42 protein-coding genes and 1 pseudogene are annotated in these 57671 nt (G+C 64.9%); 22 read left to right on the forward strand and 21 right to left on the reverse strand.

What is annotated here, in order from left to right; genetic code table 11:
* A pseudogene (locus tag KBA48_RS08510) lies at positions 1-185 on the forward strand (glycosyltransferase); the annotation flags it as partial.
* A gap of 170 nt (positions 186-355) precedes the next feature.
* Here the strand turns inward: KBA48_RS08510 and KBA48_RS08515 are convergent.
* Positions 356-1366: a hypothetical protein gene (locus KBA48_RS08515; RefSeq protein ID WP_292905199.1), complete on the reverse strand. Its 1011-nt coding sequence runs from the start codon at positions 1364-1366 to the stop codon at positions 356-358.
* A gap of 729 nt (positions 1367-2095) precedes the next feature.
* Between KBA48_RS08515 and KBA48_RS08520 the strand changes: the two genes are divergently transcribed.
* The 7 genes from KBA48_RS08520 to KBA48_RS08550 all read left to right on the forward strand — a co-directional run bounded on the left by KBA48_RS08520 (position 2096) and on the right by KBA48_RS08550 (position 11752).
* Positions 2096-2641 (forward strand): DUF4384 domain-containing protein, encoded by a 546-nt coding sequence (locus tag KBA48_RS08520; RefSeq protein WP_292905201.1) that lies wholly within the window; start codon positions 2096-2098, stop codon positions 2639-2641.
* Positions 2642-2677: 36 nt separating this feature from the next.
* The gene (locus KBA48_RS08525) at positions 2678-3757 is read left to right on the forward strand and encodes a DUF4384 domain-containing protein (RefSeq protein ID WP_292905203.1); all 1080 of its coding nucleotides are present in this window, start codon (positions 2678-2680) and stop codon (positions 3755-3757) included.
* 37 nt (positions 3758-3794) lie between these two features.
* Positions 3795-5174, forward strand: a complete 1380-nt coding sequence (locus KBA48_RS08530) for a caspase family protein (RefSeq protein WP_292905205.1) — start codon at positions 3795-3797, stop codon at positions 5172-5174.
* 77 nt (positions 5175-5251) lie between these two features.
* A complete protein-coding gene (locus KBA48_RS08535) occupies positions 5252-6394 on the forward strand; it encodes a DUF4384 domain-containing protein (RefSeq protein ID WP_292905207.1) in 1143 nt (380 codons plus the stop codon).
* A 204-nt stretch (positions 6395-6598) separates the two neighbouring features.
* The gene (locus KBA48_RS08540) at positions 6599-7921 is read left to right on the forward strand and encodes a caspase family protein (protein ID WP_292905209.1); all 1323 of its coding nucleotides are present in this window, start codon (positions 6599-6601) and stop codon (positions 7919-7921) included.
* A gap of 177 nt (positions 7922-8098) precedes the next feature.
* On the forward strand, positions 8099-9088 hold the full coding sequence (locus tag KBA48_RS08545) for a hypothetical protein (protein WP_292905211.1): 990 nt from the start codon (positions 8099-8101) through the stop codon (positions 9086-9088).
* Positions 9089-9199: 111 nt separating this feature from the next.
* The gene (locus KBA48_RS08550; protein WP_292905213.1) at positions 9200-11752 is read left to right on the forward strand and encodes a penicillin-binding transpeptidase domain-containing protein; all 2553 of its coding nucleotides are present in this window, start codon (positions 9200-9202) and stop codon (positions 11750-11752) included.
* A 459-nt stretch (positions 11753-12211) separates the two neighbouring features.
* Here KBA48_RS08550 and KBA48_RS08555 read toward each other — a convergent pair whose 3' ends face one another.
* Genes KBA48_RS08555 through KBA48_RS08570 form a run of 4 tightly spaced genes read right to left on the reverse strand, consistent with a single transcriptional unit; the run spans position 12212 to position 17206 of the window.
* Positions 12212-14065, reverse strand: coding sequence for a hypothetical protein (locus tag KBA48_RS08555; protein WP_292905215.1), 1854 nt, complete (start codon positions 14063-14065; stop codon positions 12212-12214).
* A 44-nt stretch (positions 14066-14109) separates the two neighbouring features.
* Positions 14110-14985 (reverse strand): PP2C family serine/threonine-protein phosphatase, encoded by an 876-nt coding sequence (locus tag KBA48_RS08560; protein ID WP_292905217.1) that lies wholly within the window; start codon positions 14983-14985, stop codon positions 14110-14112.
* Complete coding sequence (locus KBA48_RS08565) at positions 14982-16457, reverse strand: serine/threonine-protein kinase (RefSeq protein ID WP_292905219.1); 1476 nt, start codon at positions 16455-16457, stop codon at positions 14982-14984. Before KBA48_RS08565 ends, KBA48_RS08560 begins: the two co-directional genes overlap by 4 nt.
* On the reverse strand, positions 16454-17206 hold the full coding sequence (locus KBA48_RS08570; protein WP_292905221.1) for a hypothetical protein: 753 nt from the start codon (positions 17204-17206) through the stop codon (positions 16454-16456). The genes KBA48_RS08565 and KBA48_RS08570 overlap by 4 nt, the downstream gene beginning before the upstream one ends.
* Positions 17207-17469: 263 nt before the next feature.
* Here KBA48_RS08570 and KBA48_RS08575 point away from each other — a divergent pair, with 263 nt between their 5' ends.
* The 7 genes from KBA48_RS08575 (at position 17470) to KBA48_RS08605 (ending at position 29042) form a co-directional block, all read left to right on the forward strand.
* Positions 17470-20340: a caspase family protein gene (locus KBA48_RS08575; RefSeq protein ID WP_292905223.1), complete on the forward strand. Its 2871-nt coding sequence runs from the start codon at positions 17470-17472 to the stop codon at positions 20338-20340.
* A gap of 65 nt (positions 20341-20405) precedes the next feature.
* Entirely contained in the window at positions 20406-21350 is a 945-nt protein-coding gene (locus KBA48_RS08580) for an OmpA family protein (protein WP_292905224.1), read from the forward strand.
* Positions 21337-22920, forward strand: a complete 1584-nt coding sequence (locus KBA48_RS08585) for a caspase family protein (protein WP_292905225.1) — start codon at positions 21337-21339, stop codon at positions 22918-22920. The genes KBA48_RS08580 and KBA48_RS08585 overlap by 14 nt, the downstream gene beginning before the upstream one ends.
* Positions 22917-24461, forward strand: coding sequence for a caspase family protein (locus KBA48_RS08590; protein ID WP_292905226.1), 1545 nt, complete (start codon positions 22917-22919; stop codon positions 24459-24461). The genes KBA48_RS08585 and KBA48_RS08590 overlap by 4 nt, the downstream gene beginning before the upstream one ends.
* A gap of 13 nt (positions 24462-24474) precedes the next feature.
* Positions 24475-25662 carry a serpin family protein gene (locus tag KBA48_RS08595; protein ID WP_292905227.1) on the forward strand — a complete coding sequence of 396 codons (1188 nt, stop codon included), beginning with the start codon at positions 24475-24477 and terminating at the stop codon, positions 25660-25662.
* A gap of 45 nt (positions 25663-25707) precedes the next feature.
* Positions 25708-27558, forward strand: coding sequence for an SUMF1/EgtB/PvdO family nonheme iron enzyme (locus KBA48_RS08600; protein WP_292905228.1), 1851 nt, complete (start codon positions 25708-25710; stop codon positions 27556-27558).
* Between the two features lie 23 nt (positions 27559-27581).
* The gene (locus tag KBA48_RS08605; RefSeq protein ID WP_292905229.1) at positions 27582-29042 is read left to right on the forward strand and encodes a caspase family protein; all 1461 of its coding nucleotides are present in this window, start codon (positions 27582-27584) and stop codon (positions 29040-29042) included.
* A gap of 135 nt (positions 29043-29177) precedes the next feature.
* Here the strand turns inward: KBA48_RS08605 and KBA48_RS08610 are convergent, their stop codons facing one another.
* Genes KBA48_RS08610 through KBA48_RS08625 form a run of 4 tightly spaced genes read right to left on the reverse strand, consistent with a single transcriptional unit; the run spans position 29178 to position 33196 of the window.
* Positions 29178-29981 carry a hypothetical protein gene (locus KBA48_RS08610; protein WP_292905231.1) on the reverse strand — a complete coding sequence of 268 codons (804 nt, stop codon included), beginning with the start codon at positions 29979-29981 and terminating at the stop codon, positions 29178-29180.
* Between the two features lie 7 nt (positions 29982-29988).
* Positions 29989-31299: a hypothetical protein gene (locus KBA48_RS08615; protein WP_292905233.1), complete on the reverse strand. Its 1311-nt coding sequence runs from the start codon at positions 31297-31299 to the stop codon at positions 29989-29991.
* A complete protein-coding gene (locus KBA48_RS08620) occupies positions 31289-31792 on the reverse strand; it encodes a hypothetical protein (protein WP_292905235.1) in 504 nt (167 codons plus the stop codon). Before KBA48_RS08620 ends, KBA48_RS08615 begins: the two co-directional genes overlap by 11 nt.
* A gap of 3 nt (positions 31793-31795) precedes the next feature.
* Positions 31796-33196 (reverse strand): hypothetical protein, encoded by a 1401-nt coding sequence (locus tag KBA48_RS08625; RefSeq protein WP_292905237.1) that lies wholly within the window; start codon positions 33194-33196, stop codon positions 31796-31798.
* Positions 33197-33370: 174 nt separating this feature from the next.
* On the opposite strand from KBA48_RS08625, the gene KBA48_RS08630 reads away from it, so the two are divergent.
* Positions 33371-35737 carry an FtsW/RodA/SpoVE family cell cycle protein gene (locus KBA48_RS08630; protein ID WP_292905239.1) on the forward strand — a complete coding sequence of 789 codons (2367 nt, stop codon included), beginning with the start codon at positions 33371-33373 and terminating at the stop codon, positions 35735-35737.
* Between the two features lie 35 nt (positions 35738-35772).
* On the opposite strand, the gene KBA48_RS08635 is transcribed toward KBA48_RS08630, so the two are convergent.
* On the reverse strand, positions 35773-36363 hold the full coding sequence (locus KBA48_RS08635) for a TetR/AcrR family transcriptional regulator (RefSeq protein ID WP_292905241.1): 591 nt from the start codon (positions 36361-36363) through the stop codon (positions 35773-35775).
* A 199-nt stretch (positions 36364-36562) separates the two neighbouring features.
* On the opposite strand from KBA48_RS08635, the gene KBA48_RS08640 reads away from it, so the two are divergent.
* The 6 genes from KBA48_RS08640 (at position 36563) to KBA48_RS08665 (ending at position 44063) form a co-directional block, all read left to right on the forward strand.
* Entirely contained in the window at positions 36563-37735 is a 1173-nt protein-coding gene (locus tag KBA48_RS08640) for an isovaleryl-CoA dehydrogenase (protein WP_292905243.1), read from the forward strand.
* A 149-nt stretch (positions 37736-37884) separates the two neighbouring features.
* A complete protein-coding gene (locus KBA48_RS08645; RefSeq protein WP_292905245.1) occupies positions 37885-39492 on the forward strand; it encodes a carboxyl transferase domain-containing protein in 1608 nt (535 codons plus the stop codon).
* Between the two features lie 11 nt (positions 39493-39503).
* Complete coding sequence (locus tag KBA48_RS08650) at positions 39504-40277, forward strand: enoyl-CoA hydratase/isomerase family protein (protein WP_292905247.1); 774 nt, start codon at positions 39504-39506, stop codon at positions 40275-40277.
* On the forward strand, positions 40274-42256 hold the full coding sequence (locus KBA48_RS08655) for an acetyl/propionyl/methylcrotonyl-CoA carboxylase subunit alpha (protein WP_292905249.1): 1983 nt from the start codon (positions 40274-40276) through the stop codon (positions 42254-42256). The genes KBA48_RS08650 and KBA48_RS08655 overlap by 4 nt, the downstream gene beginning before the upstream one ends.
* A gap of 111 nt (positions 42257-42367) precedes the next feature.
* Positions 42368-43129, forward strand: a complete 762-nt coding sequence (locus KBA48_RS08660; RefSeq protein WP_292905251.1) for an ABC transporter substrate-binding protein — start codon at positions 42368-42370, stop codon at positions 43127-43129.
* Between the two features lie 40 nt (positions 43130-43169).
* Positions 43170-44063 carry a hydroxymethylglutaryl-CoA lyase gene (locus KBA48_RS08665; RefSeq protein ID WP_292905253.1) on the forward strand — a complete coding sequence of 298 codons (894 nt, stop codon included), beginning with the start codon at positions 43170-43172 and terminating at the stop codon, positions 44061-44063.
* Positions 44064-44236: 173 nt separating this feature from the next.
* Here the strand turns inward: KBA48_RS08665 and KBA48_RS08670 are convergent, their stop codons facing one another.
* The 11 genes from KBA48_RS08670 to KBA48_RS08720 form a co-directional block, all read right to left on the reverse strand.
* Positions 44237-45385, reverse strand: coding sequence for an FAD-binding oxidoreductase (locus KBA48_RS08670; RefSeq protein WP_292905255.1), 1149 nt, complete (start codon positions 45383-45385; stop codon positions 44237-44239).
* The gene (locus KBA48_RS08675; RefSeq protein ID WP_292905257.1) at positions 45382-46758 is read right to left on the reverse strand and encodes an FAD/NAD(P)-binding oxidoreductase; all 1377 of its coding nucleotides are present in this window, start codon (positions 46756-46758) and stop codon (positions 45382-45384) included. The genes KBA48_RS08670 and KBA48_RS08675 overlap by 4 nt, the downstream gene beginning before the upstream one ends.
* A complete protein-coding gene (locus KBA48_RS08680; RefSeq protein WP_292905259.1) occupies positions 46740-47051 on the reverse strand; it encodes a (2Fe-2S)-binding protein in 312 nt (103 codons plus the stop codon). The genes KBA48_RS08675 and KBA48_RS08680 overlap by 19 nt, the downstream gene beginning before the upstream one ends.
* Positions 47048-48811: an ABC transporter ATP-binding protein gene (locus tag KBA48_RS08685; protein WP_292905261.1), complete on the reverse strand. Its 1764-nt coding sequence runs from the start codon at positions 48809-48811 to the stop codon at positions 47048-47050. The genes KBA48_RS08680 and KBA48_RS08685 overlap by 4 nt, the downstream gene beginning before the upstream one ends.
* Before the next feature lie 3 nt (positions 48812-48814).
* A complete protein-coding gene (locus tag KBA48_RS08690; protein ID WP_292905263.1) occupies positions 48815-49654 on the reverse strand; it encodes an ABC transporter permease in 840 nt (279 codons plus the stop codon).
* On the reverse strand, positions 49651-50631 hold the full coding sequence (locus KBA48_RS08695) for an ABC transporter permease (protein ID WP_292905265.1): 981 nt from the start codon (positions 50629-50631) through the stop codon (positions 49651-49653). Before KBA48_RS08695 ends, KBA48_RS08690 begins: the two co-directional genes overlap by 4 nt.
* 5 nt (positions 50632-50636) lie before the next feature.
* Positions 50637-52163 (reverse strand): ABC transporter substrate-binding protein, encoded by a 1527-nt coding sequence (locus KBA48_RS08700; protein ID WP_292905267.1) that lies wholly within the window; start codon positions 52161-52163, stop codon positions 50637-50639.
* 8 nt (positions 52164-52171) lie between these two features.
* Positions 52172-53458 (reverse strand): FAD-binding oxidoreductase, encoded by a 1287-nt coding sequence (locus KBA48_RS08705; RefSeq protein ID WP_292905269.1) that lies wholly within the window; start codon positions 53456-53458, stop codon positions 52172-52174.
* Between the two features lie 201 nt (positions 53459-53659).
* A complete protein-coding gene (locus KBA48_RS08710; RefSeq protein ID WP_292905271.1) occupies positions 53660-54328 on the reverse strand; it encodes a haloacid dehalogenase type II in 669 nt (222 codons plus the stop codon).
* A 174-nt stretch (positions 54329-54502) separates the two neighbouring features.
* Positions 54503-55429 (reverse strand): glyoxylate/hydroxypyruvate reductase A, encoded by a 927-nt coding sequence (locus tag KBA48_RS08715; RefSeq protein WP_292905273.1) that lies wholly within the window; start codon positions 55427-55429, stop codon positions 54503-54505.
* A gap of 90 nt (positions 55430-55519) precedes the next feature.
* Positions 55520-57667, reverse strand: coding sequence for a TonB-dependent receptor (locus tag KBA48_RS08720; RefSeq protein WP_292905275.1), 2148 nt, complete (start codon positions 57665-57667; stop codon positions 55520-55522).
* Between the last annotated feature and the right edge of the window lie 4 nt (positions 57668-57671).

A 57671-nucleotide genomic window follows, 5' to 3' on the forward strand; every position in this document is an offset into this window, starting at 1 on the left:
CCTGGGTGATGCTGCCCTACTTGCCCGACTGGCGCTGGCTGCTGAACCGCCACGACACACCCTGGTACCCATCGGTACGCCTGTTTCGGCAGCCATCCTGGGGCGACTGGACGGGGCTGGTACAGACAATGGCCAAAGCCCTGGCCGACCTCCGCAAAGCCGCACCAACAGGCAAACGCTCATGAACAAACGCGGGCACAGGATGGCCAGGTTGGGGATGGGTAACCTTTAGGCTTTGTCAGGTTCAGGTGGAATCGCAACGAGGCCCTCCACCGTGAATCTGGCAGACCCAAGCCACCGGGCAGAGTTCAAGTTCCTGCCCGGATGGCTGCCGCCGTCCGGCGACTGACCGGGCTCAGCCCGGCTGTTCCTCCTGCACCAGGGCAGCGAAGCCAATGGCCATGAAGGGAACCAGATCGAACAATACCCGGGTTTCCGGCAGCACACCGACAATGGGCAGGGATAGCACGATCAAGCCGTGGGCCAGCCCCAGGCCCAGATAGCGGCGACCGAACCGGCGGGCCAGCAGCCATGTCAATACCAGCGGACCCAGCAGCAGAACCACGATCAGGATATTGAATTCCAGCGTCGGTTGCAGGAACGCGTCGGCCAGATAGGCTATATTGTCCTGAACATGCGGGTGGAAGCTACGCCCCGCCATTTCCGGCATTCCGAACAGGTCGGGCCCGATCTCCTGTTTCAACAGCGCGGCGCGCAGACCCTGTACCAGCGCCACCCCACCCACCAGACAGGCCAGCCCCGCCAGCAGCATCGGCAGGCGGGGACGGGCACGGTCCAGCGCAGCAGTCAGCAAGGGGTATAGGATCATCCAGGCGGCGATGAAGAAGGCGCTTTCGCGGTTCAGGATCGACACGCAGAACAACCCTGTCATCCAACGCCAATCCTTGCCGGCCAGAACAAAATAGCAAAACAGCGTAAATGACAGCAATTCACCGCTGTCCCAGATGTAATGCCAACGCCTGTTGATGAGGAACATGCACAGGACATGGAAACACAGAAAGCCTATCCACGCAGCCTTTGCACCATGGAACCGGTATACGGTCACCAGCATTGCCAGTCCGGTCAGGAAATACAGGCCGATAGTATAAAGGACGTGGGCGGCCTGGAAGCTGCCGACGGGGCCGGACAGCAATTGCACCATCCATGGCCCCAGTACGCGGCTTTGATAGACCAGCCAGTGCGGCGTGCCCGCCACCACCCCTTGCGCGGCGGCGATGGAATCCCCGTACCCGCCCCCCATGATGGTGGCGATCATGCGAAACTGGGCGATGGCCCCCAGCAAGGCCGCCAGGACCCACGATATGCCATGGATTTCGACAATGCGCAGAAAGGGCCGCCGATCCATTTTTCCTCCATAGAGGGCAATTTCGCGGTCCGCGTCCAGCGCGCAATCCAATGCCCATAAGAACGCGCCACGCTATCGCCCCTGGCGTGGCCATTCAACATCCAACGGTGGTGCGGCGGATTTGGGCCGGCTTTCAAACGGTTTGGGCTGTATCACGGCCAGCACCGAAAGCCCGCTGAGCCTCACTCGCATGTATCTGATCAACAAGCAGTTCCAGAAGATGCCCCGTCATGGGGCACGCCATTGAGCGCAAGCGCGTGGACCGCTGATAGGCATGATGGGGCTGGCGGAAACCGATGACCGGCACGCCATATCCATGGCACCGGACATGATCCGTCTGCTTAACAGACTGGTGTGGGAACACCACCTGACATCCGATATCTGAATCCGCTTGCAATCCTGCTGATAGTCCTCTTTGGTTGTATGATTCTGAAAATTAGCCTGAAAACGCAGAAAATTGCTCTGGGATGCTTGGGATATTGTGTATTATATGTACCTATAACACCTTATAGCTATTTCATGGTCTCAAGTTGATCCTGTGGGGGGTGATGTTCGGGCCATATACGCTGATATTGCGCCCGGTGCCGTTGGTCGTTCGCACCAAAACGGCTTCATTTCCACGAGCGGCTGTCGCGGTCGCTTCGAGCTGGCGCTGTGCCCGGCACCTGCTGCCGGTAACCATCCCGACAAGAAGGAAGATCCACTTCACCCGACAAGGGGACAGCGACCATGTCCACGATCATCCGCACCATGTCCTGGGGACTTGCCCTCATGCTTGTACTCGGCCTCGCAGGCTGCGCTGGAAAGCAGCAGATTGCGGCCGGCCCGATCCTGCCAAGCAATCCCGCCGACCCGTTCAAGGTTTCACTGACCACCCCTCAACCCCAACCCCTGGTCGAAGGGGAGGGCATGCAGTTTGTTCTGCTCTCTGCCCTGGACGGTTACGCGCATCTTTATAATCTGCGCCAATCGGGGGATGTGCAAGTGCTGGCCGAGAACCTGCCCCTGGCGGCCCGTGTGCCCCGTTCCTACCCTTCGATTCAGGACGGGTTCGAATTGCGGGCGCAGGCCCCCGCCGGCCGGGACCAGATTGTGCTGGTCGTTACACGCTCTCCATTCAATGCCGGTGTTCTGCCCCCCGGACGCCGTCCCCCCGCCGCTACGGTCCAGACGCCGGAACAGGTTGCGACGCGGCTGCGCTCAATACTGGAGCGTCAGCCCGTTGATGGCTGGAGCCGAGACATCCTGGCGGTGGACGTTCTTGTCCGCCGCTGACCTTCACCAGAACGCCAGCAATCCGGGAGCCCTAGCATGAAACACCCTTATCCCGTCTCTCTTGCGGCCTTGTTGATGGCTATGTCCGTTGCGGCGCTGCCGGCATTCGGAAGCCTTGTCCAACTGCCGCCCATGGAAAGCACGGCGGGCATCGTCCAAGCCCCGCCGTCGGGCGCGCCGCTGGCCAAGGCAGCAGAGCCGGTACGGCTGGAACTGGTGCCCACCGCCCCGAGCGCGGGTGCCCCAGCCGGAGAGGCAACGCCCGCTGATCTGGCCCTTTTTGTCGAGGGAGCGGTGCGTGACATTCTGGGCAATGCCACGGGCGTGGCGCTGTTGACCGAGGTTACGGTACCGCCGCCGGTCGCCGGTATGGCCAAAAATCTGGTGGCGGAGCCCCTGCCGGCCCGCGCCACCGTGCGTCTTTCCCTGTCTGGTGTGATGGCAGGGCAGGGCGGGGGGCACCACTTGCCTGTGACATTGGAGGTGCAGCGCGAGGGGAAGGCGCCGGTACGGGAGAGTTTCCGTGTGCTGCCGGCCCAGCGTGACAAGGCCGTGGCGGGTTTCCGCACCTTCCTGGCCCGTCATTTGCCCTTGGGGGCCCCGGTGGCGGTGCCATCCGCACCGGCCACCGCCACATCTGCCGCTGCTGCCCCGCGCCTGGGTCCGGTAAAGCCGGTCCTGCGCCTTTGGATGGATAACAGCGACGGCGGCACCGTCACTCTCCGCTCCAAGCTTGTCATCTACTGGCAGGCCAGCCATAGCGGTTATGTCAGCCTATATCATTTCGATGCCGGTGGTGGCGTGGAACGCGCCTTCCCCACCCGGCAGATGCCGGAAAACTTTGTGGAGGCGGGGCGGATATATCGCTTTCCGGCAAGCGGCCACCTGACCCTGGACGGTCCCGCCGGGCCCCAGAGCTTCCGTGCGGTCATGACGCTCTACCCATCCAACACCAGCCGGCAGCAGCCCGATGGCCTGTCGTTCCGGGGAGAGCCGCTGCGCGTGATCCCGACCCATTACCCCATGCTTTTTGCCAACGAGGATATGAGCCGGATATTCGCATTGCCCGGTCATCTCTACACGGAATCGCAACTGCCTTTTGTCCTGAAGCCCTGAACCGTCCGCCGTCACGCCAGAAAAAAAGGGGATATCCATGGCCCGACGCATCACGGCCCTGAAAGCCGCCTTCCTTGCCGCTGCCCTGCTGGGCACCACCACAGCCGGGGCCCAGACCAAGGACATCAATGTCCTGCCCAGCAATACCAGCCCCACTGTCCGTCTGGATATCAAGATCAGCAGCCGGGTGCTGCGGGTCGGGGACGACGTCAAGATCTGCTTCACATCCAGCCGGAGCGGCTATACCAGCCTGTGGAATATCGGCACCTCGGGGCGCGTGGCCCGTATTCACCCCTTCACTGCGGACGCGGCTCCCCACGAGATGGAAGCCGGGCGCGAGACCTGCGCCGGCGCCGCCACCGATGCCTATCGTTTCAAGGTCGGGGGGCCGCCGGGCCTGGAGGAGACCTATCTCCTGTTTACTGAAAGCGCCGACACCCAGCCCAAACAACTGAGCTATGCCGATGTCAGCGGCATTTCAAAGGACCTGATGGTGGTCCAGCGCGAGGCCCCGAGCCGGTGGGCCACCGCCAAGGTCAGCTACGAGATCGTGCCGCAGAGCGGCCCCGTGGCCCCTCCGGCGCCGCCCCCGCCGCCCCCGGCGCCGGCTGCACCGGCCCGCAAGACCTGGATCATCTCCATGGGGGCCGATACACAGGGCCTCACCAAAACCAATTACGACGCCTCGCGCTTTGTCGACGCGGCCAGCCGCCTGTTCGCTGTCCCGGCTGCCAATGTCCGTCTGACACGGAACACCAGCAAGGATCAGTTCCGCGACAATATGGCGTGGCTTGCCCGCAATGCGGGACCAGACGATCTGGTTTTCATCTTCTTTTCTGGTCACGGCTACACGATGAAGGACGATAATGGTGATGAAAGCGACGGCCTTGACGAAATGTTCGTCACCCAGGACGTCGAAGGGGCAAGCCGCATCAGCCGTGACATCCTGGTATCGGACGACGAATTCGCCATCTGGTCGCGTGCCATCCGGGCCCGGAACCTGATCGCGGTGCTGGATACATGTCATTCTGGTGGCCTGCACAAAAGCATCGCAGGCACCCCGACCGGGGCCAAGGCAAAGTCCTTCGATGCTGACGTCTGGGAGGCTGACCGGGCGCCGGCTGCGACCGCCAAGTCGGCGTTCGGAGAAGAGCCGGAGACAACCGCCAAGGCCATGACCGATGGCATTCGTGGTGTGGTGATCGCTGCAGCGGAGGAGGCACAGGCCGCGTTGGAAGGGCCGGAGGGGGGCTTGTTCACGGTGGCTTTGCTAAAATCCTGGTCGTCCGGCCAGACGGGCAACCTGGGGCAATCCTATGACCAGGCCCGGGCCGCGACCTACGAACGCAGCCGCCGCCAGCAGCAACCCAGTCTGGCGGGTGATCGCACCATTCTGGACGGTGTGAGCCTGCGCTGAACCATCCCGACAGGATGGATGAGCTGAAAACGGCGCCTCCCCCATGGGGGGAGGTCTGCCCTGGCAAGGAGAATCCGATGGCCGTCCCCAACCGTGCGCTTCCGTTCCTGCTGGTCGCCTCGGCGCTGGCCTTACCGGCCCTGGCGGATCTCGGCAGTTCGATCCCGGCCACACCCCCACCGGTGCCCGCACAAGCAGTGGCCGGTGAACCCGGCGTCAGAGACCTGACACCAGTTCAGCGGCCCGTCGCCACCCTGGCTGCCCCTGCCGCGGATCTTGCGGTGACGGCCTGGGTGGATCATGAGGATAATGTCTATCGCACGGGCGATGACCTGACCCTTTATGTGAAAACCAGCAAGGATGCCCATGTCACCGTTCTGGATGTGGGCAGCTCTGGCCAGATGCATGTGGTGTTTCCCAATCAGCACCAGCCTGACGGTTTCGTGAAAGCCGGCAAGGTGATGGTGCTGCCCGGGCGGGACGCGCCGTTCCGGTTCAAGGTTTCGCCGCCTGTGGGCACCAATGTCCTCAAGATCATTGCCACCAGTTCCCCGATCGCCCTGTTCAAGCCTGGGCAGTTGAGCGATGCCGGGCCGTTCAAGTCGGTTGCGGGGACGCCCGAGCAACTGGCCGGAGACCTGAAATCCGTCTTGAGCGACAAGAAAGGGCAGTGGGCTCAATATACGAAGATCTTTCGGATCGCCGAGCCAAAGCCGCAGGAGAGCAAGCCGATGCCCGTGGCGGCTGCGACACCGGCGTCTGGCTTGTTGCAGGTGGCACCGCCCGCCGGGTCTTTTGCCCTGCGCCTGACGACGGACCGGCCGCGTTACCGGTTGGGGGAGAATGTCCGCGTCACGGTAGGTAGTGACCGCGACTGCCATCTGACCCTGCTGGATGCCGGCACATCCGGAAAGGTGACGGTGGTCTTCCCCAACCGCTTCCAGCCGCAGACCCTGCTGCGGGCCGGCCAGACGGTCAGCGTGCCGGCGGCTGGTGCCGCTTTCGATTTCCGCGCTGCTGGCCCGGCGGGTACGGAGGCGCTGGTCGCCATCTGCCGGCCGACACCGGAGCCGCTACTGGGATCAGCCTATGATTTCACGCGGACGCCGTTCATGTCACTGGGGGACAGTTCGCTGGTGGTGAAGGATCTGGCGACGGTCATGGCCGGTTCGACATCCGGGGTCGGCCATGCGGCGGTCTCTTTCCAGATCCTGCCCTGATGGTCTGGTTCCCTCCGCGATCGCGGTAGCGGAGGGAACCAAACCCGACGCCGGGATTGCTCGATATCCATCGGATTTTGCATACATCAGTATGAATGTCTGAATCAAAAGAAATACACTTTTTGATTCAGATTCCTGGTGAGAATTAATCTTTTGGTGATAATCTCATCCGACTTCAAGCATATAGGCGAGGGGGACGTCTTGATGCTGCCCAAGTCATTTATCGCGTTTCTACTCCTTCCTTTTTTCCTGACGGCGTCGCCCGCCCTCGCCGAAAAGCGGGTGGCGCTGATTGTCGGCATCAACGACTATACGAACCTCAACCATCTGCAGAAGGCCCGTGCCGATGCGGACGCCTTTTCGGCGCTGCTGGCCCGGCCGGAATTCGGCTTCAAGGTTTCCAAACTCCTGGATCCGGACCGCGAGAAGCTGCGGGATGCGTTCGCCCAGTTTCTGGTCGAGGCGGCGGATGCCGATGTTGCGTTGATGCACTTTTCCGGGCACGGGGTGGAGGTTGCGGGGCAGAACAAGCTGCTGGCTGCGGATTTCCCGGATATCACCACGCGGCAGGAACAGTCGGCGCAACTGGTGTTGCGAAGCGATGGGTTCGATATTGACGATCTGGTGGCGCAGATCAAGGAGGCGGGGGCCCGGTCCACCGTCCTGATCGTGGATGCCTGTCGTGAAAATCCGTTCAAAAAGTCGAAAAGCCGCTCTCTGGTTGGAAGCCGAGGGTTGGGCCAGATCGCGCCCCGGGACCGCACCTATATCGCCTATTCCGCAGGGGCGGGGGAACTGGCCCTCGACCGGTTGAACGATGCCGACCGGGAACCCACCAGCGTTTTCATGCGCTACCTGTTGCCGGAACTGCAGGTGCCCGGCCGTACCCTTGACGAAGCGGTCAAGGCAGCGCGGCGCACGGTTAATAGTGTGGCGCGGGAGCAGGCATCGCATAACCAGACCCCGGCCATTTATGACCAGTCGCTTGACCCGATCTACCTGAATCTGGCTGCCGCGAAGGCGCCGCCAACGCCCAGTTACGTTCCTCCGCCGCCTGTCGCTATCTCGCCTGATGAGATGGCGTGCCGGAGCCTGCAGGACGCCAGGACGGCGGAACCGTTCGAACTCTATCTGCGCCGGTTTCCCAACGGTATGTGCCGGGATTTCGCGGATATACAAGTATCCAGCTTCCGACCCGTGCCGAAGCCGGCTGTTCCCGCGCCCGCCCCGTCCTTGCCGGCGCCGTCGGGCACAGCGGCGGGTGAGTATATCGAAGCGCTGGGCATTCAGGTCTCGCCACTTGGCGACGGGACGGGTGCCTTCAAGATCGATAGCATCACCAATCGGTCGCCGGTGCTGGGCAGTCTGTTCCTGGGGGATGTGATCCTGAAGGTCAATTACGCCGATCCGGAGCCTGGCAAGACGCCACGTACTGTGCTAGAAAATGCTATTCTTGAGAAGAAAAGAATAAATCTTCTCGTGAAACGTGGAAACGCAACCGAATCTGTTTCGGTGCGGGCGCGGTAGACCGGTTTTAATTTCTGATCACTGGCAGTTTTCTGGAAATCATGAGGGGGAAAAATGTCACGCAAAGTGATGGTTTTGGCAATTAGTGCGGGGTTGTCCCTCATGGCTTGCCAGGTGATGGCAAAGCCAATTACCTATGAAGCAGTCGTTCAGCCGAAATCCGTTGCAGCATCTCAATTGAAGACGGTTACTGTGTTGCCCTTCAAGGGCACGGATGGTGAGGTTTTTGGTGATGTGCTGCTGGGCAGTCTGCAATCCGCCAAGGTCGATGGTGTTCCCTATTTCGAGGTCAAGACCTTGCAGGGCGTTACGGCCAATACCCGGTCATTGGGCAAGGATGAACTCGCGGCGGCCGTGAAGCTGGGGGAGCAGTTGGGCGTGCAGGCGGTCTATGTCGGCACGGTCACCATCGCCCGGATCGTACCGCAGAAGCGTCAGGAACAAAGAACGAGATGCCTTGAAAGCGGCGGGTTCCTGAAAAAGTGCAAGCAGGAACAAAATTACACGGTGATGTGCGAGAAGGTGGTCCTGGACTATGCGGTAGCCCCGCAGGTTGTCGACGTGAAGTCCAGCAAGATCGTCTATTCCGATAACCTGACAGAACAGGCCTATTACGACGGCTGTGAGGGTGAGGTACAGACCTCCAACTATGATGAGGTTTCCGGTATCGAGAAATCCCTCGGGGCGTCCATCGGAGCGCTGGGGTCACTTTTCGGTGGTAAGAAAAAGCCAGCGGCTGATGCCAATGCTGTGCCGGACGTCTGGACGCCCGACGCGCTGACCGCGGCGACGCGTCTCCGCCTGGCGGAGCGCGTCCGTCGTCATGTCGCCCCCTATGTTACGAAGGTCAGTGTCACCTTCAAATTTGAGGCGCCGGACCTGGCGCCTGATGTCAAGTCCCGCTTCAAGGGTGCGGGCGAATTTGCCAAGGCCGGTCAGGTGGAGCAGGCTTGTGGACGCTGGCTTGATCTGTCGGCCGGTGCCAACGCGCAAAGCTCCGCCCTGCAATATAATCTCGGCGTCTGTGCCGAGGTGCAAGACGATCTGCCCAAGGCCCTGGAGTTCTACAAAAAGGCCGAGGCGCTGCAAGATCGCCCTGACAAGGATATCGGCGACGCCGTGAAGCGGGCGCGCGAGCGTCTGGCCAACAACAACACCGCAAACTGAGGCGGGACCAAGGAGGGGGATGGTTTGACTATCCTCCTCTTTTCGGCCCCTGACCGGTCCGCCCACCATCCCGACCCTATGGAGAGGTGAACGCCATCCGGAGGGGTTATCATGGGGTATCGCAGTGGTCTGTTGGGCACGACGCTGGTGGTGTTGGCTGCGGCCGGTGCCGGGTTGGGCATGCTGTCGCGGGTGTCTGAGATTCAGTCCCGGCAGGAAAAGGTCGATCCGGATCGGACAGACTATGCGGATCTGATGCGCGACCTGATCAAACTGGGTCTTGTGCGTATCGACGGCGCACGCATCCATCTGCCGTCGCCCGACCATGCGCTGATCCGCGCTGCCATGCGCCTGACCAGCGGACCGGAACATTCTGTTGCACGTGATGGGGATGAGGATGAGGCCGTGCGGCGGCTTTATGGATCCATGTCCGGCACCTATCTGCTGCGACAGGTCGAACTGCACAACCGTACACGTGCCATCGTGGCCCTTCGCGACGACCGGTTGTCGGGGCAGGCCTTTTCGTTTCAACAGCCGCAGGCCGCCAGCGGTTGGAGTATGGCCGCCCTGGACGGCGAGGATCGTCCGCCGCGTCGCCTTGCAAAGGCCGTCCTGCCGGAAGAGATCGGATTTGTGACCCAGCCGCTGGCACGCGGCATGACCGATTGGGTCACCTTCGCCGTTGATGGCCAGAAAGCGCGCTTCCGCACAAGGCTACCGGCTGGCGCTGGTGAGCGGGTGATCGAGGTGGTGGGCCGGGTAGTGGCGGTCGATCCGGTGCCCCTGCGTATTGAACCGCGCTGCATGGGTACGCCTTGTGGAGACCACGACCTGCAGGGCGCCCGGGTCTACCTGCCCCCAATGGAGCAGGAACGGGAGGTCACGATCGTCCTGGAGCCCCTTCGCAATCCCGATCTCTATGTACCGGGCCTGAACCTGCGGCTGGAGGGGAACAAAATCAGTTGGCGTGAGGCGCCGACGACCCCGGCCGAGCGCATGGGACCGGCGACCATGCCCGTGGGCCCGATTTCCACCTCCGATGGCGTCGCCCTGACGCAGGCCGATGGCATGCCGACGGAGCAGGCGCGGGTGTTGGGTCTTCTGCCTATCACCGGTATCGGTCCCGAGGATGCGCGAAACCTGCCATTGGCATTGGCCTCTGATCCACGATTGACGTCGGGCCTGCCGGCCACCCTTACCATTGACAGCCATGTCCAGGTGGCCATGATCAAGGCATTGGAGACTCTGGACCTGCCGCCGGAAATGGGGGGCGCGGCGGCCCATCCAGATCAGGCCGTTCTGACGGCCATCGACGTTGAAACCGGCGCCATCGTGGGGGCCGCGCAATGGCCCTTTCTGCCTGCCGATGCCCACCCCTGGGACCTGCAGCGGCTTGCGGCATTACCGGCCGACCGTGATCTACTGACGCCGGCCGCATGGCAGGGCAAGGGGGTGAGGACCGGCCCCGGGTCAACCAACAAGGTACTGGACAGCATGGTCCTGCTGGACAATGCGGAGGACCCGGCGATCCAGGCCATGATCACGGGCTGCGCCCCCCGCGCCGATGGCAGCTTCCCTTGTCTCAATCTGCGTTTGACTGGTACGGCATATGGTATGCCGGGGCAGAGCCAGCCGGTGAAGAACCTGGCCCTCAATGAGTCCGGTAGCTGGCGTATGACGCTGGGTATGAGCCTGAGCAAGCCGCAGCGCTCCGCCCAATGCCAGGCCGATCCTGTCCGTTCGAATGGCGTTGGCCTTTTGGAGGCGCTGCGTGACAGCGTGAACACCTTTTTCATTCGCGCGGCCGAGTTACTGGATGGGAGTGATGCCCTGCGCTATGACCGCGCTTCACGCCGCCTTCAGGAAGGACAGTCGCTGGCTCCGCCTGTGTCGCGGCTGGTCGCCATGGCTGATCGGATTGGATTGCTGACCCCCTTCAGTCTTTCTGGCGCCGCGCAGAGTGCGCAGGCGGGCGGCATGCGCTCGCGTCTGGATGCGCAGGCTGCCAGCATGGACATAGCCACCATCGCCCGTCGTGAACCCGGCTTCAAGGGCCAGGGAGCGGTGGATGCCACCGCGCAATGCTATATTGGTCAGCGCTGCCATTACACGGCGCTGCACGGTGCGATGCTGGCTCAGGTGGCCGCACGTGGCCGACCTATGCGCCCTTACCTTGTGTCTGGCTCCGGTGACCGATCCCTGGACCCGCCGAAAGCGGGTGAGCCTCTGGGTTTCGATCTCGCGCCGCTTCAGGCCGGCATGAAGGCCGTCACGGAGACGGGAACGGCTGCCGGTCCGCAGGCTTTCGGTGGTTGGTCCGCACGCTTCACCGGTGCTGTCTGTCATGTGTTCGGCAAGACCGGCAGCGCCCAGGTCAGCCGCAGCGGCGTGGAGGGGACCACGGCCTGGTTTATCGGCTGGGCCGAACCGCAGGCCTTTGATGCACTGGCCTTGGGCGCCACACCGGCCCGTCGACGCGCCATCGCTTTTTCCTGCATGGCGACAGGAAACCATGGCGCCCACAGCACAGGTGGCAGCGTCTGTGCTCCCCTGGTGGCCCGCATGCTGGAAGGGGTGGCCTCTCCCCAGGCCGACTGGCGCCAGGCATCCTTGGGGTCGTTTCTGAACATCCCCTTCAGCGGCGAGGGCAGCAACCTGCCGTGAGTTTCGGCGGCGAAACTATTCCAGCAGCATGGATCGAGACCGATCCATGCTGCTTATTTTTTAAATCTCAAGTGCCGGGCCGCTGGCCCCCATTGGCTTCGCTTGCGCCGCATACGGTATCCGTCGCTGCCGCTGGCTACTCCCCGCTATTGCGTCGGGGCACGCCCCTTCCTAAGCGTCGCAGCACTGCGGCACCGTCGCCTGACAACATTCGATGAATATGCCGGTGGAGGACGGACATCGGATGCGGGCGACGCCCTGAATGCCGTCACCTTTAAGAGTCCCGCATGCCTGACCGCACCCCTTTCCAGCTCTGGCAGAAAGGGACGCTGGGTCCGTTCAATGACTATTTAAATCCCGCGGGGATCTACTGCCTGCCTTTGTGGAGATGCCATCCGCCGTCGCAACAAAAAGGGCCCGGCGTTTCCGCCGGGCCCTTTTCCGATCCGCCGCCCCCCGTCAGCGGATCGTGCGGTCCCCATCTGCACGGTATTGCAGGAGATAGGGACCGATCGCCAGATAGGTGCCCGGCTTCATGATCACCTCGCGGGTACCATTGGGAGCCAGGGTGGCCAGCAAGGTGGACCGGTCCTCGCTCAGCACATGAACGGGCGCGGTTGCAGCCAGCATCAGGGCTAGTTTCAACCCGTCGGCCGACGGCGTGGCCCGCAGGTGCCGGCGATGCATGCGGAACAGGTCGAGACCAACCGGCTCTCCGGCGGCGAAGGCGACGGTGGCCACCTCATGGCCCAGCAGGCTCAGGCCCCGGTCTGGGCATTCTTCCGGTGTTTCATCATAGCGACCCACGGTCTGGTCAGAGCCGTTGCTCAGATACAGCACGCGTTCCGCCTTTGTACCTTCCAACGGGATCCAGGCCAGACAGACATGGCTGATCGCCGTCGGCGCCGGCAGGAGAGGGGGCAACCCCTCGCCCAGAGGTCCCTCGCCCGGCTGTATAGGCAGAAAATCCTCCGCGGGGTTGTTCTGACGCTTGACTTGATCTTCACCGCAGCAGCCCGATAGGCACAATTTTGCCATGCAGTCCCTGCGGCCCAGCAGCTTTCCGGGATAGATGGAGAAACTTTCCGGCAATTGCTCACCGTTGCGCAGGCGGGGCAGCAGGGCACCGACAACAACAAGGCGGCTGTCCGTGTCGGCGGCAATTGGGGGGCCCGAGGAGATAGACTGGTTATTCATGGCCCGATCCACAGTATCAAGGATAGAGCCCAGTGACCGGGGCGGCTGCAAAGGGGACCGTCCGCCCCAGACCGGCTCCCGCGGGGTCATCACTTCCTTTGGCGTTGGTGCCGGTTCCGGCGTGACGCGCGGGCGCGGACGCGCCGGCTCCACCGGCAACAGCCGCACGATTACCGCTTCATCGGGGGGTACATGCCCGGGTGTAGCCACACGGTGGAAGCGCATCTCGGTTACACCATCGCTGTCGGGGACGGGCATCCTGTCGTCATCGGCCTGCAGGATGACCCCGTCGCCAAAGCAGCGCCGGCTTTTCACATTGAGGCAGGCCAGCCCGTCGCGCCACGGCCAGCCCGGCACGTTCACCACGCTTTCGCGGATGCTGCCGCCCAGGACCAGCAGGGTCTGCCCGTCATAGAGGCCGGCGGGCTTGTCCCGCACGCCGGCTGCTTCGGCTTCGGCATTGCTCAGCATGGACCAGACCGGCTTGATGGCCGGTTCGCGCACGCCCCGGCGCTCGAACACCACCTCCACCGTCTGACGGGGCTGCTGATGGGGGCTGGGGGCGAAGATGGCGGGACCCGCCATCACCAGCACTTCTCCTGACGACAACTCGTCGGTGGGCTCCATGATGATCTCGACCGGCCTGTTCCGTCCATAGGCGGCCCTTACCTTGGCGACCAGCACATCGTGGAACTGCTGAAGATGATCGAAGCCGATGATGCTGGCCTTTTCTTCCAGAGAGATGCTGACATGAACAAGAAGATGCACGGGCGTATCGCGGGGGCGGCCTTTCAACTGCTTGTCCATGACGCGGCGGAGCCAGCGGTCCAGCCGTTCTCCCCGGGCGGAGGGTGCCGGGTGCCGGTCGCTCGCGGTGGTCACCTTGTCCGGATGCTGAAGCAGGGGGAAGGGCCGGCGCCACATCTGGGCCGCCATCCGTACCGGGTTGTCTTCGGAAAGCTGGGTCAGGCGCAGCCAGGGGCGCGCCTCCTGGATGACGGCGCGGGTTGTGTCACGGGTCCGGCGCTGGCGGGAGGAAAGGCTGGGCTCTTCGACGGTCACGCTGCGCTGCCCGGTGAGGACCGCACCTTTGCTGAAGGGAATATGGGTATCCATGGCGATGCTCCTTGTCGGGGGGTGGAGCCGGGAAGCGGCTGATATCAATCTCGGGATGGTTGCCAGCCGGTGGGCTCGGCGAACAGGCGGCGATAGAGGCCGATCAGCCTGTCCAGCGGGCGCAGCCAGAAAGGTGCCTCCCGCGTGCCGGGGCGGGGCCGGGCCATCGCGCGTCGCGGCCGCCCGGGGGCCAGGTCTGCCTCCACCAGGCTGGCATTGTCGGCGCCAGGCCCGGCATCGGCCACGGCCAGACGCAAAGTCTCTTGAAGACCGCCGGGCGGCGGGTAGCCTGGGTCCAGGCTACCCCGGTCCCAGGCGGTCCAGACCCCGTCGCTGGCCAGCAGCAACCGTCCCACCAGGGCGCGCGGCCACAGGGCGACGCGCGGTTCCACTGGACGATCCAGCCCCAGACAATGGCGCAGGATGTTGCGACGGGGATGGGCCGTGGCCTCGACGCGGGACAGCAGCCCCATCCGTACCATCTCGCCCACCTCTGAATGATCCTGGCTCCGATAGAGCAGGTGGGGACCACGGAAGGCATAGATGCGGCTGTCGCCCACATGGGCCATGGCAATCCAGCGGTGCGTGATCAGCACGGCGGCGATGGTCGTGCCGGACCAGATCCCCGCCTCACGATTGAGGCACAGCAGCGTCTCCTGGGCGTCAGCGATAGCCTTTTGCAAGGTTGCGGCAGGGTGATGGGCGGCGTTCCGCTGTGCCAGAACACTCCGGGCCAGGGCTTCCAGGACGGTTTCCGCCGCCCAGCCGCCGCAGGGCAACCCGCCCATGCCGTCGGCGACGGCCAGCAGCAGGCCGGAACGGTCACGAAGCGACAGGGTCAGCGTGCGATCCTGCTGCTCGTTTCGATCGCCGCATAGGCTGCCGGCGGCACAAGGGATGAAGGGCAGGGGGCGGGTCATGACGGCACCGCCTGGGCGCGCTGGCGACCGCTACCCGGCAGGGCGACGCCGGCCAGCATGAAGCAGGCCGCTGTCAGCACACCGCCGGCTTCCGCCAGCCCGGCACCCGCCCAGGACAGGCCCGCAGCGGTCACGCCCGCCAGCGATACGCCCCAGACCGACCAGGGCGTGTCGCGCCAGCGGTTGGGTTGCAGGAACAGCAGCCACCAAAGCATCATCAGAAGGGCCGCGACAGCACCGGCCATCCCATCCGGCAGCAGCAGGGTCCAACTGCCGGTGTGGTTGGTCAGGGCTGCGGCGGCCAGTGCCGGCACTGCCAGCGGGTGACGCCGGAACAGCCCAGGCAGGGCCGGGGCCAGCAGCATAGGGGCAAGGGTCAGGGCCGGACCGCTCCAGTCCGGCGGCAGGAATTGTGCGCGCGCCAGCAGCACCAGGGTGCCAAAGGCCGACAGCGACGATGCTGTCACCCATTCAGCCGGACCTGGCCGTGCCACCACGGGTGTGGGTTTGCCGGCCGTGTCGCGGTTTGCCGGTTCCGGTCGTACGCCGGGCGTCGCCACGTCGGTAACGCCGCTGCAAATGGCCAGCAGGGCGCGGACGGTGGCCGGCCGCTGGGACGGTTCCAGCGACATCGCCATCGCCACGCCCCTGCGCAATGCCAGGGGCCAGGCTGTCAGCCGGTTCAGGCGCTTCGAGACCTCAGTCCCGAAGGCCGGGTCGTCGCGCGTCATCAGATGGTAAAGCGTCGCGCCAAGCGAATAGACGTCCAAGGCGACGTTCAGGTTGGGCAGGCTGGAGATCTCAGGCGCCGTATATCCGGCGGACTTTACATGGCGTGACACCCTCATGCTGACATGCCGGGCAGTGCCGAAATCAATCAGGACGGGTTTTTTGGTCTTGGCATTGATGATGACATTCTGGGGCTTCACATCGGCATGGATGATGCCGCGGGCGTGCAGGGCGTCGAGCGCCTCCACCAATTGGCGAAGCACGTCCAGCACGGTATCGGCATCCAACCGGGTTTCCTGCTTCTTCGCCCATACGTCCAGCGTGTCACCGTCGATGAACTCCATGACGATGTAATCGGTATTGTTCTGATCCTCGAGGATGTCATGGATGCGGGCGGTATTGGGGATGCCGTTATGTTCAAGGGCGGCCAGGCGTTTTGCTTCGTCGCGTGCCTTGGTCCGGGCCCGGACCAGCACGCTGGCATTGTCGGGCGACTGGGGCCGGACGCTGCCATCCGCCGCCCGGTAGACCTGATCGAGCGGAAAGATTTCCTTGATGGCAACATCCCGTTCCAGCTTCAGGTCCCACGCACGGTAGGTCTGGCCGAAACCGCCATGTCCAAGATACCCGGTGATCCGGTAGCGCCCGGCCAGAACGTGACCGACAGGCAGCCGCTGGGCTGCCGGCTGGCTGGTGCGGATGCTGGACAGGGGGAGACTGTCGACGATGGATTTGTTGCTCATGAACGGGCCTCCGCACGGGGGTTCAGGGTGATGACGCAGTCTGCCGCGGCGCCGGGAATGTCCTTGCTGGTCAGGGTCAGTGGCAGGGCACCGACGGTCCGCGCTACGCCGCCGGCAATGGCGACACGGGTTCCGACACCGACCGTGAGCGTCGCTGCCTTTGTCTGCATCACGGGCAACGGGCTTTCCGGATTACGCACCCCGCCCACCAGGCTGGGGTCCGCGATGGTGACGCTGTTGCCGCAGGGGCCAGGCGACGGGTCTTCTGCGGGCACGGTCTGAAGCGCCAGACGCAGATGGTCGGTGTCTACAGGCCCATCCAGGGACAGGTACCGGCCATGGCGGTCGGCATCGGTGATCCTTTCGCCACGGTCGGACAGCAGGTTGTGCATCGCCTGCGTCGCGGCGGCGGCGCGCAGCCGGGCGCGGTCGGGGTCACCGCCAGCCACCCAGACCAGCATCAGGCCGGGACGGTCGGACAGATGGTGAACCTGTTCCAGAACCCTTTCCAGCCCCTGCCAGACCTGTTGCTGGCGGGCCGTACCCAGCGACCGGGCGCCGGGATCAAGGTCCATGGCGTCCGCTTCGAACGGCAGCGCCACCTCGGCGGCCCGCCCGCCCGTCCGCAGGCCGAATTGTTCCAGCAGCGGCAGGATCAGCAGCGCCAGCAGCGTGGCGGCAAGGGCGGCCAGCCCGATCAGGCGGGACGCGTGGCGTGTGCCGGCCGGGTTTGGTTCTTCATCAAGCATGTGGCGCGCCCCCGTTTCGTTTTCATGGCCCTGTCGGACCCGAAAACCGGATCGGGATGGTTGCCGGCCGCCCCCTGCCGGCCAACCATCCCGACAGGAAAACAGGGGCGGCAAGGGGCCGCGAAACGGGGGCCGTTCGGGTGCAATTCAACCATCGCGCGCTGGAAGTGCTGGCGATGATACCGGCGGATCAGTATTCTCCCATTTGGGGAATTGAACACACCAATGGGTGGGTTCGCGGCCGGGCAACCATCCTGGGGGGAATGATGTTCCGACTGTTCACGCTGATCCTGTGCCTTGCGCTGGTGACCGTGGCGCCGGGGGCGGTTGCCCAGGTGCCGACGGAACCGCAATTGCGGATCGAGGCCGGGATGCATACGGCCATGATCAAGCGTATTGCCACGGATGCGGCGGGGCGCGTGGCCGTGACCGCATCGGATGACAAGAGCGTGCGGGTGTGGGACATGGCCAGCGGCGACCTGCTGCGTGTGCTGCGCCCGCCCATCGGGCCGGGGGATGAGGGCAAGCTCTTTGCCGTGGCGCTGTCGGCCGATGGCGCGCTGGTTGCGGCGGGGGGGTGGACAAAGCTGGGTTCCCAAACCGGGAATACAATCTACCTGTTCGACCGGGCCAGCGGGCGGTTGCGGCAGCGACTGACGGGGTTGCCCAATGTGGTCCAAGACCTCGCCTTCTCCCCCGACGGCCGCCATCTGGCGGTGGGCATTGGAGGGAGTAACGGCATCCGCGTCTGGCGGATGGGCGGCACCTGGGCACAGGTCCTGGCCGATACGGAATATGGCGGGAAGGCCCTTGGCCTGTCCTGGGCGGCGGATGGGCGGCTGGCGGCGACCAGTAATGATGGTGACATCCGGCTTTATGGTCCCGATCTTGTCCGGCGCTGGCGGGTGAAGGCTAAAGGAGGGGAACGGCCCGCTGGCATTGCCTTTTCGCCCGACGGCACGAAGTTGGCTGTGGGTTATGATGACAAACTGGTGGTGGAGGTCCTGTCGGCGGCCGATGGTGCCTTGTCCTTCCGCCCCGACCTGACCGGCATCAACAATGGCAATCTGGTCAGCGTGGCCTGGTGGGGCGGCGATCTGGTGGCGGGTGGCAGCTGGGATGTCGGGGGAGATAACCCCGTCCGCCGCTGGTCGGCCGGGGGGCGTGGGGCGTACCGCGACCTGCCCCTCTCATCGACCAGCATCATGGACCTGGCACTGCTGCCCGATGGCGGGTTGCTGGCGGCAGCAGGTGACCCCGCCTGGGGCCGGCTGGAACCCTCGGGCAAAAAACGGCCCTGGAAGACCTCGCCCAGCATCGACATGCGGGACAAGCTGGGAGATGCCTTCACGGTTGCCGCCGATGGCAGCCGGGTCCGCTTCGGGCAGGAGATTGGCGGTGGCAAGCCGCTGCTGCTGGATCTGTCGGCGCGGGCGCTGAGCCCGGCCGGCACCGGCACTGGCCTTACCCCGGCCCGAACGGAGGCGCCGGGGCTGACGGTGGCGGGATGGGTCAATGACGACAACCCGACGCTGAACGCCAAGCCCCTTGCGCTTCAGCAATATGAAACGGCCCGGTCCCTCGCCATGCTGCCGGACGCCAAGGGCTTTGTGTTGGGCGCCGACTGGAGCCTCCGCCTGTTCGACCAGACCGGCCAGCAACGGGCCGAAAGGTCCGCGCCGGGCACCGCCTGGGGCGTGAATGCCACGTCGGACGGGCGGCTGCTGGTGGCGGCCTATGGGGATGGCACCATCCGCTGGCACCGGGCCAGCGATCTGGTGGAGGTGCTGGCGGCCTTTGTGCATGTGGATGGTCGGCGCTGGGTGGCCTGGACGCCGTCAGGCTATTACATGGCGGGGCCGGGGGGGGAGGAGCTGATCGGCTGGCATGTCAATAATGGCATGGATCAGGCGGCGGATTTTTATCCGGCCGGGCGGTTCCGGGAGCGGTTCAACCGGCCCGATGTGGTGGAGGCCGTCCTGCGCACCCTGGACGAGGCGGAGGCGCTGCGCCAGGCCAATGCGGCGGCGGGCCGGCAGGCGGCGCCGGTTGCGGCGGCATCGGACCTGCGGGCCAGCCTGCCGCCCATTGCGGAATTTGTCAGCCCCGCCAGTGGCGGTTCCTTCGCGCAACCCATCGTCACCGTGCGCTACCGCGTACGCTCCCCGTCGGGCAAGCCGGTGACGGGGGTCAGGCTGCTGGTGGATGGCCGCCCGGTGGGGCCAACACGCGGGCTGGGCGCCGTGCAGGCGACCGACCAGGAATTCAGCCTGCCCGTCACCCTGCCCACCCGCGACGTCACCTTGTCTTTGGTGGCGGAGAGTGCGGACGGGGCGGGGCCGGTGGCCAGCGTGGCGCTGCGCTGGACGGGGCGGCCGGCGGTCGATCCCACCCTGCCCACGCTCTATGTCCTGGCCGTCGGCACCTCGGCCTATGACAAGCCTGAACTGAAGCTGGGCTATGCAGCCAAGGATGCAAGCGACATCGGCAAGGCGCTGAAGGCGCAGGAAGGCGGGCTTTATGCCAGGGTTGAGGTAAAGGTCCTGGCCGATGTCGACAAGGATGCCGTGCTGGACGGGCTGGACTGGCTGGTCAAAAACGTGACCAGCCGCGACGTGGCCATCATTTTCATGGCCGGGCACGGGATGACGGACCTGCGGGGTGACTATTGGTACCTGCCGCGCAACGCTGACCCCGACAGCCTGCGCCGGACCGCCCTGCCCAAGCGGGAGATCAGCGATGCGCTGGAACGGCTGTCGGGCAAGGTGTTGATGTTCATGGACACCTGCCACGCCGCCGCGGTCGGGACCGGGCGGCAGACACGGGGCACGGTCGACCTGTCAAAGCTGATCGCCGAACTGGCCGATGCCGATGGCGGCGTCGTCATGTTCTCCAGTTCCAGCGGCAAGGAACTCTCCGTTGAGGATAGCCGCTGGGCCAACGGTGCCTTTACCGAGGCGCTGCTGGAGGGTCTGTCCGGCAAGGCGGAGGTGGATGGCACGCCCGGCATCACCCTGTCCGAACTGGACCTGTGGTTGACGAAGCGGGTGAAGGAACTGACAGATGGGCAGCAGCATCCCGTCATGCAGCGCCCCGACGCCATCCCCAACATCCCCGTCGCCCTGCCCCGCTGATCCGGGTGCCGGCAACCATCCCGACAGAGTGACAGTCCCGCCCAACGCTGATCTGAGGTTCGACGATGACATTGCAGCGCCGCCTCCTGTTCCTCCTCTCCCTGGCTGCCATCCCCTGGGCCGTGCCGCCTTTGGCCCACGCCTGTCCCCCGATGCAGGAGGCAGAGGCCGCCCGCCGGGCCGGTGATGTGGAGGCGCTGAAGCGCGGTCACATGGCCGCCATGGCCACGGTCCGCTGCACGCCTGAGGATATTGTGGAGATCAGCCGCATGGTTGCCGTCTCCTCGCTGGAGGTTTCCCGCAGCCTTCCGCCCGCCCAGGCGGTGACGATGCTGGAGGAAGGCGCCCGCCGCAACCGGCAGGTCTGGCAGCTTTATGGACGGCTGGGCGAACTGTACAGCGACATGAACCGCAATGCCGAGGCGGCCCGCGCCTTTGAAACGGCGTTGACCATCATCGGGGACGAGGACAGCACGCCTGCCGCTCCTGCCGATAGCGTGATCAATGACCTGATCGAACGCGCCAAGGAGAGCCGGCAACTGGCCGAAGGCTATCTCACGCCGGTCAAGGATCGCGCCGGAGAACCCGGCGGCCTGTGGGCCGACAATGTGCGGGGTGTGGTCGTGGGGGATGTCGCGGTACCCATCCGTTTCGAATATGACTCCGCCCAGATGACCCCGGACGGTCTGCGCGCTGCCCAGGACATGGCCGAAATCCTGAAGGCCCAGGGAAAGACGGCCGTGGTGCTGAGCGGCCACACCGACAGCGATGGCGAGGATGCCTATAATTGCAAGCTGTCGCGTGACCGGCTTGAAGAGGCCCGCAAGCGTCTGAAGGAATATGGCTTCACGGGCGAGGTGCGCATCGTGGCCAAGGGCGAGCGCCAGCCGGCGGTGATCCGTAACAGCCAGCGCTACACACCAGACCAGATCAAGGCCCAGAACCGCCGCGTCGAATATCTGCGCAACACCGGCAACGAAGCGAAGGTGATGGCCAATGCGTGTTCATGATACCCTTCGCCGCGCACTGCCCATTGCGCTGCTGACGCTTGGCCTGGCACCGGCGGGTCCTGCCTGGGCGGCCGATATCCACGCGCTTGTCGTGGGTATCGACAAATATGCGCAGGGCCGCAACCTGGAAGGTGCGGTCAACGATGCAGACGCCATCGCCAACGCCATGCGGGGCCTTGGCGCCAAGGTGACCCTTCTGCGTAATGGTGAGGCCAGCCGCGACGCCATCCTTGGCGGCTGGAACCACATCATCGAAACGGCGCAGCCCGGCGACACGCTGGTTTTCACCTATGCCGGGCATGGACAACAGCAGCCTGAGCGTGTGAAAGGGTCGGAGAAAAAGGGCAAGGACCAGTTGCTGCAACTGGGTGGCTATATCGACAAGGAAGGCAATCCCGGCCAGCGCGAGCGTATCCTGGATGATGAGATCTACGATCTGATCCTGAAGGCCAGCACCCGCAAGCTGCGTGTTATCCTGGTCATCGATAGTTGCCATAGCGGCAACATGTACCGCAGCCTCAGCCCGGAGGCCGGGGTGAATTTCCGCTATGGCGGCGAGGGGCAGCCCAGTGCCAATGATCCCTGGAACGGCAAGACCCTGCCGCCGGAGGGGCCGCTGCCGGAGAATGTCTTTTTCTACTCGGCCAGCCAGCCGGATGAGAAGGTTCCCGAGATCCCGCATAATGGCAAGCAGCACGGCGCCTTGTCCGTTGCCTTTGTGGAGGCATTGACGGGCGGTGCCGCCAAGAAAGGCGACAGCCCCTTCATCACGCATGAGGAACTGACCCTTTACCTGCGCACCCGTGTTTCGAATTTCGGCGCGCAGATCCAGAATCCCGATGTCGAGCCCAGGTCGCAATATGACAGCCCCGTCCTGCCCGTCGTTACCCGGGCGGCGGGGACCGTGCCGCAGCCCGACCAGCGGCCCGAGGTCACGCTGCGTGTCACAGGTGTGGCGGCGGAGAAGCTTCGCCCCGTTCTGGCCGGCACGCCGGGGCTCCGCATCGCTGGCGAGGGCCGGGCCGACCTTATCTGGGATGCCGCGCGCCGGGAGGCCGTGGATGGACGAGGCCATGTCGCGGCCACCAATATCGGCGAAGCGGGACTGCCAGGACTGATTCAGAAACATCAGGCGCTGACCTGGCTGAACCAGCAACCGGTGACGCCACCCCTCGACTTTCAAATCACCCCTGCCAGGGGCGAATATCATCGGGGCGACGAGGTCCGTTTCAGCATCGGCGGCGTCGACGGCTTGTCGCTGGTCGTGTTCAACCTTGCGGGTGACGGAACGGTGCAGCCGGTCTGGCATGGCTCCGTGCCGGGTGGCACCGGCCCCCAGGGCCGGTTCGATCTGGGGCCGTCCCCCGTGACCCCGCCCTTTGGCGCGGACAATGTCATCATCGTGGCCGGGCGCGGCGATCCCGGCCCCCTGATGACGCGCTTGGCGGAATTGGATGGCAAGGCGGAGCCCTGGGCGGCGCTGAGGGCGGCGACGGCCTGGCTGAAAACGGTGAAGGACGGACGGATCGGTCAGCAGGTCATCGTGTCACGGGAAGGGAAGGCGCCATGAAAGCACTCCGCATTGTCCCACTCCTGGCTCTTGCGGCGCTTCCGATGGTGGTACCGCCGGCTGTCGCGGTCGAACCGTCCGCCACGGGGGGGCGGGCTCTGATCATCGGTATCGACGATTATGCCAATCCCCGGCTGAAGCTGCAGGGCTCGCGTCAGGATGCAGAGCATATGCAGCGCTTCGCCGTGGAGAAGCTGGGCATGAAGCCCGATCATGTCCGCGTGCTGTTGAATGATCAGGCCACGGCCAAGAGTATCCTGAACAGTATCGACCAGTTCCTGATCGCGCCGTCGCGACCGGGAGAGCGGCTGCTGCTCTATTTTTCCGGTCACGGACATCATGTCGCCGACCAGGATGGCGATGAGAAGTCGGGGCCCAATGGTGATCCCAATGACGCGCGTGACGAGATTCTGGTCACTTACGACACAGAGGTCAGTGGCAGAGAAGCTGTCGGCTCCTTCATCCGTGACGACGACCTGCGTCTGCGGATAATGGGGGCGTCCGACCGGCAGTTCATCGTCATCGTCGATAGTTGTCATTCCGGGACCATGACCCGTTCATTGGATGATGGAGACGGGGCTGCCGTGCGCTCCCCCTTCATCACGGCCGAGGCCAGTACCCGTTCGGCCATTCCCGATCCGGTCAGTCGCGATATCTATCAGGAGGTGCGCAAGGACCGTGAAGGCATGGGCGACGGCGCCACCAATGTCATTACCTGGACGGCGGTATCGGCGACGCAACTGGCCCATGTCGACCAGTCGACACAGCCCCCGTCGGGCGGTGTCTTTACCAACGCCTTCTTGCGGGGAATTGAGAAGCTGTCGGCGGACAAAAGCCGCAATGGCAAGGTCAGCCATGCCGAGCTTCTGGCCTATGTGCGCCAGCAGTCGGAGGAATATTGCCTTAAATATTCCTGCCGCAACGCTCTTACCCCCACGTTGGAGGGGCCGCCCGACATCATGGCCCGCGATGTCATCACCCTGGCGCGGGACAACAACCCGGTCCAGGCCACGCTGGACCAGATGGCCCCGTCCATCGCCGCGAAGGTGGAGGTGGGGATCGGTCTGGCCGACGGAGATAATTGCAAGGATGCGGCATTGCGGGTGGGGGACGAACTGCTCGTCTGTGCCAGAAGCCCGGTCAAGGGGCATCTCCTGCTGCTGGACCTGCGCGACGATGGCGACACTGTCATCCTGTTCCCCAACGTCCGCAGCCGTGATCAGAATATCGACGACCGCATCGACAAGGCCCAGGCCCTTGTCGTGCCCGACCTTTACGACAAGTTCATCCTGACTGCCGATCAGGCCGGGTCCGGTTCCATCCTGGCCCTGGTCACCAGCGACCGGGTGCCGCTGGACGAACTGGAAGCCCATATCCGGCGCACGAAGAGTGAGCAGGGGGTGGTGGCGGAGGTTGCCGACCGTGATGCCTTCCTGGGCGCCACCATCACCCGTCTGATGCAGCCCTGGACGGGAAACGAGACAGGAAACCGTGCCGTCCAATGGGCCGCCGGGCACAAGCGATACACCATCCAGCCCTGACCCGGAGAAGATCATGCGATCCCTGCTGACGATCTTTGGCCTCGCCGGCCTGCTGCTGCTTCCGCCCCCGGCGGGCGCGGCGGATAGCCCGACGGCCGGCCTTGTGCTGAATGCCAATCGCACGGGGTTGGCGCTTCTGGACCGGGAGATGGAGCGGGGAACCGGCAATGCCGCTGTTTCTCCCGCCAACCTGTCGCGGGCCCTGGCCATCCTTTCCATGGCTGGCAAGGGGCCGGGGCCGGATGCACTGCGTGCCCGACTTCTGGGCCCAGATGCGCGGCCCGCCGCGTTGCCGGTCGCCCTGGCGGCGCTGGACAAGGCGCTGGCCCGCCCGCCCGCAGCAGACGGCGCGGCCCCGCCGCTGCTTCAGACCGCCGCTCTCTGGCACGCGCCGGATGCCGTGCCCGTGGCCCGTCCGCCCAAGGACCTCGCGGCCCTGATCGATGGCGGGCCAAGACCGCTGAAAGGGGTGGAGGATATCAATGGCTGGGTGAGGCAGGCTACGGCCGGCCGTATCCCCACCCTGCTGGACCGGCTGGCGGAGGATACGCCCATGGTTCTGGCAACGGCGCTGTTGTTCAAGGATGACTGGTCGTTCCCCTTCGAGACGTCGCAGACCCGACCCGCCCCCTTCACCAACGCCACCGGACTGGCGGCAGAGGTGGAGATGATGCAGCGGGAGGACAGGATGCTGGCCGTCCGCGATGGCAGCGATGGTACAATCGGGGTCTCCCTTGGGTACCGCAACGGGTACAACCTGCTGCTGCTGCTGCCGCCAGCCGGTACGCCGGTAGCAGCCCTCCTGACGCCAGAGGGGACACTGGCCGACCCCGCCTTCATGGACGGGAGCACCTATGGCCGGATGTCGGCCCTGCTGGTATTGCCGCGGGTGCAACTGACGCAGCGGCTGGAACTGACCGGCCCTGACGCTGCCATGCCGGACCTGATCGCGGGGCCGCTGGATCTGTCGCGGCTGCTCAAGGGTGGTCCCTGGCCGCCGGGCCGCGCTGTGCATGCCGTCTCCCTTTCCTGGGATGAAAAAGGAACCGAACTGGCCGCCGCAACCGCCATCGCCGCCAGCCGCGGCATGTCGGAGGATGTGCGCGAAATCCGCTTCGACCGGCCTTTCCTGTTCCTCTTGCGCGACGGCGCCACGGGCCTGATCCTGGCGGCGGGGCGGGTGGACAGTCCGAAATCGTGAGGATCAAGACATAAAACCAGAAAACCGGTTGGATGGGGACGGGTGATGGGTCTGGTGGTGAGAATTCTATGCGTTCTGGCGCTGCTGCTGCCGGTGGGGACGGGCTGGGCACAGTCAGTGCCGCAGCGCCTGGCGCTCGTGGTCGGCAATAGCGACTATTCCGTCAGTCCTGATCTCGTCAACCCCCGCAACGACGCGCAGGACATGGCCAAAACCCTCTCCGACCTGGGTTTCACCCTAGTGGGAGGGGGCGCGTTGCGTGATGCGGGACGGGCGGAGATGCTGCGCGCGATCCGTGAGCTGGGCGGCATGGTGCGCAAGGGGGACACGGTGGTCTTCTATTTTGCGGGCCATGGGGTGCAGTTCGACGGCCAGAACTACATGCTGCCGGCCGATGATCAGGATATCCGTGAACGGGAAGATCTGCCTGAGAATGCGCCGTCCCTGGCGACGCTGCAGCGCAGCCTGGAGGGAAGGGGGGCCGGCCTGACCCTGTTGCTGCTGGATGCCTGCCGCGACAACCCGCTGCCCGCGCGCAGCCGTGCCGCCAGCCGCGGCCTGGCGCCGGTGGATCAGGGGCGGCTGGGCGAAGGAACCGTCGTCGCCTTTGCCACCGCCCCGGGATCAACCGCGTCGGATGGCAAGGGGCATAACGGCGTGTTCACCCAGGCCCTGCTGACGGCCCTGCGCAAGGATGCGGCCCGGCGTGTGGATGATATCCTGTACGAAGTGACAGACCTTGTGCAGAAGCAGGGGGTAGCGCAGAAGCCCTGGTTCAATGTCAATCTGGCGAGACCCGCCTTCCTGCTGCCGCCCCGCGCGGGAGAGGGAGGGCAGTCGGAGGCGGCCCTGTGGGAGAGCGTGAAGAACAGCCGCGATGCAGCCGCGCTCGAACGGTATCTCGGGCGCTTCCCCGATGGGCTATATGCGCGTGCAGTCCGCTACCGTATGGCCGCCTTGGGTTCAGCGGTCCCCGTGCCGCTGCCGACGGGAGTGCTTGTACTGGAGGCGCCGCCGAAGCAGCTTTCAAAACAAGAGATATCGACCGGTACCCTTGATGAGATCATCGTCACGGGGAGAAACCGTGTTGTCGACGGAGAGGATTGGTCGGAACCACAGGAGGTGCCGCACCTGTTCACCGAATGCTATGAATGCCCGGTGATGGTCCGGTTGTGGACGGGTGATTATCTGCGGGGCACGGATAGCGACGATCCGGCCCGGGCCATGGAGCGGCCACAACGCAAGGTCACAATCCAGAGACCCTTCGCCGTCAGTGCAACGGAGGTAACACGCCAGGAGTGGGATGATTGTGTCACTGACGGAGGTTGCAGAGGTTTTGTGCAGCGCGATCCCGAGGGGGAGGATGTTCCTACCGCTAATCTGCCGATTGTGCGGGTGTCCTGGAACGACGCCCAGGCCTATGTCCGCTGGCTCAACAGCAAGGTGACCAGCAGGATCAAGAATCCCTATCGCCTGCTGACGGAGGCGGAGTGGGAATATGCGGCACGGGCGGACTCGCAGACTGATTATAGTAGTGGCGACTTCTTGCAACCAAAACATGCAAATTTTAATTATCTGACGGTGGGATTGACGCTTCCGGCGGGGTACGCGCCGCAACCGGTGCCCGTGGGGGAGTTCAAGGCCAACGATTTCGATCTTTACGATATGCATGGCAATGTCGCGGAATGGGTGGCTGACTGCGCCACCAGCTATGCCAACGTGCCGGATGACGGCACGAAGGCCCCTGAGAAGGCGGGGTGCCCGCGTGTCATCCGGGGCGGCTCCTATCTCGACGTCCCCACTGAACTCCGCTCCTCCAGTCGCAGGAGTGCCGAAGCCAATTTACGCAACGACGATGTTGGCTTCCGCGTCGCCCGTACCCTGCCGGATAAGTGATCCATCCTTTCCTGGAGTCCGTGATGCCCATCCGCCATGTCGGTTTCCTGCTCTTGGTGCTGCTCTTTGGCGCTATCCCGGCGGCATTGGGCAATATAAGGCAGGAATCTGAGGCGGGGCGGAAAGTGGCGCTGGTCATCGGCAACGGTGCCTACAAGGGGGCGCCCGTGCTGCAAAATCCTCTGAATGATGCGGCGGCGATGCGCAGGGCGCTGGGCGGGATGGGTTTCAGCGTCATCGGTGGCGACGATCTGGACGTGGCCGCAATGGACGGGTTGCTGGACCGGTTTGCCGGCATGGCGGCGGGGGCGGAACAGGCGGTCATCTATTTCTCGGGCCACGGGTTGCAGGTGGATGGGGTTAATTACCTGTTGCCTGTTGATATCTCCTTGTCCACGAAGCGTGACCTGCACCGCCGGGCCATCCTGGCCGATGCGATGGTGGAGGCCATGGCCGGGGCGACCGGGTTACGGTTGCTTATCCTGGATGCCTGCCGCGACAATCCTTTTGCGCGGGCTCTTGAGGCAACGAGTGGGACGAAGTCGGTTGCGGTGGGCAAGGGCCTGGGTCAGATCGCGGGCCTGGACGGAGTTGGCAATACCCTGGTCGCCTATGCCACTCGCGCCGGTGACGTTGCCCTGGATGGAACAGGCAATCTCAGCCCCTACGTCAAGGCCCTGACCACGCATCTGGTGACACCGGGTCTGGAACTGAACCTGCTGTTCGGCCGCGTGCGCGATGATGTGGTGAGGGCGACCGGTGGCCGGCAGATTCCCTTCACCTATGGTTCCACCGGCGGGCAGGCCATCTATCTTGCCGGGCTGCCCCTGCCGGTGGAGGCGCCGGTGCTTGATCGCCCCACCGTGGCGGATGACAAGTGGACGGTGCAGCCCGGTGGTCAGCACAGGCTGAGCGTGCTGGACAATGACAAGGCGGCGGCCGGTGGGGCGCTGCGGATCGTCGCCGTCACCCAGCCGAAGGCCGGCGAGGTGCGGGTTGCCCCCGACGGGCGCAGTCTGCTGGCCGAGGTGCCGGCAAATATCGAGGGGGAGTTGCGCTTCACCTACCGCGTGGAGGATCAGGGCGGTGGCCGGGCGGAAGGGCAGGTGGTCCTTGCCTTGTCGAAGCCGCCTGTGCAGGTAGACGTCCTGTCGAAGCCGCCTGTGCAGATGGACGAGAATACCCTATCCGTACCGCTCGGCCTGATAGTGGCGGATCTGACGGAGCGGCGTCGTCGGGAGTTTAATATAAAGCCGAGTGTCAAGGGCGTGGTCGTTATAAGAAACCTTAAGAATCCTGGCTCAAGTGGGGTGTGGGGTCTGCGTCCTGGCAATGTAATTGAGCGTTTGGACGGTCGACCGGTCGATGGAAAGCATGAGTTTAATGAAATGCTATTGCAATCCATAATCGATAGAAAGAATGGTGTGTCTTTATCTGTGAATATAGATGGATATCTCATGTTTGATTATTTTTGGTTTAGGTAGAATAAATATATTGTATTTTGTAATTTTATCTAAATTTTGTTATTTATTTGGCCATGTTGAAGCATATTGGCAATACGACGGCAGTGGTTACCCGGTTGAGAGAATGGCTCGATCACCAGCATCATCCCCTTCCATCTACCCCTGCCGTTTCAGCACCAGCCGGCACCTCAGGTTGTCGGGCAGGCGGGTCAGGGGGAGGGCGTCCTGGCGGGTGTCGTCGCCGAAGGCCTTGACGGTGCTGGCCGGTGGGACGGCGCCGGGTGACCGTTCGGGCAGGGAGGCCACTTCCACCGGGATGGCGGGCAGGGACAGCAGGTGCAGCGTTACGGCCTCATTGCCGGCCGGTGCGGCATGCCAGTCAGCCGCCGGCAGGCGGGCGGTGGCGCCGCCGGCAGGCCCGTTGCCCAGCAGGACGACGCCCGTCAGTCCCTGGGGTGGCCGGGCCGACAGACGGTAGAGGCTGCTGGCACCCAGGCTGACGGTGCCATCCACCGACAGGGGCTGGTGGATCACGGTTTCCGTCCCGTCAATCGTGGCTGGCAGGGCGGTATCCTTGATGGTCAGCACCCAGGGGCAGGCGGGGGCTGTTGGTGCGTCGGCCGGTGCCGTGCGCAGTTCCAGCCGGTCGATACCGGCGGCGCTTCCCGCTACCCGTACCGGCCAGGGCGCCGGCCGGCCCAGCAGCAGGGCCAGGGTCGCCGCCCTTTTCTCCGCCAGCGCCAGATCGGTACCGGGGGGGACCAGCCAGCGGAAGCCCGCCCGGTCATCCTGGCCATAGCGGCGCACCAGTTCCAGAAGCCGTATCCAGCCGGCCTGGTTCGGCCCCAGTTCCAGTTCCGCCGATCCGGCGGCGAAACCCATGACCAGGGGCGGCGCGGCGGTGGCAGCAGGCGCCAGGGCCAGGGTCAGGAAGGCGGCAAGAACGGGAAGGGGACGCATCCTCTGGTCACTCCGGGCATTGGGGATCATCGCGATCCAGCAGGGTGATGAAATGGGTGACATGGCCGGGCGCCATGTCCGCCAGACGGTTGACCGCCAGGCGCAGCCGCTCCCCCTCTGTTCCTGCCTTCTTCATGGCTTCGGCCGCCGCTTCATACAGCCCATCAGGCGCCGGTGGCGGTCCGTTCCAGGCCAGAACCATGACGGCTCCGGGTTGCGCCGGCGGCAACAAGGGAACGTCATGGGTGATGCGGGTCCGGGGGCCGCCCGCGCCGGGCGTCACCTTGATCTCACCCGACCGGCTTAGCGTTACCAACATGTCATGGACAGATGCCGGCGCCCCGTCACGGCTGGCATCCAGCGACAGGCGCAGATACTCCCCCACACGATAGGCGGGCAGATTGTCCACAATGCATGCGGGCCGTTCCACGAAACCATCGCGTGCTGTATTCCGCCAAGCCATGCGCACTGGCACCTGATCGCGGGGATCGGCCGGTAACAGCGAAACGGGACGGGTCAGCCAATATTGTGCGTATCCGGCCAGGGCCAGCAGAAGAAGGACGGCGGCCCCCACCCGCCGGGCGCGGACCAGACGCGGCGGCTCCACAATATGGGTGATGCCCAGGATGCCGGCCGCCTCGCGCAGTGTATCCACGATATGGACCCGGGCGCCCAGGTCTGTCAGCCGGGCGATCAGGTCGGCATGGGTCGCCGCCACATCCCGCAAGGCCGGGGGCTGGCCCTCGGGGCCTTTCACCGGCTCCTGCCGGGGAAGGAACAGGTGCCAGGGCCTGTCTGGGGTGGGCGGCTGTGCCCGGACGGCCTCTTCCAGCAGCCGCAGCTTGCGGTTAATCAGGCCCACCGGGACAACCCGGGCATCATTTATCAGGGCCGGATCGACGGCCAGATTGCCCGTGGCCGCCACATTGGGCAGCTTTTGTCCCGCCATGAAGGCCAGGGCCGTCAGGGCGATGCCCAGCGTGGCACTTTCACTGTTCTGCTGCGACAGAAGTTGGACATTGGCGGCATTTTCCACCCAGAGCGCGAAATGCGCCATTTCGCGCTGGACCCAGCCTGGCCAGGGCAAGCGGGTGGTGAAGTGGCAGGCCGCAAGGACCTTCAGCGCATCCAGGCCCCGCTGGCTCAGCTTGGCATCCTTCAGCGCATAGACACGGAAATCCATATCGGCGGCCCTGGCCTCCGCGTACCGGATATTGCCGCTGTCCGCGACCAGCCGGGCGATAACGCCCAGCGGTTTCGGCTCCGCCGCCCCGGTGGCCGGCAACGGGATCAGCAGGCCGACAGGGTCACGTTTCATCGCCGGCATCCGCGCCGCTTGTCATATGGAATTCCAGGGCATCGACGCGCAGGTCGGCCAGACCGGTGCGCACGTCCGTCGTGTCGGCCAGAGTAATTACCGCCTGTCCCTCGTCATCGAAACTTGTCTGGGTATCGATGGCGGCATTGCCGCTGACGATACGCACCCAACGCCGGCTCAGCCGCTCCATGGCATAGGAACCGCGGGTCTGAAGGGTGACCGTCAGCCGGCCCTGTTTGGCCGCGACCAGCATGGCCAGATTGTCAGTGGGATCGATGATCAGTTCGCCAATGGGAACCGTCGGCTCGGCGACCGGGCTGGCCGCCAACTGCCGCAAGTCAAAGCTTTCCACGGTGTCCACCGTGCCCAGCGGGTCGAAAAAGCCTTCATCACGCAGGCGGGCATCCCAGTAATGGATCTCCAGCGTCCTGCTGAACCGTTCCCAGATGCCGGGCTCCGTGCCAGGCTTGCCGGTGCTGTTGTCTGTGGTCATGGGTCAATCCTCTCCGTCAGTGGACGGGGCCGCCGTATTGGCGGGCAATTGCCGGAACTTCACGATCAGGCGGTGCAGCCACTGGTCCAGGCCGATGGCGCCGTCCGCTTCGATGCGGGACGATAATCCCTTGATCTTGCTTGTGTAGTCCTTCTGGGGCGTGCCGTTCAGGATGAAGAGCAAAGCTTTGTGCTCGACCTTGTCGATCCGTCCCTCGTCGCGCGCCTTCTGCGCCTGTTCGATCATCTTTTCCAGGCTGAGCGTGCCGCCTCCGGCTTCGCCCCGTTGCCGTCCCGTCTCTTCGGTTTCCGGGTTGTGGCCATCTTCCCCCTCCTCATCGTCATCAGCATACCGATCGTTCGCGGGGCCGGACCTGTCCAGCCAGTCCGGCGCGTCGCCGGCTGCATCCGCCTGTTCCTCTGTCGGGATGGTCGCGGCCAGCACGTCATAGGATACGGTGCGATCCGGGCGCAGATGCCCGATGGACAGCTTGCCCAGTTCTCCATGCAGGAACGCTTCCAGGCTTTTGTAACCCGGTACCGGGTTGCCGTCCGTCTTTGGATCTTTCGCCAGATCGTCCCAGACCTGCTGCCAGATGGTCAGGGAATCCTTTGGCTCGCCATGTCGCGTTGCCTTATCGAAGGCGATCCGGCGCAGGTTGTTGGCAGCCCGCAACTGTGACAGGGAGGCAAGCCAGCCTTCGGGCGGCTCGATTTCCGGTGGATCGACGCGGCGGCTGCCGATCCGGTGGAAATAGGCGGCGGGATCGACGCCCAACCGCACCAATTCCCGAAATGTACGGTCCAAATTCTGCATCGCATCGCCGGCAACATCGATGAAGGCGGTCTTTCCGTTGGAAGACCAGGGCAGCAAGGCCGTCGGTCCGCAACTTATGACATCCCAGAGCCCAATCCAGTCGGTGATGGGCGCGCTCATTTTTCTCACGTTCAGGCCGAACGGTTCCGCCATGGGATGGGACGAACGTGGAAGTAGGCCGAACGCTTCCCCGATCCGCCGCAACTCCGGGTCCAAAGCCCGCGCGCCGCCATGATGGGGGGTCACCACCGCCTCGTCCCAGTGTGCCCTGTCTACCCGCTGGCAAAGCAGTTCCAGGGCCTTGTGCCCTGTGCTGGGGTGGCGCCCCCGCGTCAGCCGGATGGGCGTGTGCAGGACCATACGCAGATAGAGGTCGGCCCGGTCAGCGCGCGTGTCGAAATCAGCGCCATCGGGTAGCCGCAACAGGCGGCGGCCCTTGCCGCAAAGATAGTCCATCAGACTTTTCTGGATACGCCAGGGATGCACCACGCCTGCCCCCCCACCTGAGGGGGAACTTAGCAGGTGGGCCAGGAGGTGGGCCAGACGTTGATGCGGACTGAGCTTCGGCGCGTTTGGTTCGCGGGTCATTCAATTCTCCCCCATGTCGCTGGTGCAACGCAGGATGTGGACAAGGCCTGCTCCCCGCAACCGGAAAATGACCTGACTGTGCTGCCTCCGACCATCCCGATATTTGAGAAGAAGCCAGATGAAGGGGGGATCATGCGTACATTCTCATCGACCGGGTCAGGGATGGCCTTTCTCATGGCGCTGGTCATTCTGGCCGTCACGACCTTGCTGGCGGGGGAGATGGCGGATCGTGCCACGCTTGGCTATCGGGTGACGGAGGTGCATCTGTCCTTGCCCCCTCCCGGCGAAGGGTTGGACCTGTCACCGGCACACCTTGGACTCTATCCGGATGACAGCCCGGTTCTGCGTCTGATCCGCGATAGACCCGATGCGGTACCGCGCGTGCTTCCCCTTCGTCCGGGGCTGGACTTGAAAGTCGACCGCGGAGAGGATTTCCAGTCGCTTTACCGCTACCGGCTTTTTCCAGGTGATGGCCTGACGGGTGCCGGTTTTTCGCTGGCTGTCGCGATGGAGGGGAAAAGCACCTTTCTGGTGGATCGGGTCGGCGGCGGTCGTATCGACCTGGACCCGGCCCGCATACCGGTGCCCGATGGCCCGCTGAAGGTGGATGATTGCAACCCGAAGGCCGGGGGCGCGGAAAGGCTATGGATCGGGCTGAAGGATATGTTTCGTAAGCTGTTTGGCCAGCATGGCTGGACATTGGCGATCGGTGGCAATGTCGCCTGTCCCGGACGCTGGCCCCTCTCGGACGTTGCTCTGGGCTCTCTGCGTCTCGACGTAACGGATGACGGGGAGGTGTGGATTGATGCTGGCCGCTTCCCGGGCTTGGTGCGTCACCAGCGCCCGCTTCCTGTGGAACTTCCGGCTGTGAAGAGGTTGATGGTGGGGCCGACCCTTTTCGAGATGGAGATGAACGGGGGAGATCTGATCCTGCACGCACGTACCGGCCGGCCGCTCCTGTCCGACCCTTTGGCGGGTGACGGGTTGCGGTTCGAAGGACCGGGAACCCTGCTGGAACGGCCGGGAACCTTGGCCGCGCTGATCGCACTGGCCAATGATCCGCTGCAACCGCTGCTCGCTGGTTTGCTGTTTCTGGTCATCACGGGGGGACTGTATCTGGCCTGGCGGGCCGAATTGCCGGTGCTGTGGCACCACGGGGCGGCGCTGTGGCTGTTGTGCCTGGGCGCGCAGGCGGTCTACGGCGTGGTGCGCTCGGGTACGGATGATCCGCTGTTCTGGATGGGGGTGGCGGGAATGGCAGCGGCCTTCGCCACTCTGTGTCTGGCGATCGGCGGCTGGCTGCGCGGGGCCGGGGGGCTCGTCTGGTGTCTGTTGCTGTTCATGGCTGCCGTCGGGCTGCTGGCGCAGGGGCAGATGGTGGCCGGCGGTCGGGCCGAGGGGGCGGTGGGCATCCTGGTCCGACATACGGCCTTGGGTGTGGCCGGCAGCGCCCTGGCCTTCTGCCTGCTGTCCCTGGTGCCGTTCGCCCCGCAGATGCGAGTTCTGGAGGGCTTCACCCTGGACATGGTCGCCTATGATTGGAAACGGGCGCCGTTGGTGTGGCTGATCTTCGTCGTGGGGGTAGCGGCATTGATCCTGGTCGCCCTCGGGTCGGAACGGGGCGTCGCCTCCATTCAGCCGGCGGAATTCGTGAAGATGGCCGTCGCTGTCATCACGGCCGCCCTGGCCGCCGCGCTTGGCCGCCTTCTGCGTGAGGGGGGGAGGGAGATGTCGCGCCTGCGGCTGGCATCGTGGTGCGTGACCTGGATACTTCTGTTCATTGGGCTGGCTTGTGCGTTCCTGGCAGTGAGCGACATGTCGCCGCTTCTGACCCTGGGCTTCATCCTGCTGGGTGGCTGGGCCGGGCTGCTGCTGCATGCGCTGGCTGCGCACCGTGAAAGCCGGAATTTCGGTCCGCTGGGCTGGGTGCTGCTGCTGCCGGGTGTGGTTCTGGCGGCAGCCCTCTCCTTCGGCCTGTTCAGTAATCCGCAGCCCCTGCTTGAAATGCTGGGTGAGGTCGGGGGTGGGCGGTTCGACACCTGGTTCGACCCTTACTATAACCAGATTGGGGGGGCCCAGCTTCTGGATGCCTGGAACGCCATACGTACCGCACCGTTGCTGCCGGACCCCGGGGAGTGGTTCGGACCCAACGGAGTGGAGCGCCGGATCGCCGCCGTGCATCATGATTTTGTCGGCGCCTTCGTCATCGCCCGTTTCGGCATCTTATTGGCGGCAGCGCTTGCGGCGGCGCAGGCGGCGATAGTGGTCGTCCTGATGCTGGCGGGATTGCAGCTTGTCTGGGCGCCGCCGGCCCACGGCACCGCGCCTGATGGGGGCCTGCTGTTGGGGCACCTCTGTTTGGGCATGGCCACCGCGCTTGGCATGCAATGGCTGGTCGGTTGGGCCAATCCGCTGGGGCTGCTGCCCGTCATGGGACAGCCCATGTCCTGGATCGCCTATGCCAATTTTCACACCCTGTGCTTCGGTGTTCCGGCCCTCTGGGTGGGGCTTATGGCGCAGCGTGCGGCAAGGGAAGCGTAGGAAGGAAGACCGCCAGTGTGAAGATTGGACCCGGCCTAGGTAACGATCCCGCGCAGGATCAGGTCGCGGTGCATCGTCACCAGTTGTTCGGCCGACTTCCGGCCCGATGGCTGGTACCAGGAACAGATGCCTGTCAGCATGGACAGGATGGCATAGGCGGCGATGGTCGGGTCCTCGGCGCGCAGGGAACCATTCTCCGCCCCCCGGCGCAGGATGTCGATCAGCACCCCTTCATACCGTTTGCGCAGGGCCACGATGGCGGCGTGATTACCCGCCTCCAGGCTGCGCAACTCCGAATTGGCGATGAACACCTGTTCCCGCCGGGTGATATGATAGCCCACATGGAAGGCGATGAAGGCTTCCAATTGCGCAAGCGGCGTGGCCCCTGCCGGCACCGCCTGTTGCACCTCCGCCAGCAGGGTGGTCATATGGTCATGGACCAGATCGAACAGGATGTCCTGCTTGTTGCGGACATGATTATAGAGCGACCCCGGCTGAATGCCGACCGCGTCGGCCAGTTGGCGCAGCGTGATGGCCTCGTACCCTTTACGATAGATCAGGGTCAGCGCCGCCTTGCGGATCGCCTCCATGGTTTTCGGCCCATGGCTGCCGGCGGTACGGGCCATCAACGGCCTCTCTTCATTGACAGAATCATCCTCGCCGCAAACTGCGGCGGGCGAGGGGGCGCCGTCAACAGGAATCCACGCATGCATCGCGGCGCAGGACCCGCAGGATTCCTTGTTGAAACGGCCAATAAAAAAACGTATGACCGTTTCTATAACGGGCCCGCATCCGGGCTGACAATCAACAGAGGACGCCCCGCTCATGCTGCGTAACAGCCTTCCCATGTTCGATTTCGGTCTTGGTGAGACGGTGGACGCCCTGCGTGATGCCGTCGCTGCCTTTTCGGCGGACGAGATCGCGCCCCGCGCGGCGGAGATCGACCGTACGGACCAGTTCCCCATGGACCTGTGGAAGAAGATGGGCGACCTGGGCGTGCTGGGCGTGACGGCGGAGGAGGAATATGGTGGCGCCGGCATGGGCTATATCGAGCATATGGTGGCGATGGAGGAAATCTCCCGCGCGTCGGCTTCCGTCGGTCTGTCCTACGGCGCCCATTCCAACCTCTGCGTCAACCAGATCCGCCTTAACGGCAATGCCGACCAGAAGGGCCGTTATCTGCCCAAGCTGATCAGCGGTGATTTTGTGGGAGCGCTGGCGATGAGCGAGCCGGGGGCCGGCTCCGACGTCGTCTCCATGCGCCTGCGCGCCGACAAGCGGGGCGACCGTTACGTCCTGAACGGCACCAAGATGTGGATCACCAACGGCCCCGACGCCGATGTTCTGGTCGTCTATGCCAAGACCGACCCCGATGCCGGCCCGCGCGGCATCACCGCTTTCCTGGTGGAAAAAGGCTTCAAGGGTTTCTCGGTGGCGCAGAAGCTGGACAAGCTGGGCATGCGCGGCAGCCACACGGGCGAGCTGGTGTTCGAGGATTGCGAAATCCCGGAAGAGAACGTGCTGGGCCAGTTGAATGGCGGGGTGCGCGTGCTGATGTCGGGCCTGGATTATGAACGCGCGGTTCTGGCCGCCGGCCCGCTGGGCATCATGCAGGCCTGCCTGGATGTGGTCGTGCCCTATATCCATGAACGCAAGCAGTTCGGCCAGTCGATCGGCGAGTTCCAGTTGATCCAGGGCAAGGTCGCCGACATGTATGTCGCGCTGAATTCCTGCCGCGCCTATGTCTATGCTGTAGGCCGCGCGGCCGACGCCAAGCGCATCACCCGCAAGGACGCCGCCGGCGCCATCCTGCTGGCCGCCGAGAAGGCTACGCAACTGGCGCTGGACGCCATCCAGATCCTGGGCGGCAACGGCTATATCAACGAATACCCGACGGGCCGCCTGCTGCGCGACGCCAAGCTGTACGAGATCGGCGCCGGCACCAGCGAAATCCGCCGCATGCTGATCGGGCGCGAACTGTTCAAGGAAACGGCGTAAGCGCCTTCCGCCCCTCTGATTGCCCTCACCCTCCCACCCGCTGACGCGGGCGGGCCCCTCCCTCTCCCGCTTGCGGGAGAGGGAGGGCCCCAAGCCGGAAGGCTTGGGAGGGTGAGGGAATACCATCCCCCCACAGGAAGGCCCCTGAAATGCCCGTCCTTCCCACCAGTATCGATCCGCGCAGCCCGGCCTTCGCCGAAAACGCCGCTTCTATGAAGGCGCAGGTTGATGACCTGCGAGCCACCATTGGCCGCATCGCCCAGGGTGGCGGTGAAAAATCCATGGCCAAGCATCTGGCCCGTGGCAAGCTCAGCCCCCGTGACCGGGTGCACACCCTGCTGGACCCCGGCACCCCCTTTCTGGAATTCAGTCAGTTGGCCGCCTATCAGGTCTATGCCGACGATGTGCCGGCCGCTGGCATCATCACCGGTATCGGCCGCGTCAATGGTCAGGAATGCGTGGTCGTCGCCAATGACGCGACCGTGAAGGGCGGCACCTACTATCCGCTGACGGTCAAGAAGCATCTGCGGGCGCAGGATATTGCGCGGGAAAACAACCTGCCCTGCGTCTATCTGGTCGATAGCGGCGGGGCCAACCTGCCCAATCAGGACGAGGTATTCCCCGACCGCGACCATTTCGGCCGCATCTTCTATAATCAGGCCACCCTGTCGGCCAATGGCGTGCCACAGATCGCCGTCGTCATGGGCTCCTGCACGGCGGGCGGCGCCTATGTGCCGGCCATGGCCGATGAAAGCATCATCGTCAAGAACCAGGGCACGATCTTCCTGGGCGGCCCGCCGCTGGTGAAGGCGGCAACGGGTGAGGTTGTGTCGGCGGAGGATCTGGGCGGTGGTGATGTGCATACCCGCATCTCCGGCGTGGCCGACCATCTGGCCACCGATGACGGCCATGCGCTGGGTATCGCGCGACGCATCGTCGGCAACCTGAACCGGGTGAAGAACCCGGAAGTGGATATCAAGCCGGTGCGTGAGCCGCTTTACAGCGCTGACGACATTTACGGCATCATCCCCACCGACACGCGCAAGCCCTATGACGTGCGCGAGATCATCGCCCGCATCGTGGACGGGTCGGAACTGGATGAATTCAAGGCCAATTACGGTACGACACTGGTCTGCGGCTTCGCCCGCCTGTGGGGCATGCCTGTCGGCATCATCGCCAATAACGGCATCCTGTTCAGCGAAAGCGCCGTCAAGGGCGCGCATTTCATCGAACTGTGCTGCCAGCGCAAGATCCCGCTACTGTTCTTGCAGAACATCACCGGCTTCATGGTGGGTCGCAAGTATGAGAATGCGGGCATCGCCAAGGACGGTGCCAAGCTGGTGACGGCGGTGGCCTGCGCCAATGTGCCGAAGATCACCCTGATTATCGGCGGCAGCTTCGGTGCCGGCAATTATGGCATGTGCGGCCGCGCCTATTCCCCGCGCTTCCTCTATATGTGGCCCAATGCCCGCATCTCTGTCATGGGCGGGGAACAGGCGGCCACCGTGCTGGCCACCGTCCGCCGTGACGGGATGGAAGCGGCCGGCAAGCAATGGAGCGCGGAGGATGAGGCCGCCTTCAAGGCGCCGATCCGCGAGCAGTATGAAAAGCAGGGCCATCCCTATTACGCGTCGGCCCGCCTCTGGGATGATGGCGTTATCGATCCGGCTGATACGCGGTCGGTCCTGGGCCTGTCGCTGTCGGCGGCGCTGAACGCGCCCATTCCGCCGGCGAAGTTCGGCGTGTTCCGGATGTGAGGGGGGATACCATGATCCTGACTGAAATCGATGATCGTGGGGTGGCAACCGTCACCCTGAACCGCCCCGAAATCCACAATGCCTTCAATGAAGAGGTCATTGCCGGCCTGACCGCCAAATTCAACGACCTGGGTGCCAACCCGTCCGTGCGCGTCGTGGTTCTGCGCGGGAACGGCAAAAGTTTTTCCGCCGGGGGCGACCTGAACTGGATGCGCCGCATGGCCGGCTACAGCCGGGAGGAAAACCTGACCGACGCCATCGGTCTGGCCACCATGCTGCGCACCCTGAACGAACTGCCGAAACCCACCATCGCCGTGATCCATGGCCATTGCTTTGCCGGTGCGGTGGGGCTGGTGGCGGCTTGCGATATCGCAATAGCGGCCGACCCGGTGCAGTTTGCCCTGACCGAGGTGCGGCTGGGCCTGATCCCCGCCACCATTGGCCCCTATGTGGTGGCCGCCATGGGCGCGCGCGCCTGCCGCCGTTATTTCCTGACGGCCGAGCGGTTCGGCGTGGCGGAGGCGCACCGCCTGGGTCTGGTGCATGAGGTGGTGGGCAGCGACGGGCTGGACGACGCCGTGGAACGGCAGATCGAACATCTGCTGGCCGCCGGCCCCCTGGCCCTGGCCGCCGCCAAGGATCTGATCCGCGCCGTTGACGGGCCGGTGACCGATGCCATGGTGGCCGACACTGCCGCCCGCATCGCCGATGCACGGTCGGGCGGGGAAGGCCGCGAGGGCCTGTCCGCCTTTTTTGACAAGCGCCAGCCGGGATGGGTGAAATGAGCCGGATTTCAAAAGTCCTCATCGCCAATCGTGGCGAGATTGCCGCCCGTGTCATGCGTACCGCCCGCCGTCTGGGCCTGGGCACCGTCGCGGTTTATTCGGATGCCGACGTAAATGCCCTGCATGTGGCCACCGCTGACCAAGCCGTGCATATCGGCCCGGCCCCGGCCCGCGAAAGCTATCTGCTGGGCGAGAAGATCATCGCGGCCGCCAAGGCCACGGGCGCAGACGCCATCCATCCCGGCTATGGCTTCCTGTCGGAAAATGCGGGTTTCGCCGATGCCGTGGCGGCCGCCGGTCTGGTCTTCATCGGCCCGCCGGCCAGCGCCATCCGCGCCATGGGCGGCAAGTCGGAGGCCAAGGCCCTGATGGCAACGGCCGGTGTGCCGCTGGTGCCGGGTTACCATGGTGAGGATCAGGACGACACGCTGCTGGCGACAGAAGCGGCCCGCATCGGCTTCCCCGTGCTGATCAAGGCATCGGCCGGCGGCGGCGGCAAGGGCATGAAGGTCGCCGGTTCGGCCGATGAGTTCCCCGCCGCTTTGGCCTCCGCCAAGCGCGAAGCCAAGGCCAGCTTCGGTGACGACCGTGTCCTGATCGAGAAATATCTGGCCCGCCCGCGCCATGTGGAAATCCAGGTCTTCGCCGACCGCCATGGCAACTGCGTCTACCTGTTCGAGCGTGACTGCTCCATCCAGCGCCGGCACCAGAAGGTGGTGGAGGAAGCGCCGGCCCCCGGCATGGACCCCGCCATCCGGGCCCGCATGGGCCAGGCCGCTGTCGCCGCCGCCAAGGCCATCGGCTATGTCGGCGCCGGCACGGTGGAATTCCTGCTGGATACGGATAGTTCCTTTTATTTCATGGAGATGAACACCCGTCTTCAAGTGGAACATCCGGTTACGGAGAAGATCACCGGGCAAGATCTGGTCGAATGGCAGCTTCGCGTCGCGGCAGGCGAACCCCTGCCGCTGACCCAGGAACAGCTTGCCATCAACGGCCACGCCATTGAGGTCCGGCTCTACGCCGAAGACCCGGCCAAGGGTTTCCTGCCGCAGACGGGCACGCTGGCGCATCTGCGCTTCCCCGACCAGGGGGACCATGTGCGCGTCGATACCGGCGTGCGGGCGGGGGATGCCATTTCCATCTTCTACGACCCGATGATCGCCAAGCTGATCGTCTGGGACAAGGATCGCGATAGCGCCGTGCGCCGCCTGGAAAAGGCCTTGGCGGAGACGGAGGTGGCGGGTCTGAATGCCAATGTGCCGTTCCTGTCCGCCGTGGCCGCCCATCCGGGCTTCCTGGCGGCCGACCTCGATACCCGCTTTATCGAGCGGTATGAGGCCGACCTGCTGCCCACCGCCACGGCGCCATCGGCCGAGGCGCTGGCCCTGTTCAGCCTGGGCCTAACCCTGTCGCGCCGGACGGGCGGCAATGACCCGTGGGACGCCGTCGGCGGCTTCCTGCTGAATCTGCCCGCCAGCGACCGGATCGAGTGGGCTGAAGCCGGGGAGGAGGGGGTAACGCACACCGTGGATGTCACCTGGGCGCGTCCCGGCTTCACCATTGCCGCCGCCGGCCGCACCCTATCCGTGTCGGGTAGCCTGTCCGCCGACGGCACCCTGTCGGCCACGCTGGACGGCGTGCGTGTCACGGCGCGCTGGGTACGCTGGGGCGACCATGTGACCCTGTTCCATGCGGGCAGCACACGCACCCTGTCGCTGGTCGATCCGCATGCGGGCGCCCACGCTGACCATGGCGGCCATGGCCGCCTGACGGCCCCCATGCCGGGCAAGGTGATCGCCCTGCTGGTGGAGGAGGGGGCGGCGGTGACCAAGGGGCAGCCGGTCATCGTGCTGGAAGCCATGAAGATGGAACACACGCTGAAGGCGCCGTCCGATGGCAAGGTCACCCATCTGCGCTATGCGGTGGGGGATCAGGTCAGCGAAGGCGTCGAACTGGTCGGGTTCGAGGCCGCGTGAGACATGCAGGCTTGCATGAAAATTTCATGTGAGCCCGCTTTCAACTTCATTTCCCTTGGTGCCAAATGGGGGTAGACTTGATTCCCAAGTCGGGCACGGTGAGGAACCACCATGTTCTCTCGAAGGACAATCCTGAGAGGACTGACCGTCGCCGGGACGCTCCCCCTGTGGCGTCCGGCGCTGGCGCGGCCTGCTACCTTCCGCATGGTCTATTTCGGCGATTTCGCTCCCTTCTCGCAACTGGACAGCAGCGGTCAGGTACACGGCATGTTCGTGGATGCGGCCGACAATCTGTTCCGGGACAAGCTGGGGCTCGGGGTGGAGCATCAGGGCTTCCCCTGGGCACGCGCACAGGCCATGGTCCGCAACGGGGAGGCCGATGGTTTCCTGACCGTGCCGACCCCGGAACGGCTTGGCTATGTGCTGGCCAGCGCCCGGCCGGTATTCACCTTCCCCATGTGTGTCATTGCGGCGCCGGACAATCCGCGGCTGGATGCGTTGCGTCAGGTGCGCCGGCTGGAAGATCTGAAGCCCTTCCGTATCGGCCATTATATCGGGTCGGGCTGGGCCGATGCCAATCTGCGCCCGCTGGGGCTGGATATCCAATGGGCGGCGGACCTGACGGGGGCCATGCGGCTGGTCGCCAATGGCCGGGTCGATGCGCTGGTGGACAATGCCGTTTCGATGCGGGTCCGCCTGACCAATACGGAATTCCAGTCACGGCTGGTCGAACTGCCCAATACGCTGACAACCCAGCCCTACCATCTCTGTATCGGCCGCTCCTCCCCCTTCGCGGATATGATGGCGCAGATCGACACCGTCCTTGCCAAGCGCCCCAGCGGCAGCGGCCCCACGGTGGCCAAGGCCACCTGATCCTGATAAATCCTCCTGATATCCCCAACCGGACGTGATCATGCACGACATCCGCCTTGTCGAGGTTGGCCCGCGCGACGGGCTGCAGAATGAAAAGACCCTGGTGCCGCTGGCTACCAAGGTGGAACTGGTGAACCGCCTGTCTGCCACGGGCCTGTCCCTGGTGGAGGCCGGGGCCTTTGTCAGCCCGAAATGGGTGCCACAGATGGCCGACAGCGCCGGTGTGATGCAGGCCATCACCCGCCGGCCCGGCGTCACCTATCCCGTGCTGGTCCCCAATGAAAAGGGGCTGGAGGCGGCGCTTTCCGTGGGCGTGACGGAGGTGGCGGTGTTCGGTGCAGCATCCGAAGCCTTCAGCCAGAAAAACATCAACTGTTCCATCGCCGAAAGCCTGGAACGGTTCCGCCCTGTTATCGACCGCGCCAGACTGACCGGCGTGAAGGTGCGCGGCTATGTCTCCTGCGTGCTGGGTTGTCCCTATGAGGGGGCGGTCGATCCCGCCAGGGTGGCGGACGTGGCGGCCCGGCTGATGGCCATGGGCTGTTACGAGGTCAGCCTTGGCGACACGATCGGCGTCGGCAACCCGCGCGCCGCGCGCGCCATGCTGAAACGTGTGGCCGAAGATGTGCCCACGGGTCGCATCGCCCTGCATTTCCACGACACCTATGGCCAGGCCCTGGCCAATATCCTGGCCTGCATCGAACTGGGTGCCCGTGTCTTCGACGGGGCCGTGGCCGGCCTGGGTGGCTGCCCCTATGCCAAGGGCGCGTCGGGCAATGTCGCGACGGAGGATGTGCTCTACATGCTGAACGGCATGGGCCTGTCCAGCGGCGTGGACCTGGACGCGCTGGCCGCCATCGGCGAATGGATCAGCGGCGAACTGGGCCGACCCAATGGCAGCAAGGTGGGAAGGGCACTGGCGGCGCGGGGATAGGGGGCCGACCCTCACCCTCCCATTGGCTTGACGCCAACGGGCCCCTCCCTCTCCCGCAAGCGGGCGAGGGGCTTAACAAGCTGTCGTGCGGAATTTCGCCCCTCGCCCACGCAGTGGGAGAGGGAGGGGCCCAAGCCCGCCAGGGCTTGGGAGGGTGAGGGAACACCCCCCACTCACCCCGCCTTCATCCGCTCTACCCGGTAATGCGACAGGTCGATACCCGTGGCCCCCGTGGCGATCAGTTCCGCCATGGTCTGGCCCACGCCCGGCCCGATCTGGAACCCGGAACCGGAGAAGCCGAAGGCATAGAACAGGCCGCTGGTCGTGGCGCTCGGCCCCATCACCGGCAGGCTGTCATCCATATAGCCTTCGATGCCGGTCCAGACGCGGATGATGTTCAGCCGCGCCAGGGCCGGCGCCAACCGCCGCAGTTGCTGCAACTGCGTCAGGGTGTTCTGCGGCTTCACGAAGGACCGGTAGGTCTCCGCCACCGCCGGCGCGCGGGTGGACCCGCCCAGCACAATATTGCCGCGCGCCACTTGCCGGAAATAGACGGTTTCCACCTCCAGCGGCGTCATCACCCCCACCGCCGGGGCAATCGCATAGGGGACGGGTTCGGTGACCGACATGGTGGGGCTGCGCGCCGTCAGCTTCACCGGCTCCCCGAACTGCGCCGACAACTCACCCGCCCAGGCACCCGCCGTGATCAGCAGCACGGGCGCCTTGAACACGCGCCCATCCTTGGCTGTCGCGATAAAATCGGTGCCGACCTTGGTGACATGGCCGATGCGGGTATTCTCGAACACCTGTGCGCCCAGCTTCTGTGCCGCCCGCGCAAAGGCCGGGGCCGCCAGACGTGGGTTGGCATGGCCGTCCATGGCGGAATATGAGCCGGCCACCACGTCGGTGCCGAAGAAGGGGAACCGGTCGCGCAGCGCATTGCCGGTCAGGATTTCGAGATCCAGGCCGTTCTGCCGCGCCTCGACGGCATATTCCTCCATCTTGCCGATGTTTTCCGGCCGCTCGCGATAGCAGACGCGGATATGCCCGGACTGGAGATATTCGACATCCGCTCCCAGCAACTCATTGGCCTTGCGCCAGATTTCCAGGGAGCGGTTGGCCAGGTGCAACTGATGGATGGGCCGTCCCTGGCGGCGGACATTGCCGAAATTGGTGCCGCTGGCCTGCCGCCCCACCAGATCGCTTTCGATCAGGGTGACGGATTTGCCATGGGTATGGCGCAGGAAGAAGGCGGCGGAGGAGCCCATAAGGCCGCCGCCGATGATCAGCACATCGCTATGCGTGACGGGATTGGACATCATTCCGCCTCCCCGATGGCGATGGGCAGGGGTTTCACCGGGGCCTGACCGCGCAGACGCCCGGCATCGGCAACCGGGAACTCACCATGCGCGGCGATCACTTCCGCCGCCGCATGCCCGCAGTAACGGCCCTGACAGCGGCCCATGCCGACCCGGCTGAAGGCCTTGGTCCGGTTCGTTTCCGCCGCCCCCGTCACATCCATGGTCCGGCGCACATCACCCACCGTCACGCATTCGCAGCGGCAGAGGATGGTATCGTCGGAAAGGGCGGCCGCCTGCTGGTGCGGCCAGGGGAAAGCCTTGGCCAGACCCCGCGCGAAGCGGCCATAGCGACCCACCTCCCGCCGCAGCATGATGATGGCACCCTGGTCCACGGGCTGACCCAGATCGGACAGCGCCGCCAGGGCCGCCAGCTTCCCCGACGCCTCCGCCGAGCGCGCACCCAGCACACGGGCACCGTCGCCCGCCAGATAAAGCGGCGTGGGCGCGTCGGCGCGGCCATCCGGGTCCCGCACGGGCAGATACTGGCGGGTCAACTCGTCGAACGCGAAGGTGCAGCGGGCCAGATCGGCCAATTGTGTTTCCGGACGCAGATGGTAACCCATGGCGACCGCGTCGGCGGCGAAATGCCGTTCGCTGCCATCACCCAGCCGTACCGTGACGCCCGTGACCCCCGTCCTGGCATCGCCGCTGATCGCCACCGGCGTGACACCGGTCAGCAGCGGCACGCCCGCCGCCTTGATGGCGCGGGTCAGGGCGATGCCATTCCACAGGACCGACGGCAGGGCCAGAAGGTCGGGCAGGGCGGTAATGCGGGCGGTGAAGCTGGACGTGTCCAGAACCGCCGCCACCTTGGCGCCGGCCTTGATATACTGAGAGGACACCAGATAAAGCAGCGGGCCTGTGCCCAGAAACACCACCTGCGACCCGATGGACACGGCCTGCGCCTTCAGCGCGACCTGTGACCCGCCCAGACTATAGGTGCCGGGCAGGTCCCAACCTGCCATGGGCATCAACCGGTCGGTGGCACCGGTACACAGGATCAGCGCGTCGTAGGGGATGGCCTCCTGCGCGGTACCGCTGGCGGTCCAGACATGGCCATCCGCGATGTTCCAGACCAGGGTTTCGGCCCGGTAGTCAATGCGGTCGCGCAAGGCGTCGAACCCGTCATGCACGGACTTGGCGCGGGGCGCCTCCGTCCCGTACAGGTCCGTGTAAGCGCGGCGGAAATTCTCCGGCTGGCGGCGATAGATCTGGCCGCCAGCGCGCCGCCCCTCATCAATGACGATGGGTGTCAGACCGGCGGCGACGATGGTTTCCGCCGCCCGCACGCCGGCGGGGCCGGCGCCGACGATAATCACCCGTGGTTGGCCCATGATGCCCCCGGCTGGCTGGTGGTGACGGACATGCCATCCTCGGCGATGGTGGAACAGGCGCGCAGCCGGTGGCCGCTGTCGGTCCAGACCCAGCAATCCTGGCAGGCCCCCATCAGGCAGAAGCCCGCCCGGTTGCCATCGGTGAATTCCGATTGGCGCAGGGTGCCGCCCGCCGTCAGCATGGCGACCATCAGCGTGTCGCCTTCCATGGCCTGCACGCGGGTGCCGTCGATGGTGATATGGATCGGCGACCGGTCCCTTTCGGCCAGCCGTACGAAGCGCCCTTGGCTCACGATGCTCCCTCCGATGCGCCCTCTGGCCGATGACACAGGATAATGTTGCCGCCCGGCGTCAGGTGCCGGGGCGGGGTGAATTCTTCACAGGTGCCGCAGACACGCCAGGAACAGCGCGGCAGGAACCGGCACAGGTCCGCCCCGTCCTTGGGCTGTCCGATGGCGGGCGGGGCGGGGCGTGCGCCCTGTTCCTCCAGCCAGCCCGGCCGCAATTCAGGCACAGAGCCGATCAGCAGGTCGGTATAGGGATGGCGGGCCACGCCCTCATAGCCCTGCCGCCGGCCCGTCTCCACCTGCGTGCCGGCATACAGCACCATGATGTCGTCGGCGATGGCGCGGACGGTGGCGATATCATGGCTGATGAACAGATAGGCCAGCCCCAGTTCCCGCTTCAGTTCGGCCAGCAGGTCCAGGATGGCGGCCCCCACCACCGTATCCAGCGCCGACGTCACCTCGTCGCACATGATCAGGTCGGGTTTGGCGGCCAGCGCGCGGGCCAGATTGATGCGCTGCTTCTGCCCGCCCGACAGGCCGCCGCAGGCACGGTCGGCCAGCGATGCCGGCAGCTTGATCAGGTCCAGCAGTTCCGCCACACGCCTGGTCGCCGCCGCGCCCTTCAGCCCATGATAGAAGGTCAGGGGCCGCCCGATGATGTCCCCCACCGAATGGGCCGGGTTCAACGCCGTATCGGCATTCTGGAACACCAGCTGGATGCGCCGGAATTGTTCCTTGTTGCGCATGGACAGGGCCGGTGGCAGGCGGGCGCCGTCGAAATTCACCGATCCGGAGGTGGGCGGCAGCAGGCCGGCAATCACGCGGGCCAGGGTCGACTTGCCTGACCCGCTTTCCCCGATCACGCCCAGCGTGGCGCCACGCACGATGGTCAGGTTGATGTCGCGCAGGATGGGCGTGGCGGCATAGCCGGCGTTCAGTCCCTTGATCTCCAGCAGCGGGGCGGCTGCCCCCTTCGGTGCCTCCACCGCTACCCGCTCAGGCCGCGCCGCCGCCATCAGGGTGCGGGTATACTCGTCCTCCGGCTGCTGCAGCACCTGGACCGCCGAACCGTTTTCCCGGATGCGGCCCTTGTTCAGCACCACGATGGCGTCGGCCATCTGCGCCACCACGGCCAGATCGTGGGAGACATAGACGGCCGTGGCGCCTTGTTCACGCACCGCCTGCTTGAAGGCGCGCAGCACCTCGATCTGGGTGGTGACGTCCAGGGCGGTGGTCGGCTCGTCCAGGATGACCAGTTCCGGCCCCGTGATCAGGGCCATGGCGGCCATCAGGCGCTGCAGCTGCCCGCCCGAAAGCTGATGCGGATAGCGCTCACCGATGCTTTCGGGGTCGGGCAGGGCCAGCGACCGGAACAGGGCAACCGCCTTGGTCTCCGCCGCCGCGCGGTCCATGCGCCCATGGTTCACGGCGGGTTCCACCACCTGATCCATGATGCGCCTGGAGGGGTTGAAGGACGCCGCCGCCGACTGCGCGATATAGGACACTCGGTCGCCGCGCAAGGCCGCCAGCCCGTCCTCGTCCAGTGACAGGACATCGGTATCGCCGACCCGCACCGATCCGCCCGCGATGCGGCAGCCCAGGCGGGCATAGCCCATCAGGGCCATGGCGATGGTGGTCTTGCCCGACCCGCTTTCCCCGATCAGGGCCAGCACCCCGCCGCGCGGGATGGAGAAGCCGACATCCGCCACGATGGTGGTGCCGCCTGCAACGACATTCAGGCCCCGGACCTCGACATGTGTTTGCATGGCTTATTCCTTCCCCGCGATGCGGCGGCCGCGGCCGGGCAGTGAGTCGATCAGCAGGTTGACGCCCACCGTCAGGGTGGCGATGGCGATGGCCGGCATCAGGATGGCGGGCGCCGCCTCGCCCAGGCCGGAAATGTTCTCGCGCACCAGCGACCCCAGATCGGCATCCGGCGGCTGCACGCCCAGACCCAGGAAGGACAGGCCCGACAGCAGCAGCACGATGAACACGAAACGCAACCCGAAATCGGCCAGCATGGGATGGATCATGTTGGGCAGGATTTCGCGCAGCGCGATATGAACGGCCCCTTCGCCCCGGCAGCGGGCCACCTGCACATAATCCATCTGCGCCAGATTGACGGCCAGCGAACGGGCGATGCGGAAGGCGCCGGGGAAATAGGTGATGGACGCCACCAGCAGCAGCAGCGGCAGGGAGGAGCCGACCACCGCCACCAGCACCAGCGACAGGATCTTGGACGGGATGGAAATCAGTGTATCGACAAAGCGGCTGATCCCCTCGTCCACCCAGCGCGGGCTGACCGCCGTGACCAGGGCCAGCGCCGTGCCCGTCGTGCTGGCCACCAAGGCTGCGGCCAGCGCCAGCCCGACAGAGTAGCGCGCCCCGGACAGAAGCCGGCTCAGCACATCGCGGCCCAGATAATCGCTGCCCAGCGGATGGGCGGCGGTGAAGCCGGCGAACACGTCATGGGCCACGAAGGCACCGGGGTCATAAGGCGCCAGGAACGGTCCGAAAACCGCCAGGAACAGCCAGAGCATCACCAGCGACAGGCCCACGCGGCCACTGCCGGACAAGGCTTTCACCCAGGATCGGATGGCGTTCTTCATCGGTTGCGCAGCCTCGGGTTGGCCAGGATGGCGGCGGTATCGGCCACCAGCGCCAGCAGCAGATATGCCGTGCAGAAGATCATGGCGCAGGCCTGGAGCAGCGGCATGTCGCGGCTGGTGACGGCATTCACCATCAGGCTGGCCAGACCCGGATAATTAAAGATCGTCTCGACGATGATGGCCCCGCCCAGCAGATAGGACAGCGACAGCACCATGGCATTGACGATGGGGCCGATGGCGTTGGGCAGCACATGGGTCAGCACCACGCGCGCCGGCTTGATACCCTTCAGCAGCGCCATCTCCACATAAGGCTGGTTAAGCTGCTGGATGATGGCGGCGCGGGTCATGCGGGCCATCTGGGCGATCACGATCACCGACAGGGACAGGATCGGCATGGCCAGCGAACGCAACACCAGCCAGGGGCTGGCATCGGCGGGGATCAGCGCGATCGACGGCAGCCAGCGCAACTGGACGGAAAAGATCAGCACCGCCACCGTGGCCACCAGGAATTCCGGCAGGGCCACCATGGACAGGGTCGCCACATTCAGGCCCCGGTCCAGCCTTGTGTCGCGGTGCATGGCCGACAGGATGCCGATGGTCAGCGCCACCGGCACCGACACCAGGGCCGACAAGGCCGCCAGCAGCAGCGAATTGGGCAGGCGCGCGGCGATGACATCGGCCACGGCCATGTTCGCCACCAGCGAATACCCTGGATCACCGGTCAGCATACCCACCAGCCAACGCACATAGCGTTCCGGTGCGGGCCGGTCCAGACCGAACTTTTCCCGCAGCGCCGCGACCGCATCGGCGGTGGCCGCCTGGCCCAGCATTTCCTGCGCGGCGTCGCCGGGCAGAAGCTGGGCGATGAAAAACACGACAAGCGAGACCAGAAGCAAGGTCAGCGCACCCGACGCGATGCGTTTGCCGATCAGGGGCAGGGCGGTGGCCAGCAGGCCACGGGTCGCGGGTCCGGCCATGGCGATCAGCCCTCCCACCAGACATGTTCAGGAAATTTGTAGCCCATGAACCCGCCCAGCGGGATGGGACGCAGGCCCTTGACCCGCTTGTCGAACCCGTCGATCAGGTTGATGAAGACGGGGATGGCGGTGCCGCATTCGGCCGCCACGATTTCCTGCATCTCGCCATAGATTTCCTTGCGCAGCGCAAAGTCACCCTGGGCGCGGGCTTCCAGCAGCAACCGGTCGAACCGTTCATTCTTCCAGCCGGTTTCGTTCCAGGCGGCATCCGACTTGAAGAACTGGCTGAACACCAGATCGGCCGTGGGCCGCGGGTTGGTGTTGCCGAAGCCCAGCGGATGCTTCATCCAATGGGTGGACCAGTAGCCATCCGCCGGCATGCGGTTCACTGCCAGCTTCACCCCCACCTTGGCACCATATTCCTGCAAAACCGACGCCATGTCGACCGACCCCTCGGCCGCCGGCGAGCAATAGAGCGGCAGCGGCGTTGAGGGCAGGTCGGCGTGGGCGAAATGGTACCGCGCCTTGTCCAGATCCAATGTCCGTTGCGGCAGATCGGCACGAAAGAACGGGTGAAACGGCGGGATCGGGTGATCGTTGCCGATGGTGGCGTAATCCCGGAACAGCGCCCGGTTCACCAACTCGCGGTCGAACAGATACTTCATGCCCAGCACAAAATCCGGGCTGCCCGTGGGCTTGCCGTCGCGGCGCATGATCAGGTTGGTGTAAAGGCCCGAGGGCGTGACCAGCAGATCATGCGTGCCGCTTTCCCGGATGCGGCGGGTGGAGCGTGGATTGACCGCGATGATCATCTGCACGTCGCCCGACAGCAGGGCATTGACCCGCGCCACCTCATCCGGGATGCCGATCAGTTCCAGACTGTCCAGAAAGGGGCGGCCCTCGCGGAAATAATCCTCGTTGCGCACGCCGACGGTGCGCACGCCGGGCTGGAACGTCTGGCATCGGAACGGGCCGGTACCGTTGGCTTTGCTGAAATCCGTGGTCCCGGCCTTGATGATGCTGAAATGCGACTGCGCCAGGATCGACGGCAGATCGACATTCGGGCTGGTCAGCACGATCTCCACATCGCGCGGCGACACGGCCCGGACAGAGGCCATCTGCGACGCGATGGGCTTGACCTTCGATCCCGATGCCGGGTCCTGCAGGCGCAGCAGGGAGAAGACCACGTCATCGGCGGTCAGGCTGCTGCCGTCATGGAACGTCACACCCGGACGCAGGACAACGTGCCAGGTCATCTGGTCTGCGCTGTCCAGGCTTTCGGCCAGGCAGAGATAGGGCTGGCCATTCTCGTCATAATCCGTCAGCCCGTTATAGAACATGGCGTGACGGCAATAATCGGTGGACAAGGCCCCCTTGGCGGGGTCCAGCGTATCGGCGGTGGAACTGGACATGCAGGCGGCCGTGACATGGCCGCCGCGCCGGGTCTGTGCGCCGGCCAGCCGGGGCATCAGCAGCGGCATCATGCCGGCGGCCAGGCCTGTGCCCAGCATCTGGCGTCGGGAAAGGCGCATGGGGCCCCTCAATGCAGGATGTCCTGGATACGATAGTAAAGGCCGACCAGCGGCAGGAACCAGGGCTTGCCCAGATGGCCCGGCACGGGCGGCCAGGACAGATCGGCCCAGGGATTGGCCGAACGGTCGCCGCCCATGACCCGGGCCATGCGCTCGCCCATATGCACCGCCATCTGCGTGCCATGGCCGCTATAGCCCATGGCGTAGAAGATGCCGTCATGCTCGCCGGCGCGCGGCAGGCGGTCGGCCGTCAGGTCGACCATGCCGCCCCAGCAATAATCCACCCGCACATCCTTCAGCGCCGGGAACATCTCCCGCAGCGTCGCATCCAGAATGCGCCCGCTCTTGGCGTCCGACAGCGGGTCCGACACGGCAAACCGGGCGCGGCCGCCGAAGATCAGGCGGTTGTCGGGCGACAGGCGGAAATAGTTACCGATATTCTTGCTGGTGACATAGTTGCGCTTGCCGGGGAACAGGCCGGCCGTCAGCGCCTCGGGCAGGGGCTCCGTCGCGATCACGAAGGACCCGACCGACACGATGCGCCGCCGGAACCAGCCGAAGGGACCGACGGGGCTGGCCCCGCCCGTGGCCACCAGCACCTGTTTGGCCTGGATATTTCCCTTCGGTGTCCGAAGTTCCCAGCCGCCGCTGGCGGCATTGGTCAGGCCAACGACCGGTGCGCCTTCATGGATGACGGCCCCTTTTCGCGCCGCCGCCTCGGCCAGACCCACGCCGAACCTGCCGACATGCAACTGGCCGCTGGTGGTCTGCAGCAGGCCGCCATGAAAGGCGTCGGACCTTATTTCCGACGCCAGATCGGCCCGCGACAGCAGGCGGACATGGGGATCGACGGTCGCCAGCGTCTCCGCCGCGCGGGCCAGCTTGTCATAATGTTCCGGCTTGGCTGCCAGCTTCAGCCGGCCGCAGCGGCGAAAGGAACAGTCGATCCCTTCCTCGCGGGCGATCCGTTCGACATCATCCACGGCATCGACATGCGCCTGATAGAACTTCCGCGCCGTCTCCACCCCGAAACGGCCGGCCAGGGCGGCGAAGTCGTGGGCGGTGCCGCTGTTGCACTGGCCGCCATTGCGGCCCGACGCCTCGCCCACCACCCGGCCTGCCTCCAGCACCATGACGCTGGCGCCTCGCTTTGCCAGGGCCAGGGCTGCCGACAGGCCGGTGAAGCCCCCCCCGATGACAGCCACATCCACGCGCCCCTCAACAGGCCCCGCGGCCCCGCCGGTAAAGCGGGGGGCCGTGTCCAGCCAGTAGGAAAGGGTTTGCGAAGCGGTCATGGACGATCACCGGGTTGCGATTGTGAAAGCTGCTTGATGGTATTGCTGCGACCTTCGCCGCTCCTCTCCTCATCCCCGCGGAAGCGGGGACCCGGCGCAGAGCGGCGTCTGCCGCGATACCGGTCATATCGGCGCTGACTGCGCCTTATGCCGGGCCCCCGCTCATCAAGGGGGTGACACAAAAGCGCGTTAACGGATAACTCACAGCCCCAGCAGCGCCGGCAGGATGCCGATATGCGGGATTTCGTAATCGCGATAATTGGGGTTGGTCGGCTCATGGCCGCGCGCCACGAAGACGCGGGCGCCAAAGCCCAGGTCGGTCGCGCTGTTCTGGTCATAGCGGAAGCTGGAGGAGACATGCATCATCTCCTCCGGACCGCAGCCCAACTGGTCGAACATATATTCGAACGCCTGGAAACGCGGCTTGTAGGCCTGGGCCTGCTGCGCGGTATAGACGCGATGGAACGGGGCACCCAGCAGGGCCACATTGTGGTGGATCTGCTCGTTCATGGCGTTGGACAGGATGACCAGCGGGATTTCCTTGGCCACCTTGGACAGGCCGGCCGGCACATCCGGATGCGGGCCCCAGGTGGGCACGGCGTCATAGATGCGGCGGGCTTCCTCGGGCCGGAATTCGACCTTCCACTTCTTGGCTGTGCGCTCCACGGCATTGTGGATGACCTGATCATAGGGCTTCCAGGCGCCCAGCACCTCGTCCAGGCGATAGGCGGAAAAGTCCTTGCAGAACTTTTCCATATGTTCCGGCGCGATACGGTCCGGGAACATCTCGCGCGCCATCTCCGACATACGGAAACGGGTCAGCGTGCCATAGCAGTCGAAGGAGATGTATTTGGGCCGGAAGGGGGCCATGGCGTCGTCTTTCCATTGCTGCGGTGAAGATCGGGAGGGGCCGTCCAGCCCCCTGCACAAGAGATATTAGGCCATGGCGGAACCGGAACATCTGTCTGAAAGCGGGGAGGGGACGGCAGGGAATGCGGATTTCCCCGGCACCGGTGCGGCATGTTCTGCCGCACCATCTTCCGCTCAATATCCCCGCGTCCGGTCCACCTGTCCCTGCATGGTCTGGCCGGCCTGATGGCGGCGGATATTGGCGATCAGAACCTCCGCCGACGAATCATCGCGGGTCTGGCTGGCCACATGCGGCGTCAACAGGATACGGGGATGCGACCAGAACGGATGGTCGGCCGCCGCCGGCTCGGTATTCAGCACATCGATGACGGCACCCGACAAATGGCCGCTATCCAATGCGGCCAGCAGATCCGCCTCCACCAGATGCCCGCCACGCCCGACATTGATGATGGCGGCACCGCGCGGCAGAAGATGGAAGCTTTTGCGGCACAAAATGCCGCGCGTGTCCCCGGTCAGCGGCAGCAGGCAGATCAGGATGTCGCAGCCCGACAGAAAGGCGGGCAGGGCGTCGGCACCCGCGAAGATTTCCACGCCCTCGACCGTGCCACCCGACCGGCTCCACCCGCGCAGCGGAAAACCGAAGGGACGCAGGGCCGCCAGCACTGCCTTGCCCAGATTGCCCAGCCCCATCACACCGACCCGCCGTCCGTCCGCCGGCAGCAGGGGACGTGGTGCCCAGCGGTGGTCAGCCTGCGCCTGCCGGTAATCCAGCATCTCGCGGTGCAGGGCCAGGGTGGCGAAGGTGGCGTATTGCACCATGCCGTCGGTCAGGCCCGGCTCCATCATGCGAACCACCTTCACCGGGGCCGGCACCTGCGACAGGTCCAGTTGATCCACCCCGGCCCCCACGGAGAACAGAACCTCCAGGTTCGGCAATCCGTGCAGCAAGTCGCGGGTCACGGTCCAGGCCGCCAGATACCGGATATCGGCGGCGTCGCCGATATCCGGCCAGGTCCGGAACGGCACATCGGGCGCCAGCCGTGCGAAGGCCTCACCCCAGACACGGCCCCGTTCGGCCGATGATTTGAACAGGAAAGCCATGGGATATGCTCCTGCCGGGACAAACAAAAACCCCCGCCCAGGGGGAACCAGCGGGCGGGGGTGTCGAGTTTACAAGGAGTGGTACAGGGATCAGAAGCTGTAGCTGACCCGACCGGTGACGGTGCGCGGCGTACCGGGCGCCACCCACAGTCGGGCGTAGGAAGAAGCGTAGTAGCGCTTGTCGAACAGGTTGTTCACATCGACCGACACCTTGACCTGCTCCGTCGGCTCGTAAGAGGCCTGCAGCTTCACCAGCGTGTAGCTGGGCAGATAGAAGCTGACACCCGTCTCACCCAGGCGCTTGGAGACATGGTTGATGCCGCCACCGACGCTGGCGGTACCCTCGCCAAGCTCGAAATCCTTGAACAGCATCAGGTTGGCCGTGTGCTTGGGCACATTGATCAGCGGGTCACCCTCGCGGATCGGCAGGGCGAAGTTGGGGTCCAGGAAATCCTCCGCCACCTCGGCATCGGTATAGGCATAGGTGACGAACAGGCGGGTATCAGCCGGCAGCTTGGCGTTCAGGTCGAATTCCACGCCCTTGCTGCGGGCGGACCCGACGGCCATGGAGAAGCCGGCATTGACGGGATCGGCCGTCAGCACGTTGGTCTTCTTCATGGTGTACAGCGACACCGTGCTGTTCAGCTTGCCGTCATCGCTCTCATACTTGGCGCCCACCTCGTACGACTTGGACTTTTCCGGCTCGAACAGAGTGCCATTGGCGGAACTGCCGCTGTTGGGGCGGAAACCCTTGCCATAGCTGGCATAGAGGCTGATCTCGTCCGTGGCGTTATAGACGATGCCGCCCTGCGGGCTGAATTCCTTGTAGGAGCGGACCTTGGGATTGGTGGCCGACAGGGCGACGGCATTGTCCCGCAGGTCGCGCTTGAAATCGTCATAACGGCCGCCGAAGCGGATCTTGAAATTCTCCGTGATGTCGATCTGGTCCTGCAGGTAGATACCCCAGGCGTCCTGAACCTCGTGCGTGTTGGTCAGCACGGCGTTGGGCGTGGGCAGGTTGCCATAGACGGGATTGAAGACGTCGATGGCATTGTTGGCCGTGGTGATCGGCCGGCCGGCGGTATAGGCCGGCGGACGGTAACGGCGCTGCAAAGTGTCGATGGTGAACTTGTCCCAGTCGGCACCCGTGATCAGGTGATGGGTGAATGCGCCGGTGGTAAAGGTGCCGGACAGTTCACCGCGCACCACGCCATGTTCAGTGTCATAGTCGCGCTGGCGGCGCTGACGCGACAGGTACTGGTTGGTGGAATTCAGCGTCTGGCGCCCACCCGCCAATTCGGCCTCGGTGGAGAAGCCTTCGAAGGAGGTCTCCTTATAGCTGCCGCCCAGCAGCAGTGACCAATCGTCAGCCAGGTCGTGCTGCAACTGCACCTGATGGCCCAGCACGTCGATCTGGATGGGGCCGTCGCCCGGTTCACCCAGGAAACGGGCGCGGGGCAGGGCGCCCAGATCGCCGTTCACGGCCACGATGCCACGGTCGAACGGCACCTTCTGGTCCACATATTCCATCTCATAGGACACGGTCGTGTCCTCGGTCAGGACCGCCAGGATGGAGGGGGAAGCGACCAGCTTCTTGCTGTCCAGTGTGTCGCGGAAACTGCCCGCATCCTCATACGCTGCGTTCAGGCGGATGGCGATGCTTTGCGTGACGGGGCCGGTGATGTCGCCTTCGACACGATAGGTGTCATAGCTGCCGGCCGAGGCGGCGACGCTGCCCTTGGTCTTGAATTCCGGCTTCTTGGTGATGATGTTCACCGTGCCGCCGGGTTCGCCACGGCCGAACAGGGCGGAGTTGGGGCCTTTCAGCACCTCGATCCGCTCCACGTTCGACGCGTCGCGCGGGCCGCCGTAACCACGGCCGCCATTGAAGCCGTTGACCAGGAAGCCGCTGGGGAAGTTCTCGTCGCCGGCGAAGCCGCGGACCGCAAAGCTGTCCCATAGGCCGCCGAAATTATTCTGCTTGGCGATGCCGGAAGCCAGTTCCAGGGCGCCTTCCAGCTTGGTGATGCCCAGATCCTGGAGCAACTCACCGTCAAGGACCTGGATGGCCTGCGGCGTCTCTTTCAGGGCGACATCGCCGCGATAGGCCTGACGCTGGCCTACGACAATGATTTCTTCCAAGGCGCCATCGGCGGGTTGGGCGGTCGCCACAGGGGCGAGAGCCACGCAGGCGGCGGTGGCGGCAAGCGCCAGGCGGAACCGGTTAGTCGCATACATCGTT

This window comes from Niveispirillum sp. (genome assembly GCF_017996735.1).
In the GTDB taxonomy this organism is placed as follows: domain Bacteria; phylum Pseudomonadota; class Alphaproteobacteria; order Azospirillales; family Azospirillaceae; genus Niveispirillum.

Bases quoted from the DNA above. Each gene is read 5' to 3' on its own strand.
- KBA48_RS08515 (WP_292905199.1), bottom strand. From the start codon at position 1,366: ATGGATCGGCGGCCCTTTCTGCGCATTGTCGAAATCCATGGCATATCG.
- KBA48_RS08520 (WP_292905201.1), top strand. From the start codon at position 2,096: ATGTCCACGATCATCCGCACCATGTCCTGGGGACTTGCCCTCATGCTT.
- KBA48_RS08525 (WP_292905203.1), top strand. From the start codon at position 2,678: ATGAAACACCCTTATCCCGTCTCTCTTGCGGCCTTGTTGATGGCTATG.
- KBA48_RS08530 (WP_292905205.1), top strand. From the start codon at position 3,795: ATGGCCCGACGCATCACGGCCCTGAAAGCCGCCTTCCTTGCCGCTGCC.
- KBA48_RS08535 (WP_292905207.1), top strand. From the start codon at position 5,252: ATGGCCGTCCCCAACCGTGCGCTTCCGTTCCTGCTGGTCGCCTCGGCG.
- KBA48_RS08540 (WP_292905209.1), top strand. From the start codon at position 6,599: ATGCTGCCCAAGTCATTTATCGCGTTTCTACTCCTTCCTTTTTTCCTG.
- KBA48_RS08550 (WP_292905213.1), top strand. From the start codon at position 9,200: ATGGGGTATCGCAGTGGTCTGTTGGGCACGACGCTGGTGGTGTTGGCT.
- KBA48_RS08555 (WP_292905215.1), bottom strand. From the start codon at position 14,065: ATGGATACCCATATTCCCTTCAGCAAAGGTGCGGTCCTCACCGGGCAG.
- KBA48_RS08560 (WP_292905217.1), bottom strand. From the start codon at position 14,985: ATGACCCGCCCCCTGCCCTTCATCCCTTGTGCCGCCGGCAGCCTATGC.
- KBA48_RS08565 (WP_292905219.1), bottom strand. From the start codon at position 16,457: ATGAGCAACAAATCCATCGTCGACAGTCTCCCCCTGTCCAGCATCCGC.
- KBA48_RS08570 (WP_292905221.1), bottom strand. From the start codon at position 17,206: ATGCTTGATGAAGAACCAAACCCGGCCGGCACACGCCACGCGTCCCGC.
- KBA48_RS08575 (WP_292905223.1), top strand. From the start codon at position 17,470: ATGATGTTCCGACTGTTCACGCTGATCCTGTGCCTTGCGCTGGTGACC.
- KBA48_RS08580 (WP_292905224.1), top strand. From the start codon at position 20,406: ATGACATTGCAGCGCCGCCTCCTGTTCCTCCTCTCCCTGGCTGCCATC.
- KBA48_RS08585 (WP_292905225.1), top strand. From the start codon at position 21,337: ATGCGTGTTCATGATACCCTTCGCCGCGCACTGCCCATTGCGCTGCTG.
- KBA48_RS08590 (WP_292905226.1), top strand. From the start codon at position 22,917: ATGAAAGCACTCCGCATTGTCCCACTCCTGGCTCTTGCGGCGCTTCCG.
- KBA48_RS08595 (WP_292905227.1), top strand. From the start codon at position 24,475: ATGCGATCCCTGCTGACGATCTTTGGCCTCGCCGGCCTGCTGCTGCTT.
- KBA48_RS08600 (WP_292905228.1), top strand. From the start codon at position 25,708: ATGGGTCTGGTGGTGAGAATTCTATGCGTTCTGGCGCTGCTGCTGCCG.
- KBA48_RS08605 (WP_292905229.1), top strand. From the start codon at position 27,582: ATGCCCATCCGCCATGTCGGTTTCCTGCTCTTGGTGCTGCTCTTTGGC.
- KBA48_RS08610 (WP_292905231.1), bottom strand. From the start codon at position 29,981: ATGCGTCCCCTTCCCGTTCTTGCCGCCTTCCTGACCCTGGCCCTGGCG.
- KBA48_RS08615 (WP_292905233.1), bottom strand. From the start codon at position 31,299: ATGAAACGTGACCCTGTCGGCCTGCTGATCCCGTTGCCGGCCACCGGG.
- KBA48_RS08620 (WP_292905235.1), bottom strand. From the start codon at position 31,792: ATGACCACAGACAACAGCACCGGCAAGCCTGGCACGGAGCCCGGCATC.
- KBA48_RS08625 (WP_292905237.1), bottom strand. From the start codon at position 33,196: ATGACCCGCGAACCAAACGCGCCGAAGCTCAGTCCGCATCAACGTCTG.
- KBA48_RS08630 (WP_292905239.1), top strand. From the start codon at position 33,371: ATGGCGCTGGTCATTCTGGCCGTCACGACCTTGCTGGCGGGGGAGATG.
- KBA48_RS08635 (WP_292905241.1), bottom strand. From the start codon at position 36,363: ATGGCCCGTACCGCCGGCAGCCATGGGCCGAAAACCATGGAGGCGATC.
- KBA48_RS08640 (WP_292905243.1), top strand. From the start codon at position 36,563: ATGCTGCGTAACAGCCTTCCCATGTTCGATTTCGGTCTTGGTGAGACG.
- KBA48_RS08645 (WP_292905245.1), top strand. From the start codon at position 37,885: ATGCCCGTCCTTCCCACCAGTATCGATCCGCGCAGCCCGGCCTTCGCC.
- KBA48_RS08650 (WP_292905247.1), top strand. From the start codon at position 39,504: ATGATCCTGACTGAAATCGATGATCGTGGGGTGGCAACCGTCACCCTG.
- KBA48_RS08655 (WP_292905249.1), top strand. From the start codon at position 40,274: ATGAGCCGGATTTCAAAAGTCCTCATCGCCAATCGTGGCGAGATTGCC.
- KBA48_RS08660 (WP_292905251.1), top strand. From the start codon at position 42,368: ATGTTCTCTCGAAGGACAATCCTGAGAGGACTGACCGTCGCCGGGACG.
- KBA48_RS08665 (WP_292905253.1), top strand. From the start codon at position 43,170: ATGCACGACATCCGCCTTGTCGAGGTTGGCCCGCGCGACGGGCTGCAG.
- KBA48_RS08670 (WP_292905255.1), bottom strand. From the start codon at position 45,385: ATGATGTCCAATCCCGTCACGCATAGCGATGTGCTGATCATCGGCGGC.
- KBA48_RS08675 (WP_292905257.1), bottom strand. From the start codon at position 46,758: ATGGGCCAACCACGGGTGATTATCGTCGGCGCCGGCCCCGCCGGCGTG.
- KBA48_RS08685 (WP_292905261.1), bottom strand. From the start codon at position 48,811: ATGCAAACACATGTCGAGGTCCGGGGCCTGAATGTCGTTGCAGGCGGC.
- KBA48_RS08690 (WP_292905263.1), bottom strand. From the start codon at position 49,654: ATGAAGAACGCCATCCGATCCTGGGTGAAAGCCTTGTCCGGCAGTGGC.
- KBA48_RS08695 (WP_292905265.1), bottom strand. From the start codon at position 50,631: ATGGCCGGACCCGCGACCCGTGGCCTGCTGGCCACCGCCCTGCCCCTG.
- KBA48_RS08700 (WP_292905267.1), bottom strand. From the start codon at position 52,163: ATGCGCCTTTCCCGACGCCAGATGCTGGGCACAGGCCTGGCCGCCGGC.
- KBA48_RS08705 (WP_292905269.1), bottom strand. From the start codon at position 53,458: ATGACCGCTTCGCAAACCCTTTCCTACTGGCTGGACACGGCCCCCCGC.
- KBA48_RS08710 (WP_292905271.1), bottom strand. From the start codon at position 54,328: ATGGCCCCCTTCCGGCCCAAATACATCTCCTTCGACTGCTATGGCACG.
- KBA48_RS08715 (WP_292905273.1), bottom strand. From the start codon at position 55,429: ATGGCTTTCCTGTTCAAATCATCGGCCGAACGGGGCCGTGTCTGGGGT.
- KBA48_RS08720 (WP_292905275.1), bottom strand. From the start codon at position 57,667: ATGTATGCGACTAACCGGTTCCGCCTGGCGCTTGCCGCCACCGCCGCC.